The 57,671-nt window shown below is 48.7% G+C and carries 44 protein-coding genes, 1 other RNA gene and 1 riboswitch (1 of these 46 cut by a window edge); of the genes, 14 read left to right on the top strand and 31 right to left on the bottom strand.

The annotated features are described in order from the left end of the window. A protein-coding gene (locus tag WBG78_RS08785; RefSeq protein ID WP_337326031.1) for an enolase C-terminal domain-like protein crosses the window boundary here: on the bottom strand, nt 1–388 show its 5' end (the start). 1,031 nt of this gene lie to the left of the window's left edge; 388 of the gene's 1,419 nt are visible here — the first part of the coding sequence; it begins with the start codon at nt 386–388; its stop codon lies off the left edge, out of view. A gap of 205 nt (nt 389–593) precedes the next feature. Between WBG78_RS08785 and WBG78_RS08780 the strand changes: the two genes are divergently transcribed. Continuing rightward, nucleotides 594–1,103 (top strand): hypothetical protein, encoded by a 510-nt coding sequence (locus WBG78_RS08780; protein WP_337326030.1) that lies wholly within the window; start codon nt 594–596, stop codon nt 1,101–1,103. Here WBG78_RS08780 and WBG78_RS08775 read toward each other — a convergent pair. After that, the gene (locus WBG78_RS08775; protein WP_337326029.1) at nt 1,023–1,613 is read right to left on the bottom strand and encodes a GNAT family N-acetyltransferase; all 591 of its coding nucleotides are present in this window, start codon (nt 1,611–1,613) and stop codon (nt 1,023–1,025) included. The two genes, WBG78_RS08780 and WBG78_RS08775, sit on opposite strands and share 81 nt — an antisense overlap. Nucleotides 1,614–1,663: 50 nt before the next feature. On the opposite strand from WBG78_RS08775, the gene ffs reads away from it, so the two are divergent. The 3 genes from ffs to WBG78_RS08760 all read left to right on the top strand — a co-directional run bounded on the left by ffs (nt 1,664) and on the right by WBG78_RS08760 (nt 3,383). Further along, nucleotides 1,664–1,758: signal recognition particle sRNA small type (ffs, locus tag WBG78_RS08770), an RNA gene on the top strand. A gap of 238 nt (nt 1,759–1,996) precedes the next feature. Beyond that, nucleotides 1,997–2,653 (top strand): fructose-6-phosphate aldolase, encoded by a 657-nt coding sequence (fsa, locus tag WBG78_RS08765; protein WP_337326028.1) that lies wholly within the window; start codon nt 1,997–1,999, stop codon nt 2,651–2,653. A 22-nt stretch (nt 2,654–2,675) separates the two neighbouring features. Beyond that, nucleotides 2,676–3,383 carry a cell division ATP-binding protein FtsE gene (locus WBG78_RS08760; RefSeq protein ID WP_337326027.1) on the top strand — a complete coding sequence of 236 codons (708 nt, stop codon included), beginning with the start codon at nt 2,676–2,678 and terminating at the stop codon, nt 3,381–3,383. A gap of 291 nt (nt 3,384–3,674) precedes the next feature. On the opposite strand, the gene WBG78_RS08755 is transcribed toward WBG78_RS08760, so the two are convergent. The 7 genes from WBG78_RS08755 to WBG78_RS08725 all read right to left on the bottom strand — a co-directional run bounded on the left by WBG78_RS08755 (nt 3,675) and on the right by WBG78_RS08725 (nt 14,516). Then, nucleotides 3,675–5,642, bottom strand: a complete 1,968-nt coding sequence (locus WBG78_RS08755) for a GAF domain-containing protein (protein ID WP_337326026.1) — start codon at nt 5,640–5,642, stop codon at nt 3,675–3,677. A gap of 7 nt (nt 5,643–5,649) precedes the next feature. Then, entirely contained in the window at nt 5,650–6,081 is a 432-nt protein-coding gene (locus WBG78_RS08750; RefSeq protein ID WP_337326025.1) for a YfiR family protein, read from the bottom strand. Between the two features lie 427 nt (nt 6,082–6,508). Then, nucleotides 6,509–9,187, bottom strand: a complete 2,679-nt coding sequence (locus tag WBG78_RS08745) for an ABC transporter permease (RefSeq protein ID WP_337326024.1) — start codon at nt 9,185–9,187, stop codon at nt 6,509–6,511. A 20-nt stretch (nt 9,188–9,207) separates the two neighbouring features. Next, entirely contained in the window at nt 9,208–9,540 is a 333-nt protein-coding gene (locus tag WBG78_RS08740; protein ID WP_337326023.1) for a PadR family transcriptional regulator, read from the bottom strand. 177 nt (nt 9,541–9,717) lie between these two features. Continuing rightward, nucleotides 9,718–12,165: an ABC transporter permease gene (locus WBG78_RS08735; protein ID WP_337326022.1), complete on the bottom strand. Its 2,448-nt coding sequence runs from the start codon at nt 12,163–12,165 to the stop codon at nt 9,718–9,720. Nucleotides 12,166–12,395: 230 nt separating this feature from the next. Continuing rightward, a complete protein-coding gene (locus WBG78_RS08730; protein ID WP_337326021.1) occupies nt 12,396–13,877 on the bottom strand; it encodes a potassium/proton antiporter in 1,482 nt (493 codons plus the stop codon). A 93-nt stretch (nt 13,878–13,970) separates the two neighbouring features. After that, complete coding sequence (locus WBG78_RS08725; RefSeq protein ID WP_337326020.1) at nt 13,971–14,516, bottom strand: Dps family protein; 546 nt, start codon at nt 14,514–14,516, stop codon at nt 13,971–13,973. A 263-nt stretch (nt 14,517–14,779) separates the two neighbouring features. Between WBG78_RS08725 and WBG78_RS08720 the strand changes: the two genes are divergently transcribed. Then, a complete protein-coding gene (locus tag WBG78_RS08720) occupies nt 14,780–15,421 on the top strand; it encodes a DUF4142 domain-containing protein (RefSeq protein ID WP_337326019.1) in 642 nt (213 codons plus the stop codon). A gap of 91 nt (nt 15,422–15,512) precedes the next feature. Here the strand turns inward: WBG78_RS08720 and WBG78_RS08715 are convergent, their stop codons facing one another. The 7 genes from WBG78_RS08715 to WBG78_RS08685 form a co-directional block, all read right to left on the bottom strand. After that, nucleotides 15,513–16,202, bottom strand: coding sequence for a GDSL-type esterase/lipase family protein (locus WBG78_RS08715; protein WP_337326018.1), 690 nt, complete (start codon nt 16,200–16,202; stop codon nt 15,513–15,515). A gap of 150 nt (nt 16,203–16,352) precedes the next feature. Beyond that, nucleotides 16,353–17,231, bottom strand: coding sequence for a cysteine synthase CysM (gene cysM / locus WBG78_RS08710; RefSeq protein ID WP_337326017.1), 879 nt, complete (start codon nt 17,229–17,231; stop codon nt 16,353–16,355). Nucleotides 17,232–17,289: 58 nt separating this feature from the next. Further along, on the bottom strand, nt 17,290–18,123 hold the full coding sequence (locus WBG78_RS08705) for a serine O-acetyltransferase (RefSeq protein WP_337326016.1): 834 nt from the start codon (nt 18,121–18,123) through the stop codon (nt 17,290–17,292). Between the two features lie 160 nt (nt 18,124–18,283). After that, nucleotides 18,284–19,036: a sulfite exporter TauE/SafE family protein gene (locus WBG78_RS08700; protein WP_337326015.1), complete on the bottom strand. Its 753-nt coding sequence runs from the start codon at nt 19,034–19,036 to the stop codon at nt 18,284–18,286. A 7-nt stretch (nt 19,037–19,043) separates the two neighbouring features. After that, on the bottom strand, nt 19,044–19,718 hold the full coding sequence (locus WBG78_RS08695; protein ID WP_337326014.1) for an SGNH/GDSL hydrolase family protein: 675 nt from the start codon (nt 19,716–19,718) through the stop codon (nt 19,044–19,046). A 213-nt stretch (nt 19,719–19,931) separates the two neighbouring features. Beyond that, the gene (locus WBG78_RS08690; RefSeq protein ID WP_337326013.1) at nt 19,932–20,621 is read right to left on the bottom strand and encodes a hypothetical protein; all 690 of its coding nucleotides are present in this window, start codon (nt 20,619–20,621) and stop codon (nt 19,932–19,934) included. Nucleotides 20,622–20,696: 75 nt separating this feature from the next. After that, nucleotides 20,697–21,524: an HAD family hydrolase gene (locus WBG78_RS08685; protein WP_337326012.1), complete on the bottom strand. Its 828-nt coding sequence runs from the start codon at nt 21,522–21,524 to the stop codon at nt 20,697–20,699. 171 nt (nt 21,525–21,695) lie between these two features. Between WBG78_RS08685 and WBG78_RS08680 the strand changes: the two genes are divergently transcribed. Next, nucleotides 21,696–22,022: a hypothetical protein gene (locus WBG78_RS08680; RefSeq protein ID WP_337326011.1), complete on the top strand. Its 327-nt coding sequence runs from the start codon at nt 21,696–21,698 to the stop codon at nt 22,020–22,022. Nucleotides 22,023–22,070: 48 nt separating this feature from the next. On the opposite strand, the gene WBG78_RS08675 is transcribed toward WBG78_RS08680, so the two are convergent. From WBG78_RS08675 to WBG78_RS08665, 3 genes are all read right to left on the bottom strand, one after another. After that, a complete protein-coding gene (locus tag WBG78_RS08675) occupies nt 22,071–22,952 on the bottom strand; it encodes a dimethylarginine dimethylaminohydrolase family protein (RefSeq protein ID WP_337326010.1) in 882 nt (293 codons plus the stop codon). A gap of 6 nt (nt 22,953–22,958) precedes the next feature. Continuing rightward, nucleotides 22,959–24,284 (bottom strand): amino acid permease, encoded by a 1,326-nt coding sequence (locus WBG78_RS08670; protein ID WP_337326009.1) that lies wholly within the window; start codon nt 24,282–24,284, stop codon nt 22,959–22,961. A gap of 93 nt (nt 24,285–24,377) precedes the next feature. Continuing rightward, complete coding sequence (locus tag WBG78_RS08665; protein WP_337326008.1) at nt 24,378–26,909, bottom strand: glycoside hydrolase family 9 protein; 2,532 nt, start codon at nt 26,907–26,909, stop codon at nt 24,378–24,380. Nucleotides 26,910–27,388: 479 nt separating this feature from the next. Here WBG78_RS08665 and WBG78_RS08660 point away from each other — a divergent pair, with 479 nt between their 5' ends. The 4 genes from WBG78_RS08660 (at nt 27,389) to moeB (ending at nt 30,723) form a co-directional block, all read left to right on the top strand. Beyond that, nucleotides 27,389–28,774: a polysaccharide biosynthesis protein gene (locus WBG78_RS08660; RefSeq protein ID WP_337326007.1), complete on the top strand. Its 1,386-nt coding sequence runs from the start codon at nt 27,389–27,391 to the stop codon at nt 28,772–28,774. A gap of 11 nt (nt 28,775–28,785) precedes the next feature. Beyond that, nucleotides 28,786–29,214 carry a M67 family metallopeptidase gene (locus WBG78_RS08655; RefSeq protein WP_337326006.1) on the top strand — a complete coding sequence of 143 codons (429 nt, stop codon included), beginning with the start codon at nt 28,786–28,788 and terminating at the stop codon, nt 29,212–29,214. Nucleotides 29,215–29,275: 61 nt separating this feature from the next. Next, nucleotides 29,276–29,554: a MoaD/ThiS family protein gene (locus WBG78_RS08650; protein WP_337326005.1), complete on the top strand. Its 279-nt coding sequence runs from the start codon at nt 29,276–29,278 to the stop codon at nt 29,552–29,554. Between the two features lie 8 nt (nt 29,555–29,562). Beyond that, nucleotides 29,563–30,723 carry a molybdopterin-synthase adenylyltransferase MoeB gene (moeB, locus tag WBG78_RS08645; RefSeq protein ID WP_337326004.1) on the top strand — a complete coding sequence of 387 codons (1,161 nt, stop codon included), beginning with the start codon at nt 29,563–29,565 and terminating at the stop codon, nt 30,721–30,723. A 21-nt stretch (nt 30,724–30,744) separates the two neighbouring features. On the opposite strand, the gene WBG78_RS08640 is transcribed toward moeB, so the two are convergent. From WBG78_RS08640 to WBG78_RS30770, 5 genes are all read right to left on the bottom strand, one after another. Then, nucleotides 30,745–32,037 (bottom strand): FG-GAP-like repeat-containing protein, encoded by a 1,293-nt coding sequence (locus tag WBG78_RS08640; protein ID WP_337326003.1) that lies wholly within the window; start codon nt 32,035–32,037, stop codon nt 30,745–30,747. Nucleotides 32,038–32,346: 309 nt separating this feature from the next. Then, a complete protein-coding gene (locus WBG78_RS08635; RefSeq protein WP_337326002.1) occupies nt 32,347–34,755 on the bottom strand; it encodes an ABC transporter permease in 2,409 nt (802 codons plus the stop codon). 255 nt (nt 34,756–35,010) lie between these two features. Further along, nucleotides 35,011–35,967, bottom strand: coding sequence for a methylenetetrahydrofolate reductase [NAD(P)H] (gene metF, locus WBG78_RS08630; protein WP_337326001.1), 957 nt, complete (start codon nt 35,965–35,967; stop codon nt 35,011–35,013). Between the two features lie 25 nt (nt 35,968–35,992). Continuing rightward, complete coding sequence (metH, locus tag WBG78_RS08625; RefSeq protein ID WP_443092772.1) at nt 35,993–38,677, bottom strand: methionine synthase; 2,685 nt, start codon at nt 38,675–38,677, stop codon at nt 35,993–35,995. Between the two features lie 20 nt (nt 38,678–38,697). Then, nucleotides 38,698–39,702: a homocysteine S-methyltransferase family protein gene (locus tag WBG78_RS30770; RefSeq protein ID WP_443092771.1), complete on the bottom strand. Its 1,005-nt coding sequence runs from the start codon at nt 39,700–39,702 to the stop codon at nt 38,698–38,700. A 49-nt stretch (nt 39,703–39,751) separates the two neighbouring features. After that, nucleotides 39,752–39,865: riboswitch (SAM riboswitch) on the bottom strand. A gap of 59 nt (nt 39,866–39,924) precedes the next feature. Here WBG78_RS30770 and WBG78_RS08620 point away from each other — a divergent pair. The 4 genes from WBG78_RS08620 (at nt 39,925) to WBG78_RS08605 (ending at nt 46,938) form a co-directional block, all read left to right on the top strand. Further along, a complete protein-coding gene (locus WBG78_RS08620) occupies nt 39,925–40,818 on the top strand; it encodes a Ppx/GppA phosphatase family protein (RefSeq protein WP_337326000.1) in 894 nt (297 codons plus the stop codon). 435 nt (nt 40,819–41,253) lie between these two features. Next, on the top strand, nt 41,254–42,570 hold the full coding sequence (locus tag WBG78_RS08615) for a PorP/SprF family type IX secretion system membrane protein (protein WP_337325999.1): 1,317 nt from the start codon (nt 41,254–41,256) through the stop codon (nt 42,568–42,570). Nucleotides 42,571–42,612: 42 nt separating this feature from the next. After that, nucleotides 42,613–45,846 (top strand): FG-GAP-like repeat-containing protein, encoded by a 3,234-nt coding sequence (locus WBG78_RS08610; protein WP_337325998.1) that lies wholly within the window; start codon nt 42,613–42,615, stop codon nt 45,844–45,846. A gap of 111 nt (nt 45,847–45,957) precedes the next feature. Beyond that, nucleotides 45,958–46,938: a hypothetical protein gene (locus WBG78_RS08605; protein WP_337325997.1), complete on the top strand. Its 981-nt coding sequence runs from the start codon at nt 45,958–45,960 to the stop codon at nt 46,936–46,938. A 108-nt stretch (nt 46,939–47,046) separates the two neighbouring features. Here the strand turns inward: WBG78_RS08605 and ppk1 are convergent, their stop codons facing one another. The 7 genes from ppk1 to WBG78_RS08570 form a co-directional block, all read right to left on the bottom strand. Next, a complete protein-coding gene (gene ppk1, locus WBG78_RS08600) occupies nt 47,047–49,203 on the bottom strand; it encodes a polyphosphate kinase 1 (RefSeq protein ID WP_337325996.1) in 2,157 nt (718 codons plus the stop codon). After that, nucleotides 49,190–51,145 carry a DNA topoisomerase (ATP-hydrolyzing) subunit B gene (gyrB, locus tag WBG78_RS08595; RefSeq protein ID WP_337325995.1) on the bottom strand — a complete coding sequence of 652 codons (1,956 nt, stop codon included), beginning with the start codon at nt 51,143–51,145 and terminating at the stop codon, nt 49,190–49,192. Before gyrB ends, ppk1 begins: the two co-directional genes overlap by 14 nt. Nucleotides 51,146–51,232: 87 nt before the next feature. Continuing rightward, nucleotides 51,233–52,138, bottom strand: a complete 906-nt coding sequence (locus WBG78_RS08590; protein ID WP_337325994.1) for a polyphosphate kinase 2 family protein — start codon at nt 52,136–52,138, stop codon at nt 51,233–51,235. Nucleotides 52,139–52,301: 163 nt separating this feature from the next. Continuing rightward, a complete protein-coding gene (locus WBG78_RS08585) occupies nt 52,302–52,694 on the bottom strand; it encodes a CoA-binding protein (protein WP_337325993.1) in 393 nt (130 codons plus the stop codon). Nucleotides 52,695–52,716: 22 nt separating this feature from the next. Continuing rightward, entirely contained in the window at nt 52,717–54,291 is a 1,575-nt protein-coding gene (locus WBG78_RS08580) for an NAD(P)/FAD-dependent oxidoreductase (RefSeq protein ID WP_337325992.1), read from the bottom strand. 158 nt (nt 54,292–54,449) lie between these two features. Further along, entirely contained in the window at nt 54,450–56,399 is a 1,950-nt protein-coding gene (locus tag WBG78_RS08575; protein ID WP_337325991.1) for a toxin-antitoxin system YwqK family antitoxin, read from the bottom strand. A gap of 39 nt (nt 56,400–56,438) precedes the next feature. Then, nucleotides 56,439–57,449: a tryptophan 2,3-dioxygenase family protein gene (locus tag WBG78_RS08570; RefSeq protein ID WP_337325990.1), complete on the bottom strand. Its 1,011-nt coding sequence runs from the start codon at nt 57,447–57,449 to the stop codon at nt 56,439–56,441. Nucleotides 57,450–57,671: the final 222 nt, after the last annotated feature.

Genomic DNA, 57,671 nt, shown 5'->3' with positions numbered 1-57,671 from the left:
CAACACAAAAGTCGTTGAGGTAGCTGTTGATCGCCGTTACCACGGCTACCGCTCGTTGAGTAAATGTAGCACATCCCAACCCATAAAGTCCGGGCTCGGTGGTCTCCACTTTAACGACGATAAGGTTGGAACCCTGGGGCGCTGTAGCAATGGCCTTCACACTTTTGATCTTCACTACGGGTAGGCCCTTTGCATAAGACGGCTTTTCCTCCCGGGCCTGTTCACGCGCTTCATCACGAGCCTGCGTGCCGCTCGCCAGGGCCTGCGTTCCGCTGGCCAGGGCCGGCTGACTGCCAAACATGCTTAGCATGCCGGCGGCAGAACCAATACCTAACATTCTCAAAGTTTCTCTGCGACTGGCGAGAAAATCGTTGCGGGAGGTGGACATATATTATCGTCTGATGAAGGTTGGTTAAAAGTAGCCAGAAAAGATAAACGACCGCGTTTCTTTTTGTGAATGCCGCAGTTTGCCATTCGAGTGGTTTAAGGGGTTGCAATCGGTGTAGTGTTGCGACGATCATCTCAGTTTCTATCGGAACAGAAGTTGCCGCATTTTCATAACTTACTTATCAATAGAGCAGCCTGAAACTCCTATGGGACGAATTACTATGAGCACTATCAACGCCCTGCTTGATACGGCAACCTCGCTTGAATGCGCGGGCGATTATCAATGGGGTCATATGGGATCATGCAATTGTGGATTTCTCGCCAGAGAGATTGTGAGACTTGACAAGGCTGCTATCCATCAGGCTGCCATGCAACGGTATGGCAACTGGACGGAGCAATTAAATGATTATTGTCCCACGAGCGGTCTTCTTATGGATGATATGATCACTGCGATGCTTAACGCCGGATTTGATGTTGATGACCTTCGGCAACTCGAAACGTTATCGAACACGAACGTACTGCGCGCCCTGCCACCTCATCAGCGATTCCTGCAGCACAATGTGAAAGCCGACGTGGTGACATACCTGCGCGGTTGGGCAGTCTGGCTCCGATCGACATTGGAGGATGGACGAGAGTCATCGGCGACCTTCGAGCGGGACTCTGAATTGAATACAATCCCGGGGAATGTTGCCCTGATTGACGAAACGACGCCATAGTGGAAGCCGCGCTTCTTCGATGAATCCACTTTTCAAAAGTACTCTTGCCGAAGCGATGTTTTCAGCATCGACGAAACTCTGAATCCGGTATATCCAGGGCAGGTCCCTGAGATAATTAACCATTGCCGTGCAGGCCTCTGTTGCAAATCCCTGCCCCCAAAAAGCCGGAGAAATAACATAGCCAACCTCGATGCGGCCATCATCGTTCTGGATGCCAAGTGAACCGATAAGTCGGTTGTGAGACCTGATCCTGATTCCAAAAGTAAACTCCACTCCCAGTCCCCAGGATTGTCCAACGTGCTCCAGAAAATTGCGCGTGTCAGTCAATCCCCGGTGCGTAGGCCAGGTCAGATACCGGCCAACCTCAGGTTTGCTTCCATAAGTATAAAAGACCTCTTCTGCGTCGTTTGGCTGCAATCGCCTCAGTTCCAACCGCGTAGTGAATATGTTCTGCTCAATCATCGTAAATGTTGCCTGAACAGCTGTTTGAACTGCAACGGCGCATTTCAATCAACAAGTCAACAAGTCAACAAATCAACAAATAATTCTATATTTGTGCCGGCAAATCGGCACGACCAGCTCCTGCTGAACTCCCCCAGGATCGGAAGGTAGCAAGGGTAGGCGGTTGTAGCGGTGCGATGTTCGGTTTGCCATTTTTTTTATTTGTTGACTTATTGGTCCCGCCGATGGCTGGACGGGTTTGTTGATCCCGCCGATGGCTGGACAGGTTTGTTGGATCCCGCTATTGCTGGACAGGTTTGCTGCCAGCCGCACTGCGGCTGCCAAATGCGCATCGAAATCCCGGCTTCAGCAATTGGAGGTCAACTGGTTCCCCGCTCTTTTGAAGAGATTAAGTAAGTTATTCACATACAACCGATTCAAATCAAAACACAATGAAGTTCTTTATTGACACCGCTAACCTAAATGAAATCAAGGAAGCCTACGATCTCGGCGTGCTTGACGGCGTAACTACAAACCCATCACTTATGGCCAAAGAAGGCGTGCAGGGTGCAGATAACATCCGCGCACACTACAAGGCTATCTGCAAGATCGTAGACGCGAACGTAAGTGCTGAAGTGATATCCACTGATTTCGACGGCATCATGAAAGAAGGTAAGGAGCTTGCCAAGATCGACGATAAGATCGTGGTTAAGATCCCGATGATTAAGGACGGCATCAAAGCTATCAAGAAGTTCTCCAGCGAAGGCATACGCACCAACTGCACACTCATATTTTCTTCAGGACAGGCAATCGTTGCTGCAAAGGCAGGCGCGTCTTACGTGTCTCCCTTCATTGGCCGCCTCGATGACATCGCTCAGGACGGCATGGAAATGATCGCTCAGCTGGTGAAGATCTACAACAACTACGGTTTCGAAACAGAGATCCTCGCGGCTTCTGTTCGTCACGCGGTTCACTTGCTCAAGTGTGCCGAGCTTGGCGTAGATGTGGCTACCTGCCCCCTCTCCGTTATTACCGGCTTGCTGAAACATCCTCTCACTGACAGTGGTCTTGCCAAGTTCCTTGCAGATCACAAGAAAGTGAACGGCTAACTCAGCGCCATAATCTCTGCAGATGTTTTCAACTGATCCCGTCGTCAGTGTCAAGGATGCCACGATCTTCCAGGAGTACAATGCTGTGCTCAGCGATGTATCGTTCGACATTCAAAAGGGTGAGTTTGCCTATCTCGTAGGAAGAACGGGTTCGGGCAAATCGTCTCTGCTCAAGACGCTGTATGCCGATCTTCCGCTGAGAGTGGGCGAAGCTACCGTTGCCAGCTACAAAATGGCGGGCATTAAAGCTTCCGACGTTCCTCTCCTCAGGCGCAAGCTCGGGATCATCTTCCAGGACTTTCAATTGTTCAACGACCGCACAGTCGCTGAAAATCTGATGTTCGTCATGAAGGCCACTGGCTGGACGGACACCGCCAAGATTAAAGCCCGGTTGACCGAAGTCCTTATCCAGGTGGGACTAGGATCAGTAGAAAAGAAAATACCTTATCAACTCTCCGGTGGTGAACAGCAACGCGTGGTCATAGCCCGCGCGTTGCTGAACCAGCCGGTAATACTATTGGCCGACGAGCCCACAGGAAACCTCGACCCTGAAGTGGCACACGGCATCATGAAGATCTTCCAACAGATCAACAACACCGGAACTGCCATACTCATGGCCACACACAGTTACGGTCTCATCAAAAAATTCCCGGCACGCCTGCTCAAATGCGAAAGCGGCAAGGTGGTGGATTCGGCTAGTGCTCCGTTCGAGCTCACGTCGGAGTATTAATTGGCAATTGATAATTGATAATTGATAATTATGGAGGGCCTTTCGGCCCTTTTTTGTTCTGCGATCGATCCAGACAAGCGACTCAGATCAAAAAGTCTGGCCCTGCTTAAAGATCACTAATAGTAAAGCGCTCGAATGCATTTCAGCAGGGTTATAAAAAAGGCTCAAATTAAAAACGGGCCGAAAGGCCCTCCACAATTATCAATTGTCAATTATCAATTATCAATTAAAAAATCGGGCCCGAAAAGCTTTCACTCCCCGGACCCCGTGTGTAGTAGTTGTATAGTGTTCTTACTTGAACGACATCACCGGCTGCTCGTGCAGCGCGTATGAGATCTCAAGAATCTTAATGACTTCGCCTGCGCGGTTTGTGATCGGTGAGAACGCTGAGCGCACGCGCGTCTGTTCGCCTTTCTTATTGATCCTGGTATAGGCGCCTTTTCTTGCGTTACCCGAGGCGAGCTCTCTCCAGAACTGACGATATTCTTCGCTGTTCTTGTCATCACGAGTGGCCAGTACGCGGTGGTGTTCACCCACAATGTCTTCCTGCGTGTAGCCATACAGATCGAGGAAGTTGCTGTTCGCTTTCACGAGAGTACCTTCCGTGTTATACTCGGCAACTGCCAGAGCGCTGTTGATGGCAGACAATGTGCTGTCCGTCTCCGACTGTGTGCGCTGCATTTCTTCCTGCGTTGCCTGGAGTTCTTCCATGTTCTGACGCATCTCTTCTTCCTGAGCGCGCATCTGCTCCGTCATCTCCTGAGATTCTTCAAGGAGACTCTGTGTGCGTGCGTTGATCTTAACAGAAGAGATCGTTGATGCAATGCTTTCTGCGATTTTCTGAACGAAGTCTGCTTCGAAATCGGCAAACACGCTGAATGATGCAAGTTCAACCACACCGAAGATCTGATCATTCACCTTCAAAGGAACGATCAATACGCTGGTAGGATTTGCGTCGCCCAGCCCTGACGTTATTTTAATGTAGTCCTGAGGAACGTCTGTGAGATAAACTGTGTCTCCCTCCTGCCATGACTGACCTGCAAGGCCCTCGCCTCTGTGGATCTTCTGATTGAGGAATTTCTTCTTATCCCAGGCGTAGCAGGCCTTCAGAGACATCGTTGGCTCTTCGTTGCTTTCCACATCATCAATGATGTATATACCACCCTGGTTTGCTTTGAGGTATTTCACCAGGTTGCCAATGATCTCATCAGCAAGCTTGTTGATATCGTTCGTGTTCGTGCGGAGGATCTCGCCAAACTTGGCCATACCTTCCGTTGCCCAGTTACGCTTCTTGTCATCCTCAGCAACCTTCGAAAGGTTGTCGCGCATGTTGATCAGCGCGTTGCCCAGTACGTCGTGTTCGCTGAGAGGACTGAATGCAGTGTTATAGCTTCCATTACCGATGTTCTCAGCGAAGAGGCTGGTTGCTTTCAGACCCGATACCAGGTTATCCATGGCTTTCGCCATCTCACCAATTTCGTCGTTGCTGACGTTGGCCTGCTTGTCTTCTACCAGCTCGCCGCGGCCAAGCTTGATGACGATGTTCTTAAGGAAGTTCACCGGCCTGGTGATAGAACGCATCAGGAAGATCGCGCTGAGAAGACCGATTAGGATAATACCGGCTCCAAGGATCATGGTATAATTCCGGAGGCTCTTGATTGAGCCGATCACATCAACGTCGGAACGAAGAGTAACCTGGTTCTGCTTGTCGGCAATGCGATTGAGGCGTTTGATCAGATCGGCGGTGCGTGGAATGATCTGGCTTTCGATGGCATCTTCAGCCATCAGCTTCGTCAATGGATCTTCGTAGTTTTCAAAAGACTGAAGGTTAGACATGATCGACTGCTTCTGCACATTCAGAAGCGTATCGAATTTGAGGAAGACCGTGTCCATCCAGCGGCGCTGGCTGTCGCTCTCCCATGTCGGCATGAGGTCGGTGATGTTCTTTTGCAGCGCAGGATACTCGTAGTCCTGCAGTTGCTTGAGAGCGTTCTTATCTTCCTGGTTTGTCTGAAGATACACCCAGTTGGTGACCAGCATTTTCGAACGCGTTACCATCAACATGAGGTCGCGGATCGCGTCCTGTGATGGTCGATACACCGTGGCGGAACTGTTCACGACGCTGTCGATCACATTTCCCTTCCAGAAGATGATCAAGCCGTTCACAATGAACAGCGCGATAAGGATCAGAAAACCACCGAGTATCTTTTTACCGATGGTTAGTCGCATGCGCGAAGTCTTTTTTTCTACTTCTTCCATATTACTCTTATATCAATATTGCCAGTCGTGAAAGTTCATTACTTACTCTCAGTCCCTGGCGTGTCACCGACGCTTGGTTTAATTCAAATGCTAGTTTTCCGTCTTTTACAATAAAGTTGATATCACTCCCCTTCTGTGCCGCCCCTGCTTCTTCTGTTATGACGAGTATAGACTGCGTATTTACCTTTTCCATTACTTCAGCTATCTGGGCCGACTTCGCCGCAGATACGAACAGCATATTGCACTTCTTGATTTCCGACGGTGACGAGATCCTTGTCACTTTGATATTCCTCTCTCCGACTTTCTTTGCCTGGGCCATTGCCTTCAGCTCGTCGATGATTGGAGAATCACCCAGCACCATGATTTCAAAATCGCCGGAGTTATAAGTTTCCGGCCAGATCACGTATCGCGTGAAACTGTAAACAAATACCGAATGCATCTTATAATTTTGTGCCTTCCCTGGGAGGACGCACAATAAGAGAAGAAGCGCCAGTAAAAAATGCAAAGGGGCTCTCATTGCTTCAGCTAAAAAATTTGGCCTCGACCAAATGAAAACAAAAATATGGGGGCTGAATGCCGAAAAAGAGGGATTTTCGGTGAATACCTGACATTTGGATGAATCCTGTCGAGTTAGTCGTTTTGATGCTTTCCCGGCAGACGGCCAGTCGCGCTCTCCCGCCCAATCTACGGCAATGGTTATGAACGGTTAAGGCCTAAACACCGACTCACACGCCGCTGTGATGTTTCGTGAATTATCCTACTCAATATTACATTGGACAACTGGCGCCAGCCATCAAACATTACTAATGAGCAGAGATTCCGACGGCATCGGAATACGTCCGGCGACCACGTTGCTAACGATGCTGCTACTCGTACTTGAGTGTTTTCGCAGGGTTTACGGCCGCTGTTCGCATGATCTGAAAGCTCACGGTAATCGCCGTTATGATCAATATGCTTACAACGGGAACCACAAACAATGCCCAGCCTGGAGCAATGCGATAAGGGTACGATTCAAGCCATAAGTTCATCGCAAACCAGGCAAGCGGAAGAGCGAGCAACGAAGCCAGCAACGTTATCCTCATGAAGTCAACAGACAACAAAGCCACTATACCTGGAGTAGATGCACCAAGCACCTTCCTGATACCGATTTCCTTGGTGCGTTGGGCAATCGTGTAGGATGACAAACCGATCAATCCCAGGCACGATATCACCACGGCGAGCACGGCAAAGATGTTTACCACTTTCGCAAAACGATCTTCATCGCGATACTGAGTGTTGTAGTATTCGTCCAGCAAAAAGTAATCGAATGAGTTTTCGGGGAAGTGTTTCTTAAACACCGTTTCGATTTTCGCGATCGTTTCCTTCATAGTCTCTTTCTTTACTTTGACAGACGTGCTCGCATAAGTTGAATACACCGGGAACATGACGATTGGCTCCATTTCTCTTTTCAATCCCTGTTGATGAAAGTCAGGTACAACCCCAATGATGGTCCAGTCTCTTTCCCAGAAATTCACATGCTGTCCGACTGCCTCCTCATCATCTTTGAGATTCAACAGACGTGCCGCACGGCGATTGATAATGACGCTTCTGATCTGCTCCCAGTCTGCGTTATGGTCCGTCGCTTCGAAGTTTCTTCCCGCGACAATTTTCATCCCATAGGTATTGAGGAAATTGTAGTCGACTCCGATGAAACTGAAAGTTACGTTCGACGATTCCGGCATCGAAGCGAGATGAACATTGAAGGCACGTCCGAGTCGCGCACCCGGAATATTGTTCGAAGTGGTGGCATTCAAAACTCCGGGCACAGTAGTGAGTTCCTGTTCATAAGCCTGAAAGCGCGGAATGAGTGTGCTGTCTGCCGTAGTGCGCTCCGGCGATTGGACAACGACAGTGTTGGCAATGTCAATTCCCAACGCAGCCTCATTCATGAATTTCAATTGTCGTGAAACTACCAGGGTCGACGCGATGAGCGCTGCGGATGCAGTGAACTGAAATACCACGAGTGCTTTTCGGATCAGTCCGCCACGACCTGAACGTGTAAACTTTCCCGTGAGCACAACTACCGGTTGATAAGACGATAAAACTACAGCAGGATAAAAGCCGGCGAGCAGAATGCCTGAGATCATCACTCCTGCAAGAATCAAAATGGTGCTGCCACTCATGGCTGACAATACTTTCATTGGTGAAAGTGTTGCGCCGATAATGTCGTTGAATGGTTTTTGTATCAATGCTGAAAGCAGAACCGCAGTAAAGAATGCGAAGAGGCTAATGACAACAGACTCCAGTATGAACTGACGCATCAACTCTACTCTTATGGCACCCATCACTTTGCGCACACCAACTTCTCTTGCCCGTTCCAGTGCACGCGATGTGGTCAGGTTGATATAGTTGATCCACGCAATGAGCAAAATAAATCCGGCGACGATCAGCATTGACCAAACAGCTTTTCCACTGGCCACCTTAGCGATGTCGTATTCATAGTCTGAATACAGGTGAGCTCTGCTCAGGGGCTGGAGGAAGAACTTTTCCACGCTGCCCGACACCTTATCGCCCTGGAAATGACGGTCGCTGAATCCGCCAAACTTGGCTTCGAGTGCTTTGTAGTCAACGCCGGGTTTCAGCAGCAAATAATGCCTCATGTCTGACCACGTCCAGTTGTCGTCGGCGCCGTGGTTTTCCGGCGTATAAAGCGTTTCGTAAGAGGCAAGGGCATCGAACTGGAGATGCGAGTTTTCGGGAACATCTTTACAGATACCCGTCACAGTGTAAGGTTCGGCGTCGAGGCCCCAGTAGATGTGCTTGCCCATAATCTGGCTCCAGTCATCGCCCGTAAACTGAAAGTATTTGCGCGCTGTTGTCTCGGTCAATACAAGCCGATAGCGACCCTTAAGCGCATCGGCAGGGCTACCCGCAAGCATGGGAAACGTAAAGATGGTGAGCAGATGGTCATCGGCAAAGATGCAGCTTTCGCCACGAAAAAAACGATCTCCTACTTTAACATTGAGATCACCGGCAGGCATTAACCTGGAATAAGATTCAATCTCGGGATAGTCGGCAGTCATCGCCGGCCCGATTGTAGGGTAAGTGATTGTACCGTGCTGTATAAGTTTTCCCTGCTGGAAGCGATCGTTCGTAACGCGATAGATGCGGTCGAACTTTTCATTGAACTTGTCGTAACTCAGTTCATACATTACAAACTGCAGAATGAGCAGACATGCAGTAATGCCAATGCCCAGGCCTATTACATTAATTGCCGAAAACACTTTGTGCTTTACAACATTCCTGAAGGTGGTGGTAAGATAATTTCTGAGCATAATGGTATGAAATGGATGCCTGAATCTGTTTCTGAAAATGATGCCGGGTTTGAAGAATCGTAAGACGCCCAGCCACAACCTCCTGCTGGCAACGGCTTCACCAAATGCTTCAGCATCGGCATAGTATTCTTCAACAAGGTCTCCTTCAATTCCTTCTACCAGGTGCGGCGGACAAAACCACTCCAGGAATCTGAGTGACCTGTGGTTATTTGATGTGGGGTGTTTTATCATGATGTCCTGAAAAGCGCCTGCTACAAGCTTCCGAACTTTAACTGAGGGATATACTTCCACAATTCCATGCGCGACTCCTTCATGTCTTTAAGCATGGAGAAGCCGGCATTGGTAACGGTAAAGATGCGCTTTCGTCTGCCTCCCCTTTCGTTTGTGGCACCTCCCATTGAAGATTTGATAAGGCCCTTGTCTTCCAATCGATATAGGGTCACATGCACGGCGCTCAGATTGCAATCCCGCCCGACACGCTGCCTGATCTCACTAACAATCGCGTTCCCATAAGCCTCGTCCTTAAGAATTGCGACCATGGTCAAAACCAGTTCCTCAAACTCACCAAGAAATTCCCTCGCCATTATTATAATATTTGCTAAACAAATATACATAAGTATATAATTTGTAAAACAAATAATTAAGAATTAAGAGTTAAGAGTTAAGAATTAGCCGCCAGCCGTTCGGCTGATTGCCCGCCACGACCGCAGGTCGTGACAGCTAATTCTTAACTCTTAATTCTTAATTCTTAATTTTACGCTTCACTCTTCTTTCAGCGTTTTTGCCGGCGCCACCCTCGTGGCTTTTATGATTTGTACCGCTATTGCTGCAGCGCAAAGAACCAAGGCAATGCCCGTCGCCTGAACAAATACACCCCATCCTATTGTGACTCTATAGGCAAAGCTTTGCAGCCATGTGTTGACCATGTACAATGTGAGGGGAATGGAGACAATTGAAGCGATAGCAACAAGCAGGAAATAGTCTTTCGACAAAAGCACCAGAAGTGATTCACTTGAGGCTCCCATCACCTTGCGAATAGAAACTTCTTTAACACGGGCTTGCATCGTAAGAGAGACGAGCGCGTAAAGCCCCAGACTGACGATAACTATGGCCAGACCCGTAGTAATCTTCATGATACGGTTGAGGTTTGTATCAGTCTGATACTGGTTCTCCAGTGCCTGCTCAACAAAAGAGTATGCAAACTCTTCGTCCGGATTGATCTTTGTCCATACGGCTTGAATGTCAGCGAGGGTTTGCTGCATATCGCGACCATCGATGCGGGCGAAAACTTTTGGCACAGGCGTGTTGCCGATGCTGACGTTCTGGGCACCCGGCAGTATGATGCGGGCATCCATCACCATGACCAGCGGTGATACCTTACTATATAACGATTCAAAGTTGAAGTCCTTTATCACACCGACGATCTCATGATCACCGAAGGCCTTGCCCGGAAGTCGCTTGCCAATAGGGTCCTTCATTCCAAGAGAAGCTGCACACGCCTCATTGATGATTACTGCACGTCTTGCATCTGTGTCATCATCGGTAAGAAAATTCCGGCCCGTGGCAAACTCCATCTTCATTAACGGCACGTACAACTCATCAACGATGTTCAGTTTAAATGTCCTGTAGTTCCCAAGATCATCTGTGTATCCGATCTCCGCCCACGAACCATGTGCAAAATCATGCGATGCTGCGCATACGCTTTCCACCGAGTTGAGACGTTGCAGCTCGGATTTAAAAATGCGGGCACGTTCAAAGCCAAGGCTTACGCGTTTAGCCATACCTCCACCGTGGGGAATGTTCAATTGCATGACGACCAGATGCGACTTATCAAATCCAAGGTTCTTATGCTGCAGCAGGTTCAGTTGTCGGGTCATGATCAGGCTGCTGCCAACGAGGAAGACTGACAGGATCAGTTGGATCGTCACCAGCGTCTGGCGTAACCGTTGGCGGCTGTTGCCACTCAGCTTTCCTTTCAATACTATTGCCGGTCGAAGCCGGGACAGTACAAGTGCGGGATAGCTTCCTGACAGGATGCCTATAAGCATCAGCAGCAATACACCTGATACGAGCGTAAACGAATCTGCCTCCAGCGTCAGCTCCTTCCCTGATAAGTCATTGAACAGCGGCAAGCACAGTCGCGCCACAAGGACACCAACTACGAGCGATATCATGGTTACCACCAATGCTTCTCCGGTAAATTGCCTCATCAGCTGGCCGCGCGAAGCACCGGCTGCTTTCCTAACTCCCACCTCGCGTGAACGCGAAATGGTACGACTGATGCTCAGCGTCACAAAGTTTATGCACGCCACTATCAATACAAGAACAGCAACACCGCCTAGTATGTAACTGTATTTCGGATCACTCACTTTCGCCAGCTCGGCAGGAAAGCGGGTATCAAGATGAATACTTGTGAGCGCCTGCAAGCCGACGGTATAGTGACTCTTGTCGAAGTCTTCGGCGCCCAGCAATGTTCGAAACACTTTCGGGAACCGGCCTTCGAGATCACCGGGTATAACCTCCGGCCTCAGCAACACATAAGTCTCAGGTGATACATTAAACCAGTCGGAGGTTATTGCCTCCTGGCTCATCAGCTTTGGATAATTCAGATCGGAGATCAGCAGGTAGAAACGAACACTTGAATTTATGGGAATTTTTTTAACCACAGCCTTCACCGTAAACTCTGCGAATTGCTCTCCCAGCTGAACAGACAGAGGTTTGCCTATAGGATCAGCATCACCGAAATACTTTTTAGCAACATATTCTGTCAGCACTATTCCGTCGGCTGAAGCGAGTGCCTCTTTAGAGCCCTTGATTACATCGAAATCAAAAACATCGAAGAAGTCCTTCCCTCCTATTGTCAGCGTTTCCGTGAATTGCCGATCGTCGACTTTCACCTGCGTGCCCCTCTTGTGTATCCGAACGTGGCGCTCGACTTCCGGAAAATTCTCTGTAAGCGCCGGTCCCATAGCAAACGGAGTTGCTACGTTGAAAAACTTTTGATTCTCGCCCCAATCCTCTTTGACCCAAACCCTGTAAATACGATCCGCCTTTGAATGAAACTGATCGAAGGTCCATTCATCTCTGATAAACAAGCCTACGAGAATGGTAACGGCAACTGCCATTGCCAGCCCGAGAATGTTAATTAGTGCATGCGACTTTCGACTCCACAGTACCCGAATGGCAACGATGATCTGATGCTTAAACATAGAAGGCAGAGATTTGGTTATCCCTGAATGTACGACGGGGCATCCGTCCGTCAATGCACCAGGTAATCACATGACGGAAAGCTGTATTGAACCATCAAAAGAATGAACTCAAATAGAGGAATAGTGTGAGGAACAGTGTGAGAGTGGTGAACAGTGTGAGAGTGAGGAACAGTGTGAGAGTGAGGAACAGTGTGAGAGCGGAGGAATAGCGCCGCGAGCGGGCTGTGCCGTTAATGGCCGAGCGCCGGTTGAATTTCGAAAACGTCGTAAACCTCCTGTACCGTTTCCTTTGTATCGGCCATGATCAGCAAATGGTCCTGCGCAAGGATCTCTGTCTCGCCCCTGGCCGTGATGTATTTACCGTCGCGGTGAATCAGTACAATCAGAGCAGTCTTGGGTAGATCAAGATTCATGACTGTCTTACCAACCGCACCAGATGTTCCGGGTATGTCCACTTCAAACAACTCTGAACTGAAATCCTCTTTTAACTCGAAGTCGAGCGGGAACCTTCTTCTTATCTTTTCCGGCACACTTACGTGAAGCCATCTTGCGACGTGAGCAAGCGTAGTCCCCTGAAGCAGCACAGAGGACACTGAAATAAAGAACACAAGATTAAATATGTCTTTCGCGACGGGGATGCCGGCAATCAGCGGATAGGTTGCAAAAATGATTGGCACTGCTCCACGAAGCCCAACCCAGGACAGAAAGAGTTTCTTCCGGATATTAAGTTCAGGAAAGAATATCATCGACGTGAGCACCGCTACGGGACGGGCAATAAAAATCAGAAATGCTGAAATGAGAACGCCCGGGCCGAGCAGCGGAACGATCTCATGCGGAAAGACCAGTAGCCCAAGCGTGAGGAACATCACGATTTGCATAAGCCAGGCCTGGCCATCGTAAAAGCGAATGAGACTTTTCTTGTGAAGGAAGTTGCTGTTGCCCAGCATCACGGCCGAAATATAAACAGCAAGGAACCCGTTGCCTCCGATGAAATCGGTAAATGAATACGTAAAGAATACAAGCGACAGGATCAATACGGGATACAGGCCATCGATGTCCAGCTTGATCTTATTGATTACAAAGGTCATGATCTTCCCAGACGCATAGCCTGCAAGAGCGCCTAAGGCCATCCCCTTGAAAAATCTTGGAATGAGCGATGCGAAGGATGCATCCGGATCTTCCAGAAGGTAAATCATGCTCACCGTAAGGAAGAATGCCATTGGATCGTTCGAGCCGCTTTCGAGCTCGAGCAGCGGACGAAGATTTCCCTTCAACCCAACCTTGCGGGACCTTAGAATTGAAAACACGGCCGCAGCATCCGTAGACGAAACGATTGCGCCGAGAAGCAATCCTTCCAGCAAGGTATACCCCATCAGATAGCTGGTAAACCATCCAACCGTCACCGCGGTGATGAGTACTCCAATGGTTGACAGCGAGAAACCCTGCCAAAGGATCGGACGAATACTCTCCCACTTTGTTTCGAGACCACCCGAAAACAAAATGAAATTAAGAGCAGCCACACCCAAAAGTTTGGCCGTCTTAAAGTCATTGAAGAAGATTCCGCCCGGCCCATCCGAGCCGGCCAGCATCCCCACAACAAGAAAGAGGATCAATGACGGAACTCCAATATGAAATGACGTCTTGCTGGCAATGATGCTCAGGAAAAGCAACAGTGATCCCAACAACAAAACGTTTTCAACTGAGAAGGTCATAGAGTGCGTTCGAACTCGTGGACCTTAAATATAGCGGATTATTGGCAGATCATGGACTTGTTGTCATCGAAATACACAGGGTATTTCAACAAATCATTTAGCCAGAAAGGCCGATAACATCCAATGGTGTTTCTCAATCGAATTAATAAAGCGCTTCACCATTTCTTCGGTACCTGAGTCTTCCTGACCGACGGCGACCTCAACCACCTTGAACATATACTTCAGCAGGATCGTGTAGTCGCTGAGGATTTCCCTCACCATCAGGTCGGACTCAAGATCAGTCGTTGTCTCCTTTATTTCCGATGTTTCGATATAATCCTTCATCGTGCTGAGCGGTGTCTCCTGAAAGATGCGGATTCGTTCTGCGATATCATCAATATGCAGCAGTGCTTCGTTGTACTGCAGTTCAAATTGTTCATGAAGGTCAAAGAAATCTGAGCCCTTTACATTCCAGTGATAGTTCCGCAGTTTCTGATAATGCACCGAATAGTTGGCCAGCAAATCATTCAGAGCTTTTGAGATCTTATCTGTTTCCTTTGCTGTCCAGCCGAGTTTAACCGGTTTGCTTTTGGCCATCTTCGTGTCGAGCTGTGTTTGTGGAACATGTTCCAGTTCGTCAATTTCTTCTGCCTTTTTCATAATACGATGGTTTTGTATTCAATGGTTTATAGTTCTGCTTGATGGTTCATAGCTCTGCTTGCGGTTCAGACTTCAATAACTGTTCCACGAGAAGACAGAGTGAAAGCGAGGTTGAGAGCGGACGGCGAAGTAGAATTTTGTGCATGAGTGGGGAATAACTTCACATATTACGTGGTTCATAAAGTTTGACTATACGAGGCATTTCTATCGATAATGCCGTGGCATGATTTTTAAACCTCCATAATCAGCTACCGGATATTGACATGAGAAACGCTATCGTCTTTATAAATATTTGTATCGTTGCAGCAGTCACCATGCTGCTTATGCAGTTTGATACGACAACAACCTTACCCGCTGACGTGAACGCAACAGGTTCATCTGCCGTGCAGGCTTCTTCACCAACAGCACAGGCAGGCACGGCCGCGCCTGCAACTTCGAGTGCGCTGGCAACTGTGCGACGAATTGAAGCTCCTGCCTCCAAACGCGCACTCAGTGAAAGCGAAGTGCTGTTCGTGAAGACGTTTATAAACGAAATGTCGCAGGCGCGAATGCTGGGACTTGAGCAGTCAAGGATGGCCGTTCAAAGAGGAACAACACGTCCTTTGAAAGACTATGGTGCCTGGATGGTGATCAATCAGGAGCAAATGCTGCGCGATCTGAAACGACTGGCCAAAATCCACAAGATCAAATTACCCGAGCCAGAATCAATGGATGAAATATCCGGGCTGCATGGAAGAAAGTTTGATTCGCGTTATATCAGGAATATGACTGCATCGTATAAGCGCGACCTCAAACTTCTGGAGCGGGCAGGATATTCAACTGATCCTGACGTTCAGGTTTTCGCAGCCCGATACGCAACGCTAACGCGCGACAACTTTACAAAACTCCGCGCACTTGAGCGGTGACTATATAACGCGCAGGATTTAAAACGCTGGATTTAAAGCGCTGAATTCAAAACGCCGTATTTTAAAAATTATCACCCTCAGATTCTAAACTTCAGGGCAGAAATTTCTTAATACCTGTTGCCCAAAGATCGTAGCCTTTCTTATTAAGGTGCAGATTGTCTTCCTTGAAAATATCCTTGAGCACCTCACCATTATTATCTACCAGTGAACTCCAGCCATCCACATAGTATACATTCTTCTTTGTGCCGACCCACTTCCTGAGATTTCGCGAATGATCCAGATAGGCATCCTTCAGCTTCCATCGCGCAACACTTGGTTTGGGAGATATGAAGTACACCGGAACTGACGCTGAATACTGCTTCCTGATACGATGCAACAGACTGTCGGTGGTGGCCATGATTTGTGCAGACGACTTACCCCCAGCCAGATCGTTGTCGCCCTCATAGATGAAGATCTTCGAAGGCCGCAGGGTAAAGATGAGCTGGTCGGCAAAGTAAAGCAGGTCGCTCGTTTGAGAACCTCCAAACCCGCGATTAATGATGTTATAACTGGGGAAATATGCTTTGATGTCGTGCCAGAGACGGATCGAAGAACTGCCTGTAAAAAGAACAATGCGACTGGTATCGGCGGCAGGCTTGCCGGATATTTCAGTTACTTCGTTGCGAAAACGCTCGGGTCCTTTAACCTGCTGAACGTTGGTACTGGCCTGTCCATAGGTATTAGCAATCTGGAGGAACGAAAAGGCGAGCGCCGTGATTGCAGCATGTAGGTTAAGTCTCATGCCTGAAATTAGAAAAGCAAATGGGAAGCGCCAAGCCCGGAGCAAGACGAAGGTTGAGCGATACAATCACCGGCGACAATTGAGTATCGGCGGCACGAATTACTGAAGCATTTGTATTAGCAGGCGCGTAAGCTTTGCGGCAGCGAACACTTAATCAAACAGGTCTGAACTGAGGTAGCGGTCTCCCCTGTCGCAGACAATGAATACGATCACGCCTTTATCGAGCTCACCTGCCAGTTGCACGGCAGCACTTAAGGCACCGCCACTGCTCATCCCTGCTAAAATTCCTTCTTCCCTGGCCAGGCGCTTTGTCATCATACGGGCATCACGCTCGTCAACATCCATGACACGATCAACGCGACTGGCATCAAAGATCTTAGGCAGGAACTCCTTTGACCACCGGCGGATTCCGGGAATGCAGGACCCGGTTGTCGGTTGGGTACCTACTATTTGTATGTTCGGATTTTGTTCTTTCAGGTAGCGACTCACACCCATGATCGTTCCAGTGGTTCCCATCGCGGAAACAAAGTGCGTCACTGCTCCGGCTGTATCGCGCCAGATCTCAGGGCCTGTCGTCTTATAATGCATGCCGTAGTTGTCTGCATTGGCAAACTGATCAAGCATGAAATATCCTTCTTCACGCGCCATTTTTTCTGCCAGCTCACGCGAATATTCGATCGTTCTTTCCGAAGGGGTCAGTATAACGGTAGCCCCATACGCCTCCATGGACAGCACGCGCTCGCGGGTCGAGTTGTCGGGCATGATGAGTGTCATCTTCAGTCCTTTCAGCTGCGCGATCATCGCCAGTGCGATGCCCGTGTTGCCACTCGTTGCTTCTACCAGCCTGTCTCCAGCCTTGATCTGTCCCCGCGACATCGCACCGCTGATCATTCCCAATGCCGCCCGGTCTTTAACGCTACCACCGGGATTATTTCCCTCAAGCTTTCCAAATATCCGGACGTTCTTATTAACCGGTATGTGTTGCAATTCGACCAGTGGAGTATTTCCGATGAGTTCCTGAAGTGTCATGAATTCAAAATTGAGAGCGTGAATAAACCGGAGTATTAATGAATGGTGAGAAATGTGTTCAGATGCCTGACTTGAATACCACGTGGTCTATTTCGTGCGTGTTGCCATTATACATCTTTGCCTGGTAATAAATCTTTGAGTGCGGCGGGATACTGCTGGTGAGCCATACGTTTCCACCTACAATGCTGTGGTGACCAATGACTGTATCGCCTCCGAGTATCGTGGCTCCGGCATACACCACCACATTATCCTCAAGGGTTGGATGCCTTTTCTTTTCAGCATCTTCTTTATTCACAGAAAGCGCACCCAGTGTAACGCCCTGATAAAGTTTCACATGATTACCAATAACCGATGTTTCACCGATAACGATGCCCGTACCATGGTCAATGCAAAAATGTGAACCAATCTCTGCGGCCGGATGTATGTCTATCCCGGTACGGCTATGCGCATGTTCTGTGATGATCCTGGGCGTTCCCGACACTCCCATTTTGTGAAGTGCATGAGCTATGCGATAAGCTGCAATCGCGTAAAATCCCGGATATGTACGCACCACCTCATCGCGCGTCTTGGCGGCAGGGTCACCTTCAAACATGGCCGTGACATCTTCCTCCAGTCTCGCATGTATTTCAGGGAGACTGTCAAAAAAGAAGGTCGTTAATTGACGGGCATCGGTACCCTTACCGGGATTATGTCGAAGAATTCTCTCCAGCTCCTTCTCCAGCGTGGAGATATGCTGGTCGAATTCTGCGCGTGATAGCGATGCCATCTGCGTAAAGTCGGCAAACAAAACACCCAGCAGTTCAACAAAGAAATTAGATACCTCCGCCGGCGCCGGACATGTTGGGCATGTCTGGTGGGACGCATACAGGCGATCTGCAAAGCTCTTATCCATTAACTCTATTAATTAAAGGCCGTGATATTAGGTTCCCGGAGGGTGAAAATAGATGTATTTGATACGTTATCGCAAATCTTACCCCCAGACATCCATCTGAGTGGGCCAAACATAGCACCTTCACCACTCAGCAACGTGAATACATGGGTCCGGGTTGCCATCAGAAAAGCATGAACAGGGCGGCCACCAGGGTCATTACGATAATAAACCACCGATAGGTTTTCTCTGACAGGATTTTGACTATATGGATACCCAGGAAGGCACCAAGAATAATAGCAGGCAGCGTAATAAGCGCCAGCAGAACGGTGTTATAATTGATTGTATGCCAGGCAAAGACGTGAAAGGGAACCTTGAACCAGTTCGTCACCATAAAGAACCAGGCCGTAGTTCCGATATAAGCGTTCTTAGGTAATCGCATTGAAAGGAAATACACGGCCATCACGGTACCGGCCAGGTTTCCAACCATCGAGGTGAAACCTCCCAGGATACCGGAGCCCGCGCTGAACAACTTATTATGCGGTACCTGCTCGCGATGTCCCCGCTCCAGCCAGATCATGGTGACTACGCTTCCAACGATCACCACTGCCATGATCACTTTGAAAATATGATCGTCGATATAAGAGCCAACAATTGTTCCCATCACAACGCCAGCCGCGGCCCACGGAAACAATACCTTGAGATGCTGCCACGAGGCGTGACGATGATAGTACCAAACACCAAGCACGTCGGCCAGAACCAGTATAGGCAACATTACGCCGCTCGACTTCTGGCCACCGAATATCAGCGCCAGCAGAGGAACAGAGAGCATTCCTGCTCCATGAACTCCGGTCTTGGCCATACCGGTGAGCAGACCTACAGTTAAAAACAGCAGCAGCTCAACGTAGGTGAACTCGAATGTAAAAAGATTGATCAAGTGTGTTTCAGAGGGTCTTCAGAACCTTCCACATCTCGGAAGCGACAAGCTCGTTCCCTTTTGCATTCAGGTGAACACGATCCGTAGTGAGTATTCCAGACTCCTTGTTGTCCTTGTTCTCTTTCAGATTGTATTCGAGAAAAGCTTTCCGCAAATCGATGAGAGGAAGATTGTTGGCTTTGGCAAGGTTGCGGATCACATTGCTGTATAAGTTCAGGTCGCCGTCGAGCTCATTGCTGAAGTCGGTGCGCTCACCAATAACAGCCGGAGTGCAGATGGCAATCTTGCAATTGGCAGCCTGCAGCTTCTTAATTATGGCAGTATAGAACCGTTCAAATTTATCAAGGTCTGTACCTGTACCAAAACTCCTCTTATGCCATACGTCATTCACGCCAACATAAATGACAACCACGTCTGGCCGCTTTGCAAGCACATCATCATCCATGCGCAGGAACAGATCATAAACTTTATTTCCACCGATGCCCGCTCCGATTAGATCGAAGCGATCAGACAACTTTTCAGCGGTGACCATCTCACCAATCTTTACGATGTAGCCACCAGGCTGAACTGCCGCCTGCGTGATCGAGTCACCAAAAAATATTACTTTCTTTTTTTGCATAGGAAGGAAGGATGCCAGGGTCAGCACCACGAAGCCAGCCAGGAGGCCGAGAGTTATCTTCATTGTGGTTAATTTTTGTATCTGCCCAATATAGATGAAAGTAATCACTTTCACAGAGCCAAACCACAGGAGTGGAAACCTGACAACAAAAAAAGGGAAAGACCGATGCTATACCGGCCCTTCCCATTTAATTCACAGCACTTCAGGAGTGTTCTGTTAGTCAGATTCTTAATAATCCGACAGCCACGTTACAAAACCTCGTGCACCTTAAAGCTTTCAGAACTTTCCAAACTTCATTGAGAGGTTATAAGAAATGTTGCTGAGGGCACGATCACCCAATCCGCGTCCGTCGCTGTTGAAAGCAGCCCTGTACGAAACACCGGGGCTGAAGCGCATCCAGCGGAATACGTTAAACTCTATGTTAACCCCGGGTTCAGCAACAAAGAACCAATCTTCATCTCCACTGTGGTCCCAGTCAAATTCATGCGGATCGTCATGCCATGAATTGCGGTCGTATTGCAACGTGAAGCCTGCGCCCGTGAAAAGACTGAAGGACATATGCACTGCCTTCTGAGAGGCCACAGTGTACTCCACAATGCCGCCGACCTGTCCGTACATGTAGCTCAAATTCTGGAGCGGCGACTCCGAGTGTTCTACCGGCACGCGAATATCATTGGTAAGTGCAGCAGCCGAGGCACCGATAAGGAGGCTGTGATTCAGATATACTCCACCGTAGATACCTGTGAGATTAGCAAAATTGCCATCGATAAAAGTGAACTTGTTTGTGATGGCTCCAAATCCGCCTGTTGAAATCTTGCCAGGCGAGAACAGGGTATTCATCTGGTAACTATCCTTACCCTTGTCCATTCGTTCCTCATTCTCCTGCGCTAAAGCAACGTTGGCAAAAAGGACAGTGAAAAGAATGGCGCCCGCACGGCGCATTACTATGTTGATGAAGTGTTTCATGTAGTTTGTCTTTTACGCTTTTCGCCATTGTGACATCTGAAACGATCCTCACCCCTATGCCGCCCTGAGTTTTTTTTAAGAATTCCAGTTTACGCCAAAGTGTTTCTCCAGTGACCGCGCAACCCCGTCGTCCTCACCGGCAGTGGTTATCTCGTCTGCTATTTCCTTTGCATCCTGGATGGCATTGTCAACAGCCACTCCGATGCCCGCCTCCCGCAGCATTTCAACATCATTATAGTTATCACCAAAGGCGATAGCATCAGCGAGACTTGCCTTCAAATGCCTGCTCATGATCAGCTCCATACCGGACGCCTTCGACACCTGTTTGGTTGCCAGCTCAAGGTAGGTAGGTCTCGACTTATAGATATGGATCCGATCGGCGTATTGCTCCCGAAGCCATTCGTAGAACGATGCGATATCGGCGGCCTCGCCCATACACATTACCTTGTGAGCACCCAATCCGTTGATCTCCCATTCCGACAAGACGGCATCGAAGGATTTGAACTGTGGCGATACCTTGGTGACGCGCTCTTCTTTGTCCGTCCATTTGTCCTGCTTCACGGCGTACCAGTTGTCGGCGTGATAAAGACTGATGTGAACAGGCTTACCGGAAGCATAAGCAACGATACCCCTACATACGTCAAGGGGAATGACGTGGTTGGCATACACTGTACTGTCAGCACCGGATGCAAGCACATAGCCACCGTTATAGCAAACGAGCGGATGCCCTGCGATGTTCAGCTCCAACTGCAAATGCCGCATGGCCGATGGCATCCTTGAAGACGCCAGTACAACGGTTACCTTATCGGCAATGGAACGAATGGCATGAATAGTCCGTCGTGACAACTGGCGCTCGCTATTCAAAAGAGTTCCATCTACATCTGTAAAGACAGCTCGTATCATAATGTACTTTGATTGTGCATTGATTAATGAAGGGATGGTGCAAAGCTGGGAAATATTTGCATGATCTGCGTGGGATAATCGCCGGAAAAAAATACGCAACCTTACGTGACATTATTCGATCAACTCCCGGGCTTCACATCCGTTTGAAATACTGAAACAAACTCCAGCACCATGAAAAGTAAGATGTACGCCCTGTTGATTGCGCTGCTTGCTGCACTGCCACTTGCTGCACAGCCTGTGAAAAAGATCCAAACCATCACCGAATCGGAAGTGCCAGCACTGGTGAGACGTGCTTTTGTGGAAAACTACGGAAATGTTGCCGATGGAACCTGGACTGTTGCCTTTCAGGTTTTGAATACAGGAGGAAAATCAGTCGCACAACCCCTGAGCTATACATTCAAGAAAGGCAATGGTCATGAGAAAGTCGAAGTCCGGTTGTCACCCGAAGGCCGCATTGAGACTTCCAAAGGGATTGAAAAACTGAATCCAACTTCCTGACGCTTGTCTGTGTATCATCAAGGTTCGCCAGGGAGCTATCGGCGATTCTCAACGCAAGGCACGCAGGACCGGCCGCGTAAGGCAGGTTGGTCCCCCGCCGCCGGCAACACTGATGTTGGCACCTTCATATTCATAGACCGTGCATCCCGCGCTGTTCAGATGCGAACGGGTGACGGGATTTCCTCCTACTACAATAACCTGCCGTGGGCCAATAGCCAACACGTTGCATCCCATAGAGTCGAACTCGTTGTCCGGCGATTCTATCAGCCCGAAGCCGCGGGATAACAGGTATTCCCGAAATGGAATTGGCATGAGTGGAGAATAGACGACCGCGAGATCCTGATCGATCGGACTAAGTATCGACATCAGGTGAAAGACATCGCTTTTTCCCTTGTAGTGCGGAAGCTGAGCGACGATCACTTCTATTCCATGAGGTTCGACAAGGGCCTTCAATTGCTCAATACCCGCCGCGTTGGTACGGTACGTGTGCCCGACGGCAAGCGTCTTTGTATCAAGCCAGGCAACATCACCTCCTTCAAGCGTGCCGGGCGACTCAATAGCACCAAGGATTCGCATACCCGAAGCCTGGAACGCTTCTCTGCAGGCGGTAGGCTCCGGCTTGCGGAGGTGCTTGCCCATGTTGCAAAGAATCAGACCGAAGTCTGTAGCCAGCGACGCGTCGCGGCAGTACATCGAATCCATCGTGACGTCTGAATGAAATGGGAGGTGATGAACCTCAGGAGCTGTGATCTTCAGCAGACTTTCAAATACGGCGTATTCTGAGAAGGCTCTAGACAGATCCGGGCGTGAAAGAAAATTCAGGGCTTGCCACGTATTGGCTATGCGCTGGTCGTCGACCATAGCTTCACGCGGATGCTTCAGATAAACAGAGCGAAGGTCGCCGTATTCGGAATGACAGGTGAGTTTCATTTGAAATTATTGCGCTGCAGCGTGTGGCTGCCGTACCCGTTTCATCCAGACATAAAACGGCACACCACAGAGGATAGCAATAAATCCCCAGTAGACGGCCTCCTGTCCTGATCCGGCGACGGCCCATATCGAATATGCGAATGCAACTGCAGCAAGGAGCAGCTTGGATCTTTTTCCTTTTTGCCAGCCCTTTTGCTCAATGATCAGAAGCGCGAACGCAGCGGCCGAAAACAAATAGGGCAACAATACGGTAACTGTTCCCAGCAGCACTGCGAACGTAAATGTGTCGTTGAGACCCTTGGTGAAGTTCGTAAAGATGAGAGCCGATATAAGTGCACTGCCGATGTACATGCCGATCGCCGGTGCACCCTTACTGTTCAGGCGACCGAATACAGCGGGAAACAAAGAATCACGCGATGCCGCCAACGGGATCTGACCCTGCAAAAGTATCCAGCCATTCAATGCCCCGAAGGTGGATGCGATAGCACCGAGTGCCAGCCATCCTCTTGCACCGTCACCCCATATTACGGCTGCGGCATCAGAGAAGGGAGCATTTGATAAACGAAGCTGATCGGGAGGCACGATTCCCATTACCACCGTCGAGCCAAGTACATAAACCGCCATTGTCACCAGTGTACCGATAATGGTCGCCCTCGGAATAGTTTTCTCCGGTTCCTTAATGCTGGTTGATGGCACAGTAGCACTTTCCAGGCCGAGGAAGGCGAAGAGCGTTAAAGTAATCGTTGCTGTTATCGCCGCACCATTTGACTGACCGCTGGCATTGAAGGGTATAAAATGCGAAGTGTCGATATAGAACAATCCGACAAACGTCACGATTACCAATGGCCCGAGCTTCAGTATTGTTGTCAGCACCTGTACTATGCCCGCTGACCTGATACCGCGGGCATTCACCCAGGTTAATAGCCATATCGTTGCTAACGCAGTCGCTACTGCCAGCGACGAATTGGTTGCGAGCACAGGAAAAAATACGGTCAGGTAACTGACAAACGTGACCACGATCGCTGCATTGCAACACCAGATCGAAAGCCAGTATCCCCAGGCCACAAGAAATCCCGCGAACTCTCCCATACCAGCACGTGTGTACGCATAAGGTCCACCTGCCGCATTAGGGACAAGTCTGCTTAGATTCCCATACAACAAGGCTAGTGCAATTGCGCCGGCAGACGACCCTACCCAGCCAATGAGACTTATTCCACCATACGAGGCGAGCGTAACCGGAAGGAGAAATATCCCGGAGGCGATCATGTTGCCAATAACGAGAGCTGTGGCTGTCCACAAGCCGATTTTTGCTTCCGGTTCAGGTTGAGTCATACCCGTCAATACTAACCAATATTTTGATCAATTAGAATGCATGCTCCGGATTAGCCCCGAAATTTTATAGCCTCAATTTGCCGCTCGAAATTTCTATTTGCTGCGAAGGAGCTCGTTAACGGTGACCAGCTCATAGCCCTTCGCCCGCAGATGAGCAATCAGTTCCGGCAGCCTGTCGTATAATTTGTCCCTGCGTTCGCCGTCTGTTCCAACGTGCATAAGCAGAATGAATCCGTTCATCTGATCGGCCTTCGATGTGATTGAGTTCATGATCTCATCGCTGCTCCTGTAATTCTTCATAGATGGCGTTGTATAATCCGCATGACTCAACGTTCCCTGCGTGAGATTAATCAATCTCAATCCGGCGGAAGCGGTCCACGAGGCGATCGTGTCATTATGCCACTCGAACGGCGGAAGGAAGTACGGCGACGATTCCCGGATAATTCCGAAGCGGTTCATCTCGCGATAATTTGCTTCCAGGTCATTCATGAATATCTCACGCGAAACAAGCGTGCTGTCGCGATTTGTCCATGAGCAATACAAAAGGTGTTTGTCAGAGTGCGCGCCAAGATAGTGGCCGTCCTTTTTCAGCTGCCGTATCAGCTTACTGAAATGCTTGTCGCGGTAAAAGTTGCCGGTGAAAAAGAATGATGCCTTCGCCTTGTTCTCCTTTAGCGTCCGCTGAATTGTATTGCCGCCATCTGCATACTCGTCGCCGGTAAACACAATAGCTATCTTCTTGTCTTTGCGGCTTCCTCTTACAATTGCTCCATGATCCAATGTAAAATTCGCCAGCCCATTCTCCGCCTGCATCGCGGCCATCAGATAAACGAGGCTTGCCGTCCCATCCATGGTCGGCTCGTTCGTCGCATAGTCTCCATAGTCATCGTGATAAACAACATATGGACTTTGAAACTCGGCGTATTCATCTCCGTGAACGATCGTCACTCCGAGTTGTTTGCGATAGATTGTGCCATACACGGGGCCATCAACGAGGGCACCCAAAGTTTGATAACCATATAGCACATTGAGAGAGGAATGCGGGTCGTCCGGAAAATCGCGGTCCGCAGGAAGGCCAACAACCATACTGGTGCCCCAGGGATTGCATCCCATTATCCAGTCGAACGCCGCCTGCTCCAAAGCTTCAAATTGTGTATCACCCGTCAGCTTGCGATACCAATAACATTGAATGGCAAATGATGTTTGAAGGTTGTTACTGCACCAGATAAAAGGAACACCGCGCAGGAAGGCGTTCTTCGAAGCGCGTCCGTAAACGCGCTCAATGCCTTCCCGGTAGTAAGCAACGACCTGGCTACGCGCAGATCCTTTCGCCCGTTTTGCCAGCTCATAGTGTCCCAGATTAATGAACGGATACCATTGATAGTGCGCAGCTGTATCAGCGCCCAGCCAGGGCGTTTGCGGCTCCTGGTCAGCATAACCACGCGCAGCATTGAAGTAACGGTTCTCTCCTGTAACACCAAACAACTGCGCGGCCGCGAGCTCCATGTCATCCACCCAATTGTCTTCTTCATAGAAATATGGTGACACATAACACGCTGTTTGTGTGTTCCCGGGGATACGCAAACCAAACTCATACGCCGACTTTGCACGCCCTAAAAGTTTATTCCCCAGCACCGCTGATGTGTCTTTGAAGATCTCGTATCCGAGTCCAAAAGCGCTTGCAAATTTGCCCGCAGTGGACGATGTTCCAGTTGTGCGGTTCTTATACTTTCCAAGGCCCTGCACTTTGCCCGTCACGAAATAGATGGGCCGCTCTCTTCCCTTTCCATAGCTTGCTGTATCCTTTGTTGGCAGCCTAAATCCCTTGTGATCGCGATCGTCAGCCAGCTGATTGAACATCCAGTCAGATCGGGGGTGCATTTTCAATAACCATTGCAAACCCCATGAGGCTTCATCAAGAACATCAGCCACACCGTTTGATCCAGGCAGTCCGTTATCGAGGTGCGCGTCGCCAAACACTGCTGGAAAGTCCCTGAAAGATGCCAGCAGATGGTAAGTTGCATTTGCCGAAGTGGTAACGTACTGTAAGTAATCAGTTGCATCATGCCATCCTCCGCTTACATCAAGATGTGTGCTGTCCGGCATCGGTCCGTCCATAGTATAACCATCAGCCGTGTGACATGAGTCGCGGAGATACGGATTGTACTTGCTTCGCTGCTGCCTCATGTATTGAAGCACAAAATCAGCAGCGCCATCGTAAACATCATCGCCTATCTCAAACACGAGCGACACAGTTGTCCCTGCACTTAATACATAAGTGCCAGTCTCATGCACAGCAGAAAAGTCAAGTCTGAACGTATGAGAGAACGGACCATACGCTCCGAAATCTTTACCCGCAGACCCTTCAAATACTACGGAGTTGTCGGACGCCCGCAGCAGCTTAAACTTTTCAACACTTATTTCTCCTTTGCTGCATAACACGGCAACCTTTACACTGCCTGGTTTGTAACCCATCAGATTGATCCGTATCCACGCATTGTCAGCGCCGAGAGTTGTTGTTGCTGTCAACATCATCCACAACAGGACACTCGCAGTCAGAAATGATGTAAGTTTTGGACTACAATTAGTGGTTCCTCCGGAAGAAAAATGAAGTCTTTTATGCATAGCGACCTTATAGAGTAATGCAGCGAATATCACAGAATACAAATAAATCCTGCACTGCATGTTATTAAGAATACAAGGTTGTTGCAACAATTGATTACATGAAAGACGAACATGAACAAGGAAAAAAAATCATCAGCCTTCGGTGTAAAAATGACACGTAATCAGAAAAAAGCCAGTGATATTGGTCTGGGCTGCACTGTTAGTGCGTGTAGCTCAAACGGTTGGTTGTGGGTACAAACCGGCGGGCACGAGAATTCACTTACTCATGTAATATTCCGGTATGAGCGGTTACCTTTCCGCAAACCATTTTCTGCGTGAATAGTGGTTTCTTTGTATGTGATACAGATCATCGCCTATGTGCGACGGCTGTCATCGCAGATTGACCACCGTTTTAACATTTTTGAATCCATGTAGGCAACCTGCCCCCAGGGAATGCCGACGTACAAAGCGACTATTTTTTTGACAATTCAGTTCAGTTCATGATTGAGGATCTCTATAAGCGCATCTGGAAGCTCTCGGGAAACGTGGGTCAACGTGACGCCTACACCAATCTCGTTTCGCTTACGAGTGAATTAATCACTCTCTACGACCAGCAGGGTCGACTCTCGGAAGACCCGTTTCAACCTACGCGTCTTCGTGTGCTTAGTCTTCCCGAAAACATGGGAGAACTATTGAAAGATCGTGTATGTGTTATTACCGGTGGCTCCGGCTGTGTAGGGTCTGCCCTGTTAGACGAGTTGCTGCAGTTTGAGGTGAAGAAGATTGTCGTTTTCGACATGGCACCACTTCCCGCACATCGTAAGCATCCGAAGATAGTATTCGAACAGGGAGATGTTCGATGCAAGCAGAGACTTCTCAGTGCGTTTGCTGCGCATCAGCCGGAGATCGTTTTTCATACTGCAGCGCAAAGAGATCCGGGTTATGCTGAGTCACATATTTTTGAAACTATCAGCACCAATGTAACCGGGACGCTGAATGTTGTGCTTGCCTGTGAAGCAACGCCTTCAGTAAAACACTGTGCGTTCTCTTCAACAGGAAAATCAAGCCGGTACTTCACTGAAGAGGTATACGCCGGAACAAAGAAGATGTGTGAGTACATCCTCGACATGTATTCACGACGCGGTCGCGTACGTTACTGCATGGTGCGCTTCACTCATATTTTGGATAACAGTCTGATGAATCAGCAGCTCATGCGGGAAGCTGAATCGAACGACTACATCGCTGTTCATTGCCCCGGCAAATTTGTCACTGCGCAGAATGTGAACGAAGGCGCACGCCTCATGATGAATACGCTGGCGTATGCAGAAGAGAACCACAGCAACTTCCTGTTGGTTCGCAACCTTGAATGGCCTGTTGAAAGCCTGGAGATGGCATTGTACTACATCAAAAGGTCCGGCCGCAAAATGCCTGTGATCTTCCTGGGTAATCCTATTGGCTATACGGAGAAATTCTTCCGTGGTCAGATGGACTGGTCCAATCCTCACGAGTTAAATCTGCTGATCAATGTTTATGAACAGCGGTACAGAAAATACAATCAGGATAACGATATCATTATCTCGCACATTGCACCAGTCAATGACGATCTCATTGCTCAAACGCTTGAGCCCATTGTGAACTCAACCGGCGACACTGATTCCTTCACTGCGATGAAGTCGGCACTGCGCCAGATCGTTGAAGATTCATTGCAACGGGTCGACAAGGATGACACAGTCAATATATTGAATTGGGGTCTTCAGCAAAAGTTTCTGGATGCCGAGAAGGCCAAAGCATCTGACTATGGTCAGATAATTCCGATGATGTTCAAATCGCTTGAAACAAGCGATTACTATAAACATGTAGAAGGCCTACTGTTACAAAGAATTTAGCAAGCAGCAATTTGAAAGCAACGGTACCAAAAATTGTTTCGATCGCTGCCAGCGAACTGGATGAACTTGTATCAAACGTCGAAGGTACGAACGAGGAACGTTGCGGCTTTTTGTTAGGTCACGACAACGGAGTTCGGGTTGTTACCCACGTTGTGCCCACAACTAATATCGCATCGTCCAACAGACACATGCGTTTCGAAGTCGACGCACTGGAGTACCTGAGAGCTGAAAAATTTGCTGCATCTATGCAGCTGACGCTACTCGGTATCTACCACTCGCATCCCGGCTCTCCGGCAATTCCGTCTGAGACAGACCTGCGCAACGCCCAGCCTTATTTCAGTTATGTGATCCTTTCCGTGATCAGCGAACGATTTAAAGAAATACGTTCGTGGAGGCTGAATCAGGCGCACCAATTTGAGGAAGAAACTGTTATCCTCTAACCGTGCCCCGGGCGTAAATAAGTTTTAAACATATCCCGAATACAAATAAATCAGAAGTGCGATGGCCACCGTATTTATTCCAACACCTCTTCGAAAATTCACGAATCAAACGTCCAAAGTTGAAGTATCAGGTAATACAGTGATGGAAGTGATCCAGACACTGACATCAACCTATCCTCCTCTTCAAAGACATTTGATCAATGCTGATGGCAAAGTTCCCAGTTTCATCAACATATTCGTTGACGACGATGACATCCGGAACCTTCAGCAGGAGCAAACGGCTGTTAAATCGAATACTATTGTAAGCATCGTTCCCGCCATTGCCGGCGGATCAAAATAATCAGCACCATGGAGCATTATACCGTAACGTTTTCAAAAGAGGAGCTGGCGCGCTACAACCGCCACATCATCATTCCTGAATTCGGACTCGAAGCACAACAGAAGCTGAAAGCGGCCAAAGTGCTGGTCATTGGTTCAGGAGGTCTGGGAAGCCCGCTCCTGCTGTATCTCGCTGCTGCCGGCGTAGGCAACATCGGCATAGTTGATTTTGATGTCGTCGACGACAGCAACCTTCAGCGACAGGTGTTGTTCGGTGTCGAATCGGTTGGACTTCCCAAAGTGGAGGGTGCTAAGAAACGTTTGCAATCACTGAACCCTCACATCAACCTCACGGTCTACAATACACAGATCACTTCAAAGAATGCAATTGAACTGATCAAAGGTTATGATGTTGTAGCGGATGGCACCGACAATTTTCCAACACGCTATCTTATCAACGATGCCTGCGTGCTGTCGGGAAAGGTGAACGTGTATGCCTCAATCTTTCAGTTTGAAGGTCAGTTGTCTGTATTCAACTATACAAATGCCAATGGTGAGCTGGGACCCAATTACCGCGACCTTTATGCTGCACCTCCGCCTCCGGGCCTGGTACCAAGCTGTGCAGAAGGTGGCGTGCTGGGTGTGCTTCCAGGAATCATTGGAAGCCTTCAGGCACTTGAAGTCATCAAAGTGATTACTGGTGTAGGAGATGTTCTCAGCGGCAGGTTCTATAGTTTCGATGCCCTGACATTCGAATCACGTACCTTCAAAATAAGACGCAATCCGTCCAATCCTCTTAATGGTGATAATCCTACGATCAAAGAACTGATAGACTACGAACAGTTTTGCGGGGTTAAAGCAGTAGAAAGAAAGATCAAGGAAATCGACGCAGTAGAATTGCATGAATGGGAAACCAGTGGTCTTGACTATCAGATCATCGACGTGCGCGAGCCTCATGAATATCAAATCGTGAATATCGGGGCTGAGCTTATTCCGCTTGGATCCATTGTCGACAATGTTGCGAAAATCGATCGTAAAAGAAAGGTTGTCGTACAATGCAAGACCGGCAATCGCAGCGGTAAGGCTATACGCGAGCTTGAAGATAAATTCGGTTTCGAAAACCTCTACAATCTGAAGGGCGGCATTCTCGGTTACATCCGTGATGTAAAACCCGAACTCACCGCTTACTAGGCGGAGAACAAATCTGAAGATCTACTTATTCCAGTAGATCTTCAGGTTATGAGTTGCTCTGCCCGCGGCGACAATATCGTTCTTACCGTCACCATTAAGATCAGCTACCTGCAGATCTTCGCAGGCCATCCCATTTTCGTCTATCCAATACGTTGTCCAATCGGAATATGACTTTGCGGGAACAAAGAGTTTGATTCCTACTTTGCCATCAGCATCCGGTTCGCGCCAGCCGGCAACGATCTGCATGGTCGACTTATCTGTGAGTGTGCTGATTGCCAGCGCGTGTCCCTGCCCAAATCCTTCTGCGATGACCTGCCGCTTCAGCGAGGCGTCGTATACCGCGAGCATTGTACCATGCATGGGTTGAATACCCGCCAGCAATTGCTGCCCTCCTTTCTTTCCAACTCTCACTTCACCAAATGAAGCGTCCTTTATGTAAGCGCCGGGGTTCGCCTGCGTCCATTGCTTCCCGTTGAAATCGAATATTTTCACACCTTCTTTACCGCCAATATAAAGTCGCTCCCGGTTTCCCTCCTGCACTAACTCCATGTTGTGCGTAAGATGCATTGAGCTGTCAACCAGATTAAGTTTCCATGGCTGCCTGACATCCTTCGGTCTTTCATACGCGAAGACGCGGACACCGCGGCCGGCACCATCTTTATTTCCCCGACCGTGAAGGGGCAACACAATGAGCTGATATTGCTTTGGACCCGTTTGGATCCAGCGCATTCTGTGAATCGTCGGCTCGTGATGCAACTCTACAGGTAGCCATGGCGTTGTAGGATCGCCCGGGCGGACAAGATAATGTACCGATCCTGATTTTGTTGTGTCCGATGTTTCGCCAGGGTTCCATTGAGCGCCGACGGCTATTTCGACTTTTCCATCGCCATCAATATCGCGGGCGGCAATGCACACATTATCGGAAGTGGTCAGATTCTCAACCAGGATAAATCGCTTCCAGTCGCCATTCCTGTACCATACGAACTGTTTCTTGTCGGCCATCAGGATGTCAGGCTTCTTATCTCCGTCCACATCGCCTATGGCAAGACCATACCCGATCTGAACTTTTTCGTCAAGTACCTGCGCCTGAAAAGGCGATTGGGCCCGGGCATTTAGCGCTACCAATACCAGTAGCAGCAAGCAACATCTGATCATAGCAAAGGAGTGAAAGTAAAAGTTTGGAAACTGTGCATCAACGCGAATGCAGTAACTAAAAGTAAGAAAAATGAAGATCTCAGTCGTGGGTTTTAGCGTCAGTTGAGATGCGCCCCGGGGACGGCCTGTCAATTCCTCACCGGAAAATGGAAATGACATTACGGCGCGACCTCGTTAACTGTACAGTATACACGTGTTAAATCGTGCTCGTCTTTCTCTATAGATCTCCTATAGTGCTTCTATAGCTGCTCTATACTTTCTCTATATCCGCTCTATACTTTTCTATACCCTCTCTATACTTCTCTATACTTCTCTATACTCTGACCAGCCTGATGGTGGAACAAAGCTGACAATTTGACGCAATACAGTAACCGCTGGCTGGTGACTATTTGGACTGGCTGGCTCCGCCAGGTACATTATCGTTAGCATTACAAATCACCTCTGTATAGTCGCGCGGTCCGAACCACACTACTCACTTCTCAATGTATCAGCAGGATTAAGCCGGGTCGCCTTCAGCGTGAAGTATCCCAGCGTTGCCCAAGCCACAAATAACAAGGCAATCCCGCTGCCCAGGTAAGGCCAGAACCCAATGTCCTGCCGGTAGGTAAAGTTCTTCAACCACTCATGCATAATGTACCACGACAACGGAGTGCCTAATACAATGGCGACCGTTACCAGCTTTGTGAAATCGCCAAGGAGAAGTACCATTAAGTTTCCGCGGGACGCTCCCAGTACTTTCCGGATGCTTACCTCCTTCGACTTTTGATAGAACAACATCATCGACATGGCAAACAGTCCAAAGGCGGCGATCATTAGTGCAATGACTGAGAACACCGCGAGTATACTTGCCGTGCGTCGTTCACCGCGATAGAGATTGTCGAGCTGTACATCAAGGAATGAGAACTCGAATCCAAACGTTGGCTCAAACTCGCGGTAAGTCTTTTGAATGTCGGATATTCTTGTGTTAAAATTTGCCAGTGAAACTTTAGCAACAAGGTAGTTGAAAGCGCTATGCGACTCTCTGAAAATGAGCGGTCGTATCGGTTCGTGCAATGACTGAAAATGGAAGTCCTTAACAACACCGATGATAGTGCCCTTCACTTCCCTCTCATTGTCCCACCAGATCATCTCCTTCCCTACTGCGTCTGCCGCTACGCCCAATTGTTTTGCGGCAGTCTCGTTGATTACAAATGCATCCTGGTCTGCAATGTTGTCTCTTTCAAACGTACGCCCTGAACTCAGCGAAATGCCGAAGGTCTTGAAGAACTCGTAGTCAATAAATGCCGGAGCTGCATCAACTTTTGCCTCAGGAAATTGCTGCAATGCGATGCTGTGCTGGTTGAACTGCATGCCGGGAATGTTGGAGGCAGCAGAAACAAAACTAACGCCATCAATGCGCTTCAATTCGTTTCTGAAGGCATCAAACGCGCGCATTCCATCTTCATTCTTGAGCGGAATTACGATAACCTCCTCCTTGCCAAAACCGAGATCCGTATTTTGCAGATAAGTCAGTTGCCGGAATATGATAAGCGCCGACGATATCAGCACCATGGAAATGCAGAACTGCAAAACGACCAGCATCCTTCTGAAGCGCGCGCCCTGTGGGGCCTGTATCAATTTGCCCTTAAGTATCGCCTGTGGCTTCACGCCTGACAGATAAAGCGAGGGATAAATCCCTGCAACAAGGCCTACTGTTAGTGCAGTAGCCAAAGCAGCCGTGATGTACAGGGGATAGTTAATATTGATTTGCACTCCCACCAGGTTATTGAACAACGGCAGGGCTACCTCAATGATGAGCATGGACAATACCACGGCAATAAACGCGCTCGATATCGACTCCGATAGAAATTGCCACGCGAGCTGATACCTGAAGGCACCCATTGTTTTGCGGACGCCGATTTCCTTGGCTCGCTCGGCCGATTTGGCTGTCGACAGATTCATGAAGTTTACACAGGCAATGAGCAGTGTGAACAAGGCAGCAGCGCCAAGTATGTAGATGTATTCAATGTTGCCATTTGCTTCAAGTTCCCAGTGAAGCTTCGATTTTAAATGAATTTCTGTCACGGGTTGAAGCCTGAACCCGTATTTTCTATCAACCAGTGCGGCATACTGCTCCTCAGTTCCCTTAATGTATTTCCTCATCCAGGGCATGAGTTTCGCTTCGAGCGCTTTGGCATCAGCGCCGGGCTTCAGGCGTATGTAATTGTAGTGACCAAAGTCTTCCCAGCTGTAAAACCTGTTGGTTGGATTAAATGACTTTTCTCTTACGTACGATGCGAGGAAGTCAAAGTGAAAGTGCGAGTTCTCGGGAACGTCTTTGAACACTCCGACGACGTCTATTAGATAGTTCGATGAATCAATTGCAAGCTGTTTTCCCAGCGGATCCTCGTCCCCGAAATATTTCTTCGCCATGGACTCCGACATGTAAACGCCGCCGGTCTTTTTAAGTCCGCTCTTGTCTCCCCGCACGATGGGAAAATCAAACACATCGAAGAACGTTGTATCTACAGCGAGCAGGTTTGCCTCGTCGTATCGCTGATCGCGTGCAGGATTTTTAAATGAATGTGTTTCCCGCGTCAGCCCGGCCGCAAAGAGTGGCGTAATGCTCACCGCGCTTTGCACTTCGGGAAAATCAGCAACCAACGCCTGGGCCATGGGATGCGGCGTACGGGTTTGTGAGTTATCGCTTTGCCAGATTACCCGATAGAGATCTTCAGGACGATTATGAAACTTGTCATAGCTAAGTTCGTGCTGAATGTAAAGGGCAATTAAAAAGACCGATGCCATCCCGGCAGCAAGCCCGAAAATATTGATCAGCGTGTGAAGCTTGTTTTTCTGCAGGTTTCGAAACGCGACCTGAAGGTAGTTCTTGATCATATGAAGCGTTGGATCTTCCGGCTCGTCTGCAATAGAAATGCCACGTAAAGCATGGCACTACAAAGCCCCTAATTAGCACTTTTCAGAGGGTCCGGCCATCATTTTCGAACGGTAACGTTCGTATCCGGACGCCGCAGACCTGGGCTTGATTAATCCGATTTGACGGTTTGCGATCAACTGGAAACAAACTCCTGTGCTTATCCATCAGAAGCTTCTTCAGGAACTCCTTTTGCCAGAAGCTCCTTTTGGTTTCCGTCAGAACAACTCCTTTGCTATACGGTAGATAGGGTCCGACTTACCCATTGAATAAAAATGAATCGTAGGCACGTTGTGTTTGATCAACTCCTTCGACTGTTTAATGCACCATTCTATTCCAACCTCCTTAACAGCGTGATTGTCTTTGCATTTCTCGACCGCGTCCGATAATTCCTCCGGAATATCGATGTGGAATACCTTGGGGAGAATGTTGAGCTGTCCTTTAGTTGTAATCGGTTTGATACCCGGAATAATAGGAACATGGATGCCTGCCTTCTTGCATTCTTCAACAAACTCGAAATATCTCTGGTTGTCGAAAAACATCTGCGTCACCACATACTGTGCACCCATGTCTACCTTTAGCTTCAGGTATCTCAGATCTGCCTTGAGGTTAGGTGCCGAGAAATGTTTCTCGGGATAGCCGGCCACTCCAATGCAGAAGTCAGTTGGCGAGGTATTCTGAAGCTCTTCATCCAGATAACAACCTTTGTTCATTTGTCCGACCTGCGCGATGAGATCAGACGCATAGCGATGTCCATCGGGTTCCGGGATAAATTTTGCTTCGGTCTTGATTGCGTCTCCCTGAAGCAACAACAGGTTGTCTATACCTAAGAACTGCAGATCAATCAATGCGTTCTCGGTTTCCTCCTTAGAAAATCCTCCGCAAATGATGTGCGGCACTGTATCGACCTTATAGTGGTTCTGTATTGCTGCGCATATCCCAACCGTACCAGGCCGCTTTCTTGTCGACTGCTTCTCGAGCAATCCGTTTTCCTTCTTGCGATAGATATACTCTTCGCGATGATATGTTACGTCGATAAATGGAGGCTTGAACTCCATCAAAGGATCGAGATTATCAAACAGGTTGCGAATATTTTCGCCTTTCAGAGGCGGAAGAATTTCAATGGTGAACAACGTCTTTCCATTGGCATTCCTGAGGTGATCTGTAACTTTCATTGGGATGAAATAGTGCTAAAAACAATTATATGTCGTAAGACAGATTTGGAGACAACCATTTCTCCGTCTCTGCCAGCGACATTCCCTTTCGGGACGCATATTCTTTGACCTGGTCGCGATCTATTTTACCCAGACCGAAGTACTTTGAATCAGCGCTTGCAAAGTAAAACCCGCTCACTGAAGATGCCGGATACATGGCGAACGAATCGGTAAGTACGATTCCTGCTTTCGAGGCATCAAGTATTTTGAACAGCAATCCCTTTTCGGTGTGATCGGGACAGGCAGGGTAACCGGGAGCTGGCCTGATGCCCTGGTACTCTTCGCTGATCAGCTGATCGTTCGTTAACTTCTCATCCTGCGCATAGCCCCATAGTTCCTGGCGTACACGCGCATGGAGACATTCAGCAAACGCTTCTGCCAGACGATCGGCCAGCGCTTTCACCATGATCTCCGAATAATCATCCTGAGCGGCTTTATATTTCTCCAGTAGTTTTTCAATTCCGATCCCTGCCGTAACGGCAAACATTCCAAAATAGTCCTGACGTCCGCTGGATTTCGGCGCGATAAAATCTGATAAGCAGAAGTTGGGTAACCCCTGCGCTTTCTTCGTCTGCTGCCTGAGGAAATGGAAGGTAGCGAACGACTCCTCTCCTTCCTTACGACTCAATAGCACATCGTCGGAGTCGTTGGTGTTAGCCGGAAAGAAACCAATCACGCCATTTGCCTGCAATGCGCGCGACGCGACGAGCTGATCAAGCATCTTCTGCGCGTCATTGTAAAGTCTTGTCGCCTCGCTGCCTACCACGCTGTCAGTAAGAATGCCGGGGTAACGTCCCGCGAGCATCCACGTCTGAAAGAATGGTGTCCAGTCGATATACTTTCTGATTTCATCGAGAGGGAAATTAAGCAACTGTTTTACGCCGAGAAACGATGGTTTGGTGATATCTGCCTTCGCCCAATCTATAGCCACCCGATTACGGCGCGCTTCGGGCAGCGGGACATAATGCTTCTGTTCCTTGCGCCCCTCGTAGTCTGCGCGAAGCTTTGCATACTCGTCCTTAAAACGTTGCTTGATCGTACCTGCAGTTGAGGGATTTACAAACTCGCTGGCGACCGGTACGCTTCTTGACGCGTCCAGTACGTGCACAACGGGACCGTCATACGCAGGATCGATCTTAACCGCCGTATGAATACGCGACGTCGTTGCCCCGCCGATGAGTAGTGGTAGCGACATCTTCTCACGTTGCATTTCTTTTGCCATGTGCACCATCTCATCAAGCGATGGCGTGATCAGTCCGCTCAGGCCAATCATGTCTACATTTTCACGGCGTGCCGCTTCAATGATCTTCTCCGGCGGAACCATCACTCCCAGGTCAACAACGTTGTAGTTGTTACAGGCAAGCACCACACCAACTATGTTCTTTCCGATATCATGGACGTCGCCCTTCACCGTTGCCATCAGAATTTTGGCTGCGGGCTTATCGCTTCCTCCGGTCAGCTTCTTTTCCTCTTCCAAATATGGTGTCAGATAAGCCACGGACCGCTTCATTACGCGAGCGCTCTTTACAACCTGTGGAAGGAACATCTTTCCCGAACCGAACAGATCACCAACGACGTTCATGCCGGCCATCAACGGCCCTTCAATAACATACAGAGGGCGGCCATATTTAACCCGGGCTTCTTCCGTATCCTGATCAATAAAGTCGACAACTCCCTTTACCAGTGCGTGGGTGATTCGCTCTTCAACCGTTCCCTGACGCCACGCCTCGTCTATTTCCTTTTTCTTAGAAGTACCTTTTACAGTCTCCGCGTATTCCAGCAGCCGTTCCGTTGCGTCATCTCTCCGGTTAAGTAGTACATCCTCGACGCGTTCCATCAATGGCTTCTCCACTTCATCGTAAACTTCAAGCATCGTAGGATTAACAATGCCCATGTCCATCCCCGCTTTGATCGCATGATAGAGGAAGGCCGCATGCATGGCTTCACGAACTTTCTGATTACCTCTGAAGCTGAACGAAACGTTGCTCACTCCGCCGCTTACATGCGCATGAGGAAGGTTCTCCCTTATCCATTTGGCTGCATTAAAGAAATCCAAAGCATAATTCCTGTGCTCTTCAATACCGGTGGCAACCGGAAAAATATTAGGATCAAATATGATATCCTGCGGAGGAAAGCCCAGTTCATTAACGAGGATATCATATGCGCGTTTGCATATACTGATACGACGATCATAGGTGTCTGCCTGACCAGCCTCATCGAATGCCATAACGACGACGGCTGCTCCGTATCTCCTTACAAGCTTAGCCTGACGCTTAAAATCCTCCACCCCGCTCTTCATGCTGATGGAGTTAACAATGCCTTTTCCCTGCAGGCATTTGAGACCTGACTCAATAACGTTCCATTTTGAGGAGTCGATCATTACCGGAATGCGGGCAATCTCCGGCTCGGAAGCCATCAGGTTAAGGAACTTAACCATTGCCGCTTCCGAATCGATCATTCCTTCGTCCATATTGACGTCAATAACCTGGGCGCCACCGCGCACCTGATCAAGTGCCACAGCCAATGCTTCATCAAACTTATCTTCTTTGATAAGCTTCAGAAACTTCGCAGAGCCTGTGACGTTGGTTCGTTCGCCAATGTTTATGAAGTTAGACTGCTGCGTGATCTCGATCGCTTCAAGTCCGGAGAGATAGAACGTATTTGGATTCATATGAAAACAGGTGACCTACATCAGGCAGTAACTTCTGCCGTGACCTTACGGGGTTTATATTTTGATGCGAGTTGGGCAATTACTCTGATGTGATCTGGTGTTGTGCCGCAGCATCCCCCCAGCATGTTGACAAGACCTTCCTTCAGAAACTCTTCGATCTGACGTCCCATCTGCTCGGGTGTCTCGTCGTATTGTCCGAACTCATTCGGCAATCCGGCGTTGGGGTATGCGCTCACGAAGAAGGGAGCTTTATCACTAAGCACCTGCAGATAAGGACGTAGCAACGAAGCACCAAGGGCACAGTTCAATCCGATGCTCAGCAATGGTGCATGTGATACCGAAATAAGAAACGCTTCTGTCGTTTGTCCGGAAAGAGTTCGTCCGCTGGCATCAGTGATTGTTCCCGAAACCATAACAGGAATTTGCTTGCCTGTTTCTTCGAAGAGTTCCTGAATGGCAAACAGCGCGGCCTTCACATTGAGCGTATCGATAATTGTTTCGAGCAGCAGCAAGTCAACGCCGCCGTCCATGAGTGCCCGCGCCTGCAACTTGAATGCAGCAGCGAGCTCATCGAAGGTGATTGCCCTGAAGCCCGGATTGTTTACATCAGGAGAAATTGATGCTGTCTTGTTTGTAGGGCCCATGGCGCCTGCAACGAAACGCGGTTTGTGTGGTTCACGTGCTGTAAACTCGTCAGCTACCTCCCGGGCTATGCGCGCCGATTGGAAGTTTAAATCGTAAACCGCATCCTGCAGGTGATAATCTGCCTGCGCGATCGTTGTGCCACTGAATGTATTGGTCTCTGCAATGTCAGCACCTGCCTCGAAGTATTCACGATGAATGCCCTTAATGATGTCGGGACGTGTAATAGACAGCACATCATTGTTCCCCTTCAGCACATGCTTATGATCTTTAAAGCGTTCGCCTCTGAAATCTTCCTCAGTGAGTGTATGACGCTGAATCATGGTACCCATGGCGCCATCAATAATCAAAATGCGTTCCTGTAGAATGTCCTGGATCTTCATGGTAGCTCCCGTTAGATATTCTATCCAGAGAGCCCTCAGTGCGATGGGTTACTTATCTTTTCTCCTTTCGGAGAAGGGATTTAGCACAACATTCCGGTTTCGATTTCGGAATAGGATGCTAAGACGTCAAAGGGCCCAATCCCTCGGTCTTTCTGGATAAGTGTGGCAAAGTACGTTAATAACTATATAAAATAAAAGTTCAATAGTTAAATTTGAACGTTCATGAAACTAGCCGCAGTCGACATTGGTTCCAATGCCATTCGCTTTCAGGTTTCGACCGTATTAGACTCAGCTGGCAAAGGCACACTGAAGAAACTTGAATACATTCGTTTCCCTTTGCGTCTTGGTCATGACGTTTTCTCTACCGGCCGCATCAGCGACAAGAGCATCGCTAAGTTCATTAAACTGATGCGTGCATTTAAACTCCTCCTGGAGTTGTATGAAGTTACCGACTACATGTTCTGTGCAACTTCGGCTATGCGCGAGTCCGATAACGGTGCCGATGTGGTTAAGCGCGTGTACGAAGAATTGGGATTAACCATAGATGTAATTGATGGCAATCGCGAAGCGGAACTGATCAATAAAGCAATTGCATCATACCTCGTTGACAAAACCTATCTTCATATCGATGTCGGGGGCGGTAGCACCGAACTCAATCTCTACGTCCAGGGTAAGAAGACAAAAACGCGTTCATTCAAAATTGGTTCTGTTCGTGTTCTTGAAAACACCGATTCACCCGTTATCTGGGAAAACATGCAGTCGTGGGTAGTGGAATCATTGAAGTCTAAACCAGGGCGCGTTACTGCAGTAGGAACGGGCGGCAACATCTCCAAGATATTTGAGCTCGCAAAACAACGTCCCGGCAAAACGATTACCCTGCGGAAGATCAAATCAGTTCAGTCGCTTATTGAAAGTCATTCCATTGACGACCGCATTTACAAGTTACAGATGAACCCCGATCGCGCTGATGTTATCGTTCCGGCAGGCAAGATCTATGTTAAGGTTATGGAGTGGGCGAAGGCATCGAGCATGCTTGTGCCCGAGGTGGGACTTAAAGACGGTATGATGTTATACCTCTATGAACTGAACACCAGACAGACGAAACTGTTTAGCTAGATTGAATTCACCAGGACGAAAGATCTGACGCGCGACCAGAATTGAGTAGCCTGGACAACTACTTACCGGCTATTTTGCCGCTACCAAAAACGACCTGAGACGAGGGCGGCAATAAGTGTCATAAGTGCCTTTATAGATCCACCCCGATCTCGTCAATCGGCATGTTGCGAAACGATGTTTTTGGATCATCTGCACCGTGTTCGCTCGTCATTCCCCAGCCTTAAACAGCAGTTTATTTTTCAAAACCTTACACCCGTCGGGTTACCCTGTGAACCCCACCCGTAATAACTACCAAACACTGTATATTCGTAAGTTTAGCTAAATAACCTATAAGTACAGACCGCCGTTTTGCGGCGATCTGGTTTTTTGGTCGGCGCGGGGTGTTACAAGCGAATTGATGACTGACTTACCCCCTGCCAACAATATTGGACCTGGATGCGCTATTTTTTTAACTCGCTGATTGTCATTCTTATCTGGCTTTGCTGTGCGCCGGCAGTTGCCCAGAACTTTCCTGTTTACAATAGTTTCTATCTCAATCCGTATCTGTACAATCCAGCGGAGGCATTAACCGATTACACCCAGATTTACCTGCTTCGTCGGCAACAGTGGATGAACGTTGAAGGCGCACCCGTGATGTCAACACTGACTTTCAACACACTGATGAACAACTCTAGGGCAGGCTTTGGAGGTAAGGTTTCCTCTTACAACCGCGGTGTTCTGAGCACAACTGATTTCACCGCATCCTATGCCTACGGCGTTCCCCTGGGACAACGCAACTGGTTGTTCATGGGTCTGTCGTTTGGAGCTATATCCAATTCAATCGACATGACCAGGGTAACGGATCCGAATGATCCCGCACTGGCTAATGCCGGTGCCAACAACATGCAGCCAGCGGGAAGTTTTGGAATGCTTTACCGATCGGGCAGCGGCCTTAACATCGGCATCTCACTTCCTCAGTTGTTTCCTCCTGTGTTTAACAGCCCGGGAAGCTTTACGAGCACAACGGTGTCGCCATCCGACCAGGTATTTGTCACGGTTTACTACAAGAAAAAAATGGACAGCCGCATCGTTACAAAAACGAAAGGTGGCGTGAAACGAAAGGTGAAAACGGCAGAAGCTGTGGCGCCTCTCGAAATGTATTTCAACTACAAGTATTCAAAATATGGCAACAGCCAGTTTGAACTATTGGGCAAACTCAACCTCGGCCAGAACTTCTGGCTCGGCGCATCCTACAGATTGCCTTATGGATTTACGGGCAACGTTGGATTTAACATCAATCGTTTTGTACTCGCGTATTCGTATGAGCCGGGTAATCAACCTGTGGATGCATTCTCACAGGGAAGTCATGAGGTAGTACTGGGTCTGCGACTTGGACAGCAGAAGAAGTTCAAGCGTGCAGCGCCTGTATTGCGTTCAACAATTACGAAGACGACAGAGAAACACACAGCACGCTTCCAGGAAACGGCGGCCGATCCTAATGCTATCAACCAGCAGAATACCAAGGCGGAGAAGAAGTTCTACGTCGTGATCAAAGTCTTCAATGACTTTACTGCGGCCGATGTCTACAAGCGGAAGCTGACTGGCGAAAAATACAATGCAGAAGTGTTCTACAATCCCCAGGACAAGAAGTATTACGTACACGTTCTGGAGACCCTGAAAGCGACCGAGGCGTATGAGGAAGTCAAGAACTTAAAGCGATTTACCAAGTTAACCGGAGCCAGAGTGCTTATAGTCACGACGACGAGCAAATAACGGCGGTTACATTTAAGTGGCATGAGGGAATCAAATACAATCATGAAGCCGTCCATCGCACGCATCAGGCGCATATTCCTGCTTGTGGGCACCATGGTTGTGTGGTTCCATTCGATTCTCGCCCAAAAGCCTGAGATTAAGTCGCTTAGCGCGACCTCGGGAAGCATGGGCGAAACGGTCACGATCAAGGGCTCATTCTTTGGCACCGACGCAACCAAGCTTGCGGTGACATTCGGTGCGTCAAAGGGTGTGATTAAGACCGTTACTGACCAGCAAATTGAAGTGGCCGTTCCTTACGGTTCGCTTTATACCCGGGTAAGTGTCACCAACACAGCCACCGGCCTCACCGGATTCTCAAATGGCCAGTTCCTCCTGAACTTCAGCGGCAACGGTGGCTTCGACCCTGACAATCTTCAAACCCAGCAGGACTTTCCCGCCGGCGCGCCCGTAACGGAAGGGCTACATGACATGTGTATGTGCGACTTCGACGGCGACAAGCGGGTGGACGTCGCTGCAACCAACGACAATTCAGGATTTCTCACCATCGTTTCAAATGGTTCGTCACCTGGCACCATAAACTTTCCCGTGAAGTTCGCTTCCAACATTGCTTCGCGCTCACTGCATATCAAATGCGGCGACCTGAACGGCGATGGTAAGCCGGACATTGTTGCCACGGAAAGTGGTACCGCAGACAAAGTTTTCATCATCAAGAACAACAGCACCGGGCCGGGCAATTTTGCATTTACGGCGCCGGCGATCATCACCCTTCCTGGCAAGAAACCGCGGCGAATTGAAATCGCCGACCTCGATCTCAACGGGAAGCCCGACGTGATGATATCATCACTGGCCACAAACACAATAAGCATCCTCATCAATCAAAGTACGCTCACATCAATTGCGTTCTCGCCTTCTCCTCCGATCACAATATCCGTCCCGGGTGCTGCAAGTACCGAAGCACTCGGTGCGCAGGATCTCGACGGAGATGGCCTGCCCGAAATTGTCACTGCACAATATCAGGTCAACTCCGACTTGTACATCATCGAAAACAAAAGTTCACCGGGAGCTATTTCGATGGGTGCTGTAAAATCCGTTGCTGCGGGTACAGTAATCAAGACCCTTCGTATTGCCGATCTCGATGGCGATCAGAAATCGGATATCGCTTATACAAAACTTAACAACGCAGAAGTTGGTTTGTTTCTGAATCAAAGCACTCCGGGCTCACTTTCATTCTCTGCAGCGCCTGCCGTTTCAACCGACGCAACTCCATGGGGCCTCGACTTCGGCGACCTTGATGGCGACGGCAAACCGGAGATAGTTGCTGCATCGGCGACAAAGAAGTCCATTACGGTACTGAAGAACAACAGCACCGCCGGCAGTTTGAACTTTACACGCTTCATAAAGGGAACCACTTATATCAATCGCCATATCGGCATATGCGATCTGGATGGCGACGGTAAACCCGATGTTGCCTTCACCAGTGTTGACGATGTAAATCTCAACGTCGCTGCCTCGAAGATATCTGTGTTCAGAAACAAGGCTTGTATGAAGCCACAGCTAAAACCGGAAGGTCCGCTTAACGTGTGTGCCGGCTATGCCCTTACCCTAACTTCAACGCTGAGCGGCGGAGCCACTTATGCATGGACTAACGCAACCACGAGCACCACGGTGACCGGAACGAATGAATTCTCTCCTACTGTCTCCGGCGATTACTATGTGACTGCCACTGCTGAAAGTGGTACATGCTCCCTTGTTTCTAATACCGTGAAAGTGACCATTTCTCCTGGCACTGCTGCTGATCCTGCGCCTACTAACAATGGTCCGGTATGTATTGGTAACACATTAACGCTGACGGCGACCGACGTTGGTCCGGGCTTTACTTATCAGTGGCGGGGCCCAGGCGGGTACACCGGCACCGGAATCACGCCTGCGTCCGTCTCAAACTTTCAGGCATCTCAGGCAGGTACTTACTACGTTGATGTAGTTGCCAGTAGCGGATGCGTTGCGCGTACAGAAGAAACGCTCGTCGTCGCTGTTGACCTTCCTGACTTTAAGGTTGCCTTCACGGGTTCAGCCCTGATCTGTCAGCCCGATTTCAAAAGCCTTACGGTTTATCCCTCGGTGCCAGGGTTTACGTACCAATGGTACGAGAAAACAGGTGGCGCTATCTCAGGCGCAACGAGCACAAGCTTACTGCGAAATACATCAGGAGAGTACTACTATCGTGCTACTTCTTCGAATCCGGGATGTCCCGTAACAGAATCGGCACACACAACACTGACCGTGGTCACACCTCCAGTCGCGGCGTTCACGACCGTTACTACGGCATGCAAAGGTGAAGAAGTAAGTTTTACAAACCAGTCGACATTCGATCCGCAATCAACGCTTTCTTATTCCTGGGCCTTTGGCGATGGTCAGTCGTCGACTGAAAAGAACCCGAAACACATATACGCTACCTCGAGTACCTTCTCGATTACGCTAACGGCTGCTTATCCCAGCAATGCATGCCCCAATGTCGCCACAAAGGCAATTACGATCACTGAAGCGCCAGCCGCAGTAATTGCCACTGCAGGAGGAAAATTTGAGATCTGTCCCGATGCGACAATTGTACTTTCATTGACAAACACGTTTGGCAGTTATCTGTGGAACACAGGAGAGACGACGCCAACAATTGTCGCGAAGAAAACAGGAGAATACAGCGTAGATGTTACGGCCACAAATGGCTGCAAACTGAAAGCGGTTCAGGAAGTGTCTGCACTGTCTGTTCCGGAAGTTACAGCAACAGCAACACCGGAAACGGTAAATGAAGGAGAATCGGTTCAATTGGTGGCCGAAGGTCTGTTAACGTATGCATGGTCACCTGTCGAAACAGTTACTGAACCCGATAAGGCATCAACTACCGCGACACCGCTCGTGTCTACTACTTACACCGTAGCCGGTGCGGGAGCAAATGGCTGTAAAAACAGTACCACGGTAGACGTTAAAGTCCGCGGTGATGTTCTGGTCAACAAGCTTGAACCAGCCAACTTCTTTTCACCCAACGGTGATGCTACCGGACAATACTGGAACGTTGAAAACATCGAGGAATATCCTCAGTGCGGGGTCATTATCTACGATGACAAGGGCGTAAAAGTCTACGAAGCCAAGCCTTACCTGAACAATTGGGAAGGCACGTTTACAAGCGGCCGCCAGGTTCCTGACGGCGTTTACTACTACATCATCCGCTGCGACGGCGAAGAAGGCAGCCCTAAAACGGGAAGCATTACGGTATTGAGGTAGGCCTCGCGTTGTCCTTGTTTTTCACTAAACGCTCAATTAAACGCATACTGAGTTGAGCAGATGAACAGTTGAAAAAATTATCTATATTTCAATTAGTCCCGCCTGACCGTTATGAAACATACCTGCACTCTCGTTCTGTTCGCTTGCCTAATATTCCTGGCGTCATGCAAAGAAGATGAAGTTGCCAAGCAAGAGCCCGAAACTCCCATTGCGGTTACAACCTTAGCTGGCAGTGCGCAGGGGTTGAAGGATGGCGTTGGCACAGATGCACAGTTTTATTATCCATCAAAATTAGCACTGGCAGCCTCCGGTGATGTTTATGTGATTGATCAGGACGGAACGGCCGTGAGAAAGATAAGCAGCAATGGCTCGGTGTCAACAATCCTGGCATCCCATCCAAAGAAGATTGTTGCGCTGGTCATTGGCAAAGATGGCACTATTTACATAGGAGGAGAATCCTGGATTGGCAAGTTACAACAGGACGGCACAGTCGAAGTGATCGCCAACGCCCCGGATATGTCTCAAGATGTCTTTTTCTATCGACTCACATCAATGGAGATGCTGCCGGATGGGAGTTTGATACTGTTTGAAATGACAAATCACAGAGTAATAAATATCACTACAACAGGTAAGGTAATTTCAGTACTCTGTAATCATCCATTTGGTTATGAAGGTGGCGACCGAAACGGAAAACTGCGGGACATATATTTTGCGGAGGTCTATGACATGTTTGTCACGTCTGCTGGCGAAGTATACTTTACCGATTGGTTTCGACACGATCTCAGAAAAATTTCAACTGATAAAGTCGTTACCACGGTGGTCGGAACCGATTACGCGACCCCATTTTCCTTTCCAATGGGTGTTACAAGGTCAAAAGAGGGTGTGCTTTACCTTGTTGAAAAAGATCGTATTGTTAAGGTTGATGAAGCAGGTAACTACCAGACGTTTGCAGGAGGTATTCCCGGTTACCTGGATGCCAACGGAGCATCAGCCCAGTTCTGGAATCCTTTTGATGTTTTGCTAAGCAATGATGAGCATACCATGTATGTTGCAGACTGTCTGAACAATCGCATTCGCAAGGTTACTTTCTGAGTAACCACCCGGTTATTGTGCTCACGTCGGAATGCAGGTCGCCTTTACGAGAAGATCTGAATCTCATTTGAGAGACCACAAAGTTTACTGAGTTCACGACGATGATAATTAGAACAGCTTCGCGCTAGAGACGATCTCTCTCGTTACGTTGTAGAATTCCTTATGGATGTTGAAGTTCGGCTCTCCGTTCAGTTCCTTGATCACATAAGTGCCGTCCTCCTTCATGGTATACGCATTTACATTGTCCTTGAGATTGTAACGCAGGTTGTTGACGGCCTGCTTCTTCAAGAACTCATCATCAAGCAGGAACAATGACTCAATTCGTCGGTCGAATGACCGCACCATCGCATCGGCGCTTCCGATGTAGACCTTTGGCGAACCTGAATTGTGGAAGTAGTAGATCCTGGAGTGTTCAAGATACTCTCCCACGATTGACGTAACTTCAATGTTTTCACTAACCCCCTTTCTTCCGGGGCGAAGGCAACACATGCCGCGCACGATCAGTTTCACCTGAACACCAGCCTGAGAGGCGGCGAAGAGTTCATCAATCAATTCTTTATCCTGAAGCGAATTCATCTTCATCACCACGCCTGCCTGAATACCGTTGCGCGCGTTCTCCGCCTCGCGACGGATCAGATTACAAAGCTGGATCCGCATGTCGCGTGGCGACGTGATGAGATTTCTATACGTGGAAGGCTGCGAATGACCGGTAATTACGTTAAAGAACTCCGACACATCGTTCGCGTATATCTCCTTCGTTGTTAACAAACCGATATCTACGTACAACCGGGCCGTTGCTTCATTGTAGTTTCCGCTCGAAAGATGGACATAGCGATAAACTTTGTCTTCCTCCTCCTTGCGCACGATCAAACAAAGCTTTGTATGGGTCTTGAGATTGCCTACTCCGTAGATCACAAAGCAACCCGCCTTCTGAAGGCGTTGTGCCTCACGAAGGTTATTCTCTTCATCGAAACGGGCCTTCACTTCAAAGAGAACGGATACGTGCTTTCCATTCTCAGCAGCGCGCAGCAGTGCCGCCGTTATCCGTGACTCACGGGCAACACGATAAAGCGTGACCTTGATAGAAAGTGTATATGGATCATCAGCTGCCTTCTCGATAAGATCCAGAACTGGCTCCATCGAATTGTAGGGATGATGAAGCAAAATGTCCCGCTCCTTCAGTACTTCAAACAAGTCGCGTGTTCCATGTTCAGGAAAATTCAACGGCTTGATTGGATCGGGCGAATGGAATCGTTTCGTCTTAAATTCCTTGTGCCCAATGATCTGGTGCAAGCCCGAGAAATCGAGCATGCTCTCTTTGGGAACATAGAAAATATTGTGCTCGTCGAGGTCCCACTGGATCTTCAGCAAGCGCATCATCCATGGATCCGGGTCTTCCATTGTTTCCAAACGAACAACCCGACCCGACCGTCGGGTCTTCAGTTTACGCTTCAGATCCTCCAGAAAGTTCGATTCAATATCTTCGCTTTCCTCGAGCGTGAAGTCTCCATTACGGTTAATGCGGAAAAGGTTCGCGCTTACGATCTCAACATTCCGAAACAGATTATGAATATTGTTGGAGATCACCTCTTCGATAGGAACAAACTGTATTACATCGTCTTCAGGAATTTCATAGAAGCGCGGCAGGTTCTGCGGCACCTGAATAAATGAAACCTTCTGAAGATTGTGATGATCGTTGGCATTCTTCGTTACTACGCCAAACAACAAGCGATTGTTCATCAGCACGGGAAACGTGTGATAGCTATCGAACACCATTGGCGTAAGCATCGGGTAAATCGTCTTATTGAAATAGTCGTTTACCTTATGCGTATTCTCAAGCGACAATTCGTTATAGCTTACTATCGAGAAACCATTCTTCAGAAAAAGAGGCTTCAGACGGTTCACATAGTAGTCGTTCTGATCCTTATAGAACTTCTGCGTTTCCAGAAGCAGAAGCTTTCGGAACGGCTCTTCGCGCAGACCGTTATAATCGAACCGCTCTTTTCCGTAATCAAGATAGTTATATAAGCTACCCAGCCTGATGGTACAGAATTCGTCGAGGTTCGAAGATGTTATGGCAAGAAACTTTAACCGGTCGAAGATGCTCCGATCGATATGTTTTGCCTGATCAAGTACGCGATAATTGAACTTCAGCCAGCTGAGGTCGCGACTAATGTAATTGCTCTCCTCAATTTGCTGAACGATCCGGTCCGTTGCCGTCAATGAATCATCATTGGACTGATGTGAAGCCTTAGATATCGACACGTGCGTATTTTGCGTTCTTCTCAATAAACTCGCGGCGCGGTGCTACTTCGTCTCCCATAAGCATGGAAAACAAGTGATCAGCTTCTGCTGCCGACTCAATACTCACTTGCTTGAGTGAGCGTCTCTCCGGATCCATGGTTGTTGTCCACAACTGTTCCGGATTCATTTCTCCCAATCCTTTGTAGCGCTGAATGTTTACGGAATCTTCCTTCCCGCCTGCCAGCTGCTGAACGATGCGTTCGCGTTCCTCTTCGGTCCAGCAATAACGCTCTTCCTTACCCTTCTTAATGAGGTAAAGAGGTGGAAGCGCGATGTACACGTAACCATTCTCGATCAGATCGCGCATGTAACGGAAGAAGAACGTCAGAATAAGCGTACGGATGTGACTTCCATCGACATCGGCATCGGTCATGATAATGATCTTATGATAGCGGAGCTTAGTCATGTTCAGGCCTTTCTCGTCTTCGGGGGTACCGAAGCTTACACCAAGTGCCGTGATCATATTCTTGATTTCTTCGTTATCGTAAATGCGGTGCTCCTGTGCTTTCTCAACGTTCAGGATCTTTCCTCTCAGCGGAAGTATAGCCTGGAAGTTGCGATTACGTCCCTGCTTCGCAGAACCTCCTGCAGAGTCACCCTCCACGAGATAAAGTTCACAAATACCAGGATCAGCACTTGAACAGTCGGCGAGTTTGCCAGGCAACCCGGTGCCGGTAAGAACGTTCTTCCGTTGCACCATCTCGCGTGCCTTACGGGCAGCAGCACGTGCCTGCGCAGCCAGGATCACCTTGTTAACGATCATCTTCGCCTCACGAGGATGTTCCTCAAGATAGTTTTCCAGCATCTCGCCAACAGCCTGATCGACGGCACCGCTCACCTCGGAGTTACCAAGTTTCGTCTTGGTCTGTCCCTCGAACTGGGGTTCTGCAACTTTAACAGATACAACAGCTGTGAGACCTTCGCGAAAGTCGTCGCCGCTAATATCGATCTTGGCATTCTTGAGGAGGCCCTCCCGGTCAGCGTAATTTTTCAGCGTGCGGGTGAGTGCGCGACGAAAACCAGCTACGTGTGTACCTCCCTCATGCGTATTGATGTTGTTTACGTATGAAACAAGGTTTTCACTGAATGATGTGTTATAGCCCATGGCCACCTGGACAGGAATTTCCCCTTTGTCGTTCTCAACATAAATGGGATCCTGTATCAGTTTTTCGCGCGTCGCATCAATGTAGGCAACAAACTCACGGAGACCACCTTCAGAATAGAACTCCTCGGTCTTTGCCTCGCCCTGCTCATCGCGTTCACGAAGATCCTTCAGCACGATGCGGATCTTTGGATTCAGGAAGCACAATTCTCTCAGACGTGAAGCAATAGTCTCATAGTTGTATTCGCGATTCGCGAATATCTGCTTGTCAGGGAGGAAATGCACAGATGTTCCGCGCTTCTCGGTCTCGCCAATTACGCGTACAGGATATTGGGGATTGCCACGCTCGAACTCCTGTTCGAAGATCTTACCCTCACGACATACAACGACCCGAACATGCTCACTAAGGGCATTCACGCAGCTTACGCCGACACCGTGCAAACCACCGGAGACTTTGTATGTGTTTTTATCAAATTTACCGCCAGCGTGGAGTACTGTCATAACAACTTCAAGCGCTGAGCGCTTTTCTTTCTCCATTATGCCCGTCGGAATACCTCGGCCATTGTCGTCGACAGTAATAGAACCGTCCTCTCCCACTGTTACTATAATGCGATCGCAGTACCCTGCAAGCGCCTCGTCGATTGAGTTATCCACAACCTCCCAAACCAGGTGATGAAGTCCCTTGATCCCCACATCGCCAATGTACATGGCGGGCCGCTTACGCACGGCTTCCAAACCTTCAAGAACCTGTATGTTGTTGGCTGAATATTCAGCCGGAGTTAAAGCATTATTATCACTCATGATGTACCGTTAGAACCGTCAAAAATAGTTGTTTTTGGGCACGAAAAAAGCCCGCGAGAGAGGAAAGTTTAAGAGAAAAATTGCGCCTCAGGAGGCCTCTTTTTCGGAGGTCAGATGAACCCTTCCGCGTGCGAGTTCATCCTTCTCTTTGGGCGACAACGTGGGATACTCAATGTGCATGTTCTGGAATTGCTGATAGATCGCCGCAGCAATCACCAGACGGGAGTACCACTTATCATCGGAAGGCACAATGAACCACGGTGCGTATTTTGTCGACGTCGCACTCAGGGCCTTTTCATAAGCATTCTGATAGTCATCCCAAAGGTCGCGCTCCCGAATATCACCCAACGAAAACTTCCAGTTTTTAGTACTGTCGTCGATACGCTCCAAAAAACGTTTCTTTTGCTCCTTCTTTGAAACGTGAAGAAAGAACTTGAGGATAATCGTGCCATTGAGCACCAGCGATTTTTCGAAATGGTTGATTTGCTTCATGCGGCGCTTCCAGAACTTGTCATCAATCTTATCGACTGAATCAATACCCGGAATGCGCTCGTTCAGGATATATTCAGGATGCACACGCGTAACCAGTACATTCTCGTAATGTGAGCGGTTGTGAATGGCTATTTCACCACGCGGTGGCAATGCAAGGACGTGTCTCCACAAATAGTAATGATCAAGTTCCTGTGCTGAAGGGGTTTTGAAGCTATGAACATTTACTCCAATGGGATTAAATCCAGTCATGATATGCTTGATAGCACTGTCCTTTCCGGCGGCATCCATGGCCTGAAGAATGATCAGTATGCTGTAACGGTTCTGCGCGTAAAGCTTCTCCTGAACTTCAGCCAGCTCCTTACGACCTGATTCCAGTAATGCAGTACCTATCTCTTTATTCAGCCGGTCGCCCTCGTAATCAGTTTTCCATTGAGACAGTTTAACGGCTTCCTTCGGTTTGACCTTGTACTTATCAGCATCAACAAAACGCTCTCTTTCCATAATTTGTAATTAGCGGAAGATAGGTTTATTTGTTGATCTTTTGATTTGTTGATTTGTCGATTTTTAAATGCAGCACAATGGGTCAGCTCTGAAACGCTTTCCATTTTCGCGGCTGCAGCTCAATCGTTACGTCGATACTTTCCGGAATCCGTTCCTCGTATAATTAAAACTGGCGTGACCTTAGCAATACAAGCGTGCAGGCCTCCTCAACCTCCACACCCTGGGCCTCAGCCTTCTTCTCAAATTCTTCATTCTCAGTCCCAGGATTGAAAATGATACGACGCGGTTTCAGTCCCAGCAGATAATCGTAATATTCTGGCTGGCGCTGAGGGCCGATGTATAACGTTATGGTATCCACTCCTTCAATTGAAGGCTTTTGCCGGATGTCGAGAATGTTGGCCCCTGCCACCTCGCCTGATTTAATTCCAAGCGGCACAACGCTATGGTTATACTGCTTCAACATATTGGCAGCGAGATACGCATACCTTCCGGGATTGGTCGTCGCTCCCACCACTACCGTTTTCTTCTCACCGTTTGATGCAACTTTAGTTTCCATTAATTCTTCCTTAAGTACCTGATTACCTGCCGCCCAACTTCCTCACTACGGCTTCAGCGCATCGTTCACCATCCATGGCCGCCGACACAATTCCTCCTGCAAATCCCGCTCCTTCTCCACAAGGGAACAATCCACCGAGTGCAGGATGCTCAAGTGAATCCTTATCACGTGGAATTTTCACCGGAGAAGAGGTCCTGGATTCCACACCCAGCACCAGCGCCTCGTTAGATAGATAACCCTGCATCCTGGTACCAAAGTTCCTGAAACCCTGTCGTAATGCATTATGGATCTCTTTAGGTAACACGGACTTCATGTCTGCACTAACAACGCCGGGCTGATAGGACGTATCAGGCAGTGATGCAGAAGTCCTGCCATTGACGAAATCAACCAGACGCTGAGCAGGAGCCTGCTGTGTGTTGCCCGCTACTTCACACGCCTTTTGTTCTATCGCTGACTGAAAACGCAGTCCGGCCAGGGGTCCGCCACCGCTGTATTTGGCAAAATCGTCGGCATCGACTGTAACAACGATTCCGGAGTTCGCATAAAGAGAATCCCGTCGCGACGGACTCATTCCGTTTACGACAACTTCTCCATTCTGAGTGGCAGACGGTACGATGAATCCGCCGGGGCACATGCAAAATGAAAACACGCCCCTATCCCGACCGTTGACCGATGCCTGATGGACCAAAGCATAAGAGGAAGCCGGCAACCAGGGATCGCGATCACCCTGTGTATGATATTGGATCTTGTCAATATCCTTTTGATGGTGTTCCACACGCAATCCGAGCGCAAACGGTTTTGCCTCAATCAAAATATTATGCCTGTGAAGCAGCTCAAAGATGTCGCGGGCTGAATGTCCTGTTGCCAGTATAACGGCGCCGCCCTGTATACGCTCGTTATTGTTGGTCACTACACCGCGAAGCTCGCTGCCTTCAATAATAAAGTCATCAACGCGGGTGTTGAAGTGTACTTCTCCTCCGAAGCGTATGATGGTGTCGCGAAGCGCTGCGACGAGGACCGGAAGTTTATTCGTGCCAATGTGAGGATGAGCGTCGAACAGAATATCAGGTCGTGCGCCATGTGCGACCATTACTTCAAGTATTTTTCTGATATCGCCTCGCTTCTTCGAACGCGTGTATAGCTTTCCATCGGAATAGGTGCCTGCTCCTCCTTCACCAAAGCAATAATTAGACTCAGGGTTTACAGTCTGATCTTTATTGATTGCGGCCAGGTCGCGCCTGCGGGACTGAACGTCCTTACCTCGCTCGAGCACTATTGGCCTGTGCCCCAACTCGATCAACCGAAGCGCGGCAAAAAGACCGGCCGGACCGCTTCCCACGACGATCACCTCCGGGGCTTTTTTTACATCGCGATATTCAATAGGCCGTGGCTCTACCGTGGATTGTTCCCGGGGGCCCAACAACTCGCATTGAATGCGAACAATGACATTCCTTCCCCGTGCGTCAATAGAACGCTTTACGGGTTGTATGTACACGTTTTCATTTCGGGGAATCGATGCCTTCCTGTAAAGCGCATCCTGGAAGAGGTCATCGTCAAATGCCTCCCGTGGTGAGAGTATGAGTTCGATAGTCCGCATAGTGGAAGGGAGCTAGCCTTCAATGGTTCAAAGATAGGAAGTTTAAGCGGCTCTTTATTGGTGAAGGTTTAAGTATGTTCTCTCTGCCAGCGCTGGTGGAGTGTTAGGAGAATTTAACCGCAAAATGTAAAACTTCGAATGTAAAAGTTAAAAGGGCTTCAGCGAACGGAGAACACGTTGCCAATGTTGACACCGAAGTGGAAGGTTGTTGAAAATGAGTTTTGAGGCAGGGAGTCAAATCGTTCGGTGTTGCTCTCGTCCACATCGAAGCTTCGATAGCCAATATCCGCGGATACAAATGCATCAACGGTAAGACCACTGGCGCTGTTTCGGCGCGTGATGCGATACCCGAGCAACGGGCCCCACTCAATGCGTTGTTCAATAGCATTAAATGTGAATACACTGCTAACCGAAGCCGGCACCATCACCAATTCATTTACAAAATGTCCGACGTTTGTAAATCTTAATTCATGACCGAAGTACCACATGCCCACGTTTAGAGGATTATAGAACTTCTGTTTGATAGCTATCGAGTAGCCTCGTTCGAAAGGCTGACCCGGAGTGACTTCACTATCCTGAACAAAGAACGGGTCCCTTATTCCAATGAACTCAAATTCGTGACCTAACCGTTCCTGAAGATAGAATTCAATGGCCAGAGGTAGCTGACCGGCTGCCAGCCAGAGCGGATTGGTTCCGAAGATAATTCCCTGCGCTTCATGATACCGGGGCGTGAAGTAGCCGGTTCGTCTTTTCGACGCCAGTTTTTTACTTATCTGATTATGTGATGAGACCGAAGCAATCTGTGCAACTGGCTGTTGCTTGCGGGCCATGTCTGTTATCTCTGCAGACAATTTCCTGTCGTCATAAAACGGCCGATAGTACCCTGACAAGGTTCCGTCATTTTCATAAATCTCCCAGGTACCTGTCTTCAGATCACCTTCCATCGGCCCCTTGGTCTGCAGCCCTCCTGATTGGAAGTATCCGTAATAAATGCCCTTGTCTGCCTTATAGTTACACGTCCCCTCGCGCTGGCCATTCTCGTAATAATATTCCCAGGTGCCCTCGCGCGTTTCGTTAACCAATATTCCCTTTACCTTAAGCTTTCCGCTCTCGTAAAATTCCGAATACTCCCCTTTCCCATCTGTATAAATTACTTCACTCTTTACATTTCCCGACGGCGACCAAGAAACCCACCGACCGATCTTTTTGCCGTTCTCATAAGACTCGGTTGAAGATCGTTTTCCATCTTCAAACCAATGCTCCCATTGGCCAGTAGGCACATCGTTGATCATTGTTCCATTTCCTGATGGCTTTCCCGACGGATAGTAATTGGTCCATACGCCCGATTTCCTGCCTTCCTTAAATTCACCCTCGCTCTGCAGGATTCCATCATCACCAAAATATCTCCAGACTCCGGTACTTCGCGATCCGGCTTTGGGTCCTTCGGCCCGAACTTTGCCCGATTGGTAGTATTCAATGTAACGTCCGTGATCGTCGGTGTAGTCGATCTCGCCTTTAATCGCGCCGTCTTCGAAATATGTCTTCCAGTGGCCCTGCCGTTGGTTCTTTACATAGCTACCAATCTCCTTTAATTGTCCGCTTTCATAGTACAACTTCCATTCACCTTCCCGGTCACGGCCGTTTATTATTCCCTCCATGCTCTTCTGGCCGCTCTCAAAGAAGTACTCCCACATTCCATAATTTGCTCCCTTAAACAGGATGCCTCTCATTTTCAGCTTTCCCGTTTCGTAATAGAATTCCCATACACCCGAAGTTTCATTGTTTGTAAACTGCCCGCGTGATTCCACCTTGCCGTTAAGGAAGTAAGAAACATACCGTCCGTGCGGGACGTTTCGGATGGTATCTTTTACCTGATACACTTCCTTGATGAACTTCTCGTCTTTATCGTGGTAAGTCCGGTGTACGGATTTCGTTGGCCCTGCCGCAGGCGATGATGAATGAGGACCATCCGAGGGTGATGATGACTGCGTAGCGCCTTGCACCTTCCTTGCAGACCCGGATGAGGTCTGCCCAAAGGTGTTTATCGCAGCCAGCAAAGTAATGACAGCCAGTGCGCCAAGAATGTCGTAGCGAGCGGGAGTTCTCAAAAAATGGATTCTTTGGCCTCCCTAATTTTGGTGTTGAAATCAGGTTTTGGAAACGATTTCCGACGGGTTGCTTAGAAAGGCGGCTTTTCCCCATTCTTCCTTCTCCAGATCGCTCCACAGCTCGGGGAAGAACATAATCTTTTGAAATCGCGGGGGCAGGAACTTCTGCCAGTTCGTTCCGCCGGTAGCCTTGATCTCACTGGCGGCCTTCTTGAGGTAGTGACCGGCTGCCTTGAGATGAGCGAGCGGCCAAAGCACGTTGGCATAAAGGTCGAGCTCCCGAAGTGCTTCTATTACAGGCTGTGAATGCGGAAAGTGTCTGAGGTAAATCTTGCGCAGATTTCTGTCGCGGCACTTCAGTCCCATAGACTTAAATGCCGGCATATATTTCTCTTCAAACTGCTGAAGTGTGAGTGTCTTCTTGCCGGTGGCGAGTTCCGTGGCGCCACTACGCCAATACAGCTTCTCAACCTGCAGATCAATGTCGCTATATTCATTCAGTGCCTCGCGTTCAGCAGCGTTCACAAGATTAATCATGTCGGTACACGAGATCTCAATCATACGATACTGCGCCGATTGAAATCCACTTGCAGGCAAGAGTGACATTCTGAACTTCAGAAACTGATCGCGCTCCATGCCTTCAACCATTATAGAAAAGGATTCACGCAACTGATAGAAGTATCGGTTGATACGCGCCAATCTTTCAATAAACCACGCTTCTGTGATGTCCGCTTTAACACCAATCTGTTCTGTCTCCCAAAGAATCAGATTGAAATACAGTTCCGTGATCTGATGATACATTATAAATATCTTCTCATCGGGAAACTGTGTCTTTGGCGACTGAAGACTTAACAACGTATCGAGATGTATGTAATCCCAATAAGTGAGATAATCGGAATATAACAGACCGTCGAGATAAGACGAAAGGTCCTGCCCCATCGCATTGTACTTCGACTGAAGCTTCTTCAGTTGTTCCTGAAGTTTAAGGTTCTCGTCTCTCGCCGCGTCGGACACTTTTGAATGCTCCTCGGTTTTCTGTTGCTCGTCCATAACTCTCTCCTGCAAGTTGGGGTCAGCTCGCCCTGTCATTTCATTGAAAAGTCAGAATGCGAATTAGTTGTGTAAATTGGGTCGAAGTTAGGTAAAAATAGTCCTGAGTCCATATTCCTGAGTCCTAAGTTGTCTTTAGTATTGATAGTATTCATATACTTTTGAAAGACAATGAAGCGTCCTAAACCAATGAGGTGTTTCATAAGACAACTAAAGACTAAC

This window comes from Chryseolinea sp. T2 (assembly GCF_037203685.1).
Lineage (GTDB): Bacteria > Bacteroidota > Bacteroidia > Cytophagales > Cyclobacteriaceae > Chryseolinea.
This window is presented reverse-complemented; position numbering and strand designations above follow the sequence as displayed.

Excerpts from the sequence above, each read along its gene's own strand:
- WBG78_RS08660 (WP_337326007.1), top strand. The coding sequence starts at position 27,389 with ATGATTGAGGATCTCTATAAGCGCATCTGGAAGCTCTCGGGAAACGTG.
- WBG78_RS08610 (WP_337325998.1), top strand. The coding sequence starts at position 42,613 with ATGAAGCCGTCCATCGCACGCATCAGGCGCATATTCCTGCTTGTGGGC.
- WBG78_RS08760 (WP_337326027.1), top strand. The coding sequence starts at position 2,676 with ATGTTTTCAACTGATCCCGTCGTCAGTGTCAAGGATGCCACGATCTTC.
- WBG78_RS08695 (WP_337326014.1), bottom strand. The coding sequence starts at position 19,718 with ATGAAGATAACTCTCGGCCTCCTGGCTGGCTTCGTGGTGCTGACCCTG.
- WBG78_RS08615 (WP_337325999.1), top strand. The coding sequence starts at position 41,254 with ATGCGCTATTTTTTTAACTCGCTGATTGTCATTCTTATCTGGCTTTGC.
- WBG78_RS08725 (WP_337326020.1), bottom strand. The coding sequence starts at position 14,516 with ATGAAAAAGGCAGAAGAAATTGACGAACTGGAACATGTTCCACAAACA.
- WBG78_RS08715 (WP_337326018.1), bottom strand. The coding sequence starts at position 16,202 with ATGAGACTTAACCTACATGCTGCAATCACGGCGCTCGCCTTTTCGTTC.
- gyrB (WP_337325995.1), bottom strand. The coding sequence starts at position 51,145 with ATGAGTGATAATAATGCTTTAACTCCGGCTGAATATTCAGCCAACAAC.
- WBG78_RS08720 (WP_337326019.1), top strand. The coding sequence starts at position 14,780 with ATGAGAAACGCTATCGTCTTTATAAATATTTGTATCGTTGCAGCAGTC.
- WBG78_RS08665 (WP_337326008.1), bottom strand. The coding sequence starts at position 26,909 with ATGCATAAAAGACTTCATTTTTCTTCCGGAGGAACCACTAATTGTAGT.
- WBG78_RS08755 (WP_337326026.1), bottom strand. The coding sequence starts at position 5,642 with ATGGAAGAAGTAGAAAAAAAGACTTCGCGCATGCGACTAACCATCGGT.
- WBG78_RS30770 (WP_443092771.1), bottom strand. The coding sequence starts at position 39,702 with ATGAAGATCCAGGACATTCTACAGGAACGCATTTTGATTATTGATGGC.
- metF (WP_337326001.1), bottom strand. The coding sequence starts at position 35,967 with ATGAAAGTTACAGATCACCTCAGGAATGCCAATGGAAAGACGTTGTTC.
- moeB (WP_337326004.1), top strand. The coding sequence starts at position 29,563 with ATGGAGCATTATACCGTAACGTTTTCAAAAGAGGAGCTGGCGCGCTAC.
- WBG78_RS08650 (WP_337326005.1), top strand. The coding sequence starts at position 29,276 with ATGGCCACCGTATTTATTCCAACACCTCTTCGAAAATTCACGAATCAA.
- WBG78_RS08690 (WP_337326013.1), bottom strand. The coding sequence starts at position 20,621 with ATGAAACACTTCATCAACATAGTAATGCGCCGTGCGGGCGCCATTCTT.
- WBG78_RS08730 (WP_337326021.1), bottom strand. The coding sequence starts at position 13,877 with ATGACCTTCTCAGTTGAAAACGTTTTGTTGTTGGGATCACTGTTGCTT.
- WBG78_RS08620 (WP_337326000.1), top strand. The coding sequence starts at position 39,925 with ATGAAACTAGCCGCAGTCGACATTGGTTCCAATGCCATTCGCTTTCAG.
- WBG78_RS08745 (WP_337326024.1), bottom strand. The coding sequence starts at position 9,187 with ATGATAAAACACCCCACATCAAATAACCACAGGTCACTCAGATTCCTG.
- WBG78_RS08680 (WP_337326011.1), top strand. The coding sequence starts at position 21,696 with ATGAAAAGTAAGATGTACGCCCTGTTGATTGCGCTGCTTGCTGCACTG.
- WBG78_RS08780 (WP_337326030.1), top strand. The coding sequence starts at position 594 with ATGGGACGAATTACTATGAGCACTATCAACGCCCTGCTTGATACGGCA.
- WBG78_RS08635 (WP_337326002.1), bottom strand. The coding sequence starts at position 34,755 with ATGATCAAGAACTACCTTCAGGTCGCGTTTCGAAACCTGCAGAAAAAC.
- fsa (WP_337326028.1), top strand. The coding sequence starts at position 1,997 with ATGAAGTTCTTTATTGACACCGCTAACCTAAATGAAATCAAGGAAGCC.
- WBG78_RS08750 (WP_337326025.1), bottom strand. The coding sequence starts at position 6,081 with ATGCATTCGGTATTTGTTTACAGTTTCACGCGATACGTGATCTGGCCG.
- cysM (WP_337326017.1), bottom strand. The coding sequence starts at position 17,231 with ATGACACTTCAGGAACTCATCGGAAATACTCCACTGGTCGAATTGCAA.
- WBG78_RS08705 (WP_337326016.1), bottom strand. The coding sequence starts at position 18,123 with ATGGATAAGAGCTTTGCAGATCGCCTGTATGCGTCCCACCAGACATGC.
- WBG78_RS08675 (WP_337326010.1), bottom strand. The coding sequence starts at position 22,952 with ATGAAACTCACCTGTCATTCCGAATACGGCGACCTTCGCTCTGTTTAT.
- WBG78_RS08580 (WP_337325992.1), bottom strand. The coding sequence starts at position 54,291 with ATGCGGACTATCGAACTCATACTCTCACCACGGGAGGCATTTGACGAT.
- WBG78_RS08735 (WP_337326022.1), bottom strand. The coding sequence starts at position 12,165 with ATGTTTAAGCATCAGATCATCGTTGCCATTCGGGTACTGTGGAGTCGA.
- metH (WP_443092772.1), bottom strand. The coding sequence starts at position 38,677 with ATGAATCCAAATACGTTCTATCTCTCCGGACTTGAAGCGATCGAGATC.
- WBG78_RS08605 (WP_337325997.1), top strand. The coding sequence starts at position 45,958 with ATGAAACATACCTGCACTCTCGTTCTGTTCGCTTGCCTAATATTCCTG.
- WBG78_RS08670 (WP_337326009.1), bottom strand. The coding sequence starts at position 24,284 with ATGACTCAACCTGAACCGGAAGCAAAAATCGGCTTGTGGACAGCCACA.
- WBG78_RS08590 (WP_337325994.1), bottom strand. The coding sequence starts at position 52,138 with ATGGAAAGAGAGCGTTTTGTTGATGCTGATAAGTACAAGGTCAAACCG.
- WBG78_RS08685 (WP_337326012.1), bottom strand. The coding sequence starts at position 21,524 with ATGATACGAGCTGTCTTTACAGATGTAGATGGAACTCTTTTGAATAGC.
- WBG78_RS08570 (WP_337325990.1), bottom strand. The coding sequence starts at position 57,449 with ATGGACGAGCAACAGAAAACCGAGGAGCATTCAAAAGTGTCCGACGCG.
- WBG78_RS08740 (WP_337326023.1), bottom strand. The coding sequence starts at position 9,540 with ATGGCGAGGGAATTTCTTGGTGAGTTTGAGGAACTGGTTTTGACCATG.
- WBG78_RS08585 (WP_337325993.1), bottom strand. The coding sequence starts at position 52,694 with ATGGAAACTAAAGTTGCATCAAACGGTGAGAAGAAAACGGTAGTGGTG.
- WBG78_RS08640 (WP_337326003.1), bottom strand. The coding sequence starts at position 32,037 with ATGTCATTTCCATTTTCCGGTGAGGAATTGACAGGCCGTCCCCGGGGC.